Raw genomic sequence first — 56,821 nt, 5'->3', positions numbered from 1 at the left:
TGAGTGACGACGACCAGGCAGGCACCGTCGCCCGACCCCTGCTGACGCACGGTCGAGATGCTCACGTCGTGGTTGGCGAACTCAGCAGCGACGGTGGCCAGCACACCTGGGCGGTCGGCCACCTGCATGTTGACGTAGTACCTGGTGGTGATGTCGCCCATGGGAGCAATCTTCAGCTTTGCGTACTTGGATTCCAGCGGGCCACGGCCACCGTAGAACTTGTTTCGGGCAGCCATGACGAGGTCACCGAGAACGGCGGAAGCGGTCGGAGCGCCCCCGGCACCTTGTCCGTAGAACATGAGACGTCCGGCAGCCTCGGCCTCGACGACGATGGCGTTGAACGCGCCGTTCACTGTGGCCAGCGGGTGGTCCAGCGGAACCAATGCCGGATACACACGCGCCGAGATTCGGTCCTGGCCATTGGGTGTGGTGATGCGCTCGCAGAGCGCGAGCAGCTTGATGGTGCAGTCGAGCGAGCGTGCCATCTCCAGGTCGGCCGAGGTGATCTTGCTGATGCCTTCACGGTAGACGTCGCTTGCCGTCACGCGAGTGTGGAATGCGATCGACGCGAGGATGGCTGCCTTCGATGCCGCGTCGTAGCCTTCGACGTCGGCGGTGGGATCCGCCTCGGCGTAGCCCAATCGCCCTGCCTCGGCCAATGTCTCGGCGTAGTCCGCACCTGTCTCGTCCATCGCAGAAAGGATGAAGTTGGTGGTGCCGTTGACGATTCCGGCCACTTTGTTGACACGGTCGCCTGCGAGGGACTGCATGAGCGGGCGGACGACGGGAATGGCACCGGCGACCGCAGCCTCGAAGTACAGGTCGGCGCGTGACTTCTCGGCCGCGTCTGCCAACTCTCCGGTGTATTCCGCCAGCAGCGCCTTGTTTGCGGTCACCACCGACTTGCCCTTCTCCAGCGCGGCGAGGATCAGCTTGCGCGGTACCTCGATCCCACCGAGGACCTCGACCACGATGTCGACGTCGTCACGATCCACCAGCGCAGCCGGGTGATCGGTGAGCAAAGCCGGGTCGACCCCGCGATCTCCGTCGATTCGACGTACGGCGATACCCCGGATCTCCAGGGGAACACCGACTCTCGCTTCGAAATCCGACGCGTTCTCGGTCAGTATGCGTACTACCTCGCTGCCGACGTTCCCGAGTCCGAGTACCGCGATGCCTATGGTCTTCTTCGATGTCATGGTTGCACCTCCAAGCTGAGCAGATCTTGCAATGTCTCCCGGCGCAGAACGAGGCGGGACTTTCCGTCTTTCACTGCCACCACGGCAGGTCGAGTAAGCAGGTTGTAGCGGCTCGACATCGAGTAGCAGTAAGCACCCGTCGCAGCTACCGCCAGCAGATCACCCGGACCGACATCACTCGGCATCCAAGTATTCTTGATCACCACATCGCCACTCTCGCAATGCTTTCCGACGACACGCGCCAGAACCCCCTCGGCCTCACTGTCTCGCGAGACAAGCCGACAGTCGTACTCCGCCTGATACAGCGAGGTACGGATGTTGTCACTCATTCCGCCGTCGACGCTGATGTAGCGCCTGCGCAACGCGGCATCGACGGTGACGTCCTTGATGGTTCCGACCTCGTACAGAGTTACAGTGCCAGGACCTGCAATGGCGCGACCGGGTTCGACATCGACCTTCGGAACAGGCAGACCGACCCGAGCGGATTCGGTCGCGACAATCGACTTCAGCTTGGCTGCGAGCTGATCGATCGGTGGCGGATCGTCGCTCGGTATATACGAAATGCCCATGCCGCCGCCGAGGTCGATTGTCGAAATCTGGGAGGTCTTGTCCACGCCGAATTCGGAGACCACCTCCGCCAGCATGCCGATCAGCTTGTGCGCAGCCAATTCGAATCCGTCGACCTCGAAGATCTGCGACCCGATATGGCTGTGCAATCCCACGAGCCGCAGGTTGCCTGCCGCGAACACTCGACGGACTGCTTCGAGTGCAGAACCGTCGGCGAGCGAGAAGCCGAACTTCTGATCCTCGTGAGCAGTTGCAATGAATTCATGTGTATGCGCCTCGACTCCGACGGTCACGCGCACGAGGACGTCCTGTACGACGTCCATTCCACCGGCGATCGCGTCGAGCCGATCGATCTCGATCATCGAATCGAGGACCACGTGCTCGACACCGGCGGTGACGCCGGCAGTAAGTTCTGCGACGGACTTGTTGTTGCCGTGCATGGCAATTCGGTCGGCCGGGAATCCCGCGGCAAGGGCGACACTCAGCTCGCCGCCGGAACACACGTCGAGCGAGAGCCCTTCGTCGGCGACCCAGCGCGCAATTTCCCCACACAAGAACGCTTTGGACGCGTAGTGAACACGTGCGGGATCACCGAACGCAACAGCCATTTCCCGTGCACGCGAACGGAAGTCGTCTTCGTCGATGACGAACAACGGGGTTCCGTACTCGGCTGCCAACTCCGTGACCGGCACTCCGGCCAGGGAGACTACGCCGTCGTCGGCGCGTTCGGCGTTGCGCGGATAGACATGCCCGGGAAGCACTGTCATGTCCGCCGCAGTCGCCGGCTTTTCGGTCACGGTGTCCCCGATCGGGGTTGCGGCATGCTTCGGTCCGGCGGGATGTGCGCTCACATTCGCTCCGGTGCACTGACTCCGAGCAGAGCAAGGCCATTGGCCAGCACCTGCCTGGTTGCACTACCCAACGCCAAACGTGCGGTATTCACTGGGCCTGGCTCCTCGTCTCCTTGTGGAAGTACACGACATGCTCCATAGAAACGGTGGTATGCACCAGCCAATTCTTCCAGGTAGCGGGCGATGCGATGCGGTTCACGCAAGTCTGCGGCACTGGCAACGACTCTCGGGTATTCGCCGATGGTCCTGATCAACTCGCCTTCCTGCTCGTGCGTGAGCAAGCTCAGATCCGGGTTTTCAGCGGTGACTCCCAGTTCGACGGCGCCGCGAGCAAGTGATGCGAGCCGGGCGTGCGCGTACTGGACGTAATAGACCGGGTTCTCGCTGCTCTCACTGGCCCACAGTTCCAAGTCGATATCGATGCTCGAGTCGACGGAGGACCGGACCAGGGCGTACCGAGCCGCGTCGACGCCGATGGCATCGACGAGATCGTCCAACGTGATGACCGTGCCCGCACGCTTGCTCATCTTCACGGCGACACCGTCACGCACCAGGTTGACCATTTGGCCGATCAGCACCTCGACGGTGTTCGGATCGTCACCGAAGGCAGCCGCAGCGGCCTTGAGTCGACCGATGTACCCGTGGTGATCGGCGCCGAGCATGTAGATGCACAGATCGAAGCCACGGCGGCGCTTGTCCTGGAAGTACGCGATGTCGCCGGCGATGTATGCGGCGTTGCCGTCACTCTTGATGACGACGCGATCTTTGTCGTCGCCGTAGTCGGTGCTCTTGAGCCACCATGCCCCATCGGCCTCGTACAGGCTGCCGGAATTCTTCAGATACTCCACGCTTCGCTCGACGGCACCGGATTCGAAAAGCGAGTTCTCGTGGAAGTAGACGTCGAAGTCGACACCGAACTCGTGCAGGTTTTTCTTGATCTGTTCGAACATCAGCTCGACGCCGACGGACCGAAATGTCTCGGCCGCGTCTTCCGGGGACAGTTCGAGGGCTTGCGGGTTCTCGGCCAGTACCGCCGCTGCGATCTCACCGATATAGGCACCCGCGTATCCGTCTTCGGGTGCGGGTTCGCCCTTTGCCGCCGCGATGAGCGAGCGGCTGAAGCGATCGATCTGCGCGCCGTGATCGTTGAAGTAGTACTCACGCACCACTTCGGCTCCCTGTGCCGAAAGAATCCGGCCGAGAGCGTCACCGACCGCGGCCCACCTGGTACCACCGAGGTGGATCGGACCTGTCGGGTTGGCGGAGACGAATTCGAGGTTGACCTTGACGTTGTCGAGCAACGTTCCGTTGCCGAAGGATGCGCCCTCTGCCAGAGCCTGCGCAACGATCGCGCCCTGAGCATCGGCGGCAAGGCGGATATTGAGGAACCCGGGCCCGGCGACCTCGGCGCTGGCGATCGCGGGCTCGGCGGCCAGTGCTTCCGCGAGCCATCCGGCGAAGTCACGCGGATTCGCGCCCGCCTTCTTGGCGACCTGGAGAGCAACATTGGTGGCGTAATCGCCGTGCTCAGGGTTCCGCGGACGCTCGACCGTCAGCATCGGGGGCAGCACGGACACGTCGAGGCCGCGTTGGGCAAGCACCTTCGCGGCGGTCGCGCGTAGCAGTTCGGCAAGGTCGGCGGGAGTCACAGGTAACCATCTTATGGTCTGGAGCACGGCCGGTTCGCAGCCAGTACCTACACCAGACCCACTCGAGACCACCGTCACCGCTGCAGCTCCCTCGAAGGGTCCGCTCGGAACGGAGAACGTACAGTAGTGGCGCTCTGCGATAACGGTCGCCATCTTGTCGCGGAGCCTGCCAGCTTTGTGTGCTCCGGCACACGCCCCACAACGGAAAGAGCGACGACAGCGATGCCCACGGGTGAAGAGAGCGGCGGTCAGGGCAATAAGTCGGCCGCCAAAGCCAACAAGGCCATCAAAGGCGCAAAGAAGCAGAAGAACAGAGGCATACCATCCGTCAAAGGCGGATTGGCCAAGAGTGGACCGCAGGTTCCCTGGCTGACCATCGGTGCCGTGGTTGTCGTCGTCGGCCTGGTCGCAATCCTGGCCGTCAACCTCTTCCCCAAGTATCAGGACCAGGCCGAGGCGCAGAAGTTCGCGCCGAGCGAAAGCAACCAGGACCCCTCATCGTCGATCGCCGATGTAGTGAAGATGGATTACCCCGCTGCGCTGCACGTCTCTCCCGAGCAACGCGTCGCATACGACCAGCTGCCGCCGTTCGGTGGTCCGCACGATGCGGTGTGGGCCACCTGCACCGGCGTCGTCTATCCGGAAGCCATCCGCACAGAGAACGCAGTGCACGGCCTCGAGCACGGTGCCGTCTGGGTCACATACAACCCCGATGAACTCAGCGAGGACGAAATCTCCCAGCTGGCCGGCAAGGTGGACGGCGAGTCGTACATGATGATGTCGCCGTATCCAGGGATGGATACGCCGGTCTCTTTGCAGTCGTGGGGCCACCAGCTCAAGTTGGACAGTGTCGACGACGAGCGGATCGGCCAGTTCATCGCAGCGCTGCGTCTGAACCGTTACGCATACCCGGAGGTCGGCGCGAGCTGCGCGACCATTCCAGGTTCGTTCGATCCTGACAACCCACCGCCGTTCGATCCGTCGGCGCCCGGCGCTGAGGCTGTGCCGATGGATGGTGCAGGGATCACTCCGGACGCGAGTGAGATGTCGGGTGCGGGTGCAGGCACCGCCGGTCTACCGGCTGATCTGCAGCTTCCGAGCGATCTACAGCTGCCACCCGAACTGCAGCAGCAGGCTCCGACACCATGACGTCGGTGGAGGAGCGGCCCCGGGCCGTACGGAGCCAGAAGACGGCGTTGCTGATTCTCGGCATCGTCGCCGCGATTGCGGTCGGTTTCGCACTCGGCTTCCTCGCACGCACTACGTTTCTCGGCGGCGACGACTCGGTTCCTGCCGCCGACTCGGTCGATGTCGGTTTCGCGCAGGACATGTCGGTCCATCACAACCAGGCAATAGACATGTCCGCTGTCGCGTTGACCAACGCCGAGGATCAGCGCGTGAAGACTTTGGCGTTCGACATGCTGACTTCCCAGCAAAACCAGGTCGGTCAGATGCAGGGCTGGCTCGCGGTCTGGGACCGCTCCCCCGTGGGACCGGACGGCTACATGGGCTGGATGTCCGGTGACGAGCACGGCCATTCGATGGCATCGATGACGCCGGCTGAATCAGGCTCGATGGCTGCCATGCCCGGCATGGCAACCAACGAAGAGCTAGCCGCATTGCGGAAGGCAACCGGCCCGGCCGTCGACGTGATGTTCCTGCAGTTGATGCTGCGGCACCATCAGGGCGGGCTTGCGATGATGGAATACGCCGCAGATCACGCCGAAACGCCTGCGCTGGTGCGGCTCGCGCAGTCGATGATCTCGACGCAGGAAGGTGAAGCCACGCTCATGAAGCAGATGCTCGCCGAGCGTGGCTCCGAACCACTTCCTTTCAATTAGGTCGACCCTTCGGCTCGCGTCAGCGCGCGGAATACGTCCAGTCGGTCACCTCGGGCATATCCTCGAGGTGCTCGACGATGTAGCTCGCGTGCCGAACCAATTGCGCAGTGCAGAATTTCTCGAGCTCACTGCCATTTTCTGGCACTCGACGCGATCGCCGTAGCGCCTCGAGCACGAGGTGATACCGACTCATCTTGTTGAGCACCACCATGTCGAACGGCGTTGTGGTGGTGCCCTGCTCGTTGAACCCGCGGACGTGGAAGCGACCCGCGCCGGTGCGGCCGTGCAGTAGCTCGTGGACTGCACGTGGGTAGCCATGGAATGCGAATACGACATCGGTGTCTGCGGTGAACAGACCCACGAACTTGTCCTCCGGGAAGCCGTGCGGATGCGCATCCGGAGTCATCAATGCCATCAGATCGACGACGTTGACCATCCGAACACGCAGGTACGGAACCCATTCCCGCAAGATCTCCGCGGCCGCAAGTACCTCCTGCGTGGGAACGTCCCCTGCCGCGGCGAGGACGATGTCGGGCTCGTTCGGGGCGCCGTCGGAGTCGGTTTCGGTTCCCGCCCATTCCCAGATCGACGCTCCCGCCGCGCAATGTGCGTTGGCCTGCTCGAGCGTCAGATACTGAAGATGGGGCTGTTTGTCGACGACGATCAGGTTGACGTGATCACGACTGCGCAGGCAGTGATCGGAGATCGACAGCAACGTGTTGGAGTCCGGCGGCAGCCAGATTCGAACGACCGCGGGTGAGAGCGGGATGACGGCGTCGATCATTCCTGGGCCTTGGTGAGAGAACCCGTTGTGGTCATTTCGCCAGCACGTACTGGTCAACAGGACGTTCAGTGACGCGACGGGTTCACGCCAGGGCAGGTCGGCGGCATGTTGGAGCCATTTCACGTGCTGGATCATCATCGACACGCTTACCATCGCGAACGCCTCGTAGCTGGCGAAGACGCCATGCCCGCCTGCGAGAACGTATGCCTCCAACCATCCCTCGCACAGGTGCTCACTGAGCACCTCCATGACGCGGCCGTCCGCCGAAAGATGGTCGTCCCACTCCTCGGTCGGCAGCTGCCAGCATCGATCGGTCTCCTCGAACACCGCCGCCAGCCGATTGCTCGACGTCTCGTCCGGGCAGAACAGCCGGAAGTTGCCACCGCCGTCGGGGCGTTTGTTGTCGGCGTAGATGTCGCGCATGAGTTCGCCGAGGACCCGGGTCGTCTCGTGGAACCCTGCTCCGGGTGACTCGATCGCGATCTCGTACTTCTCGAGCGGCGGAATCCGAAGAGGCTGAAGGAGTCTGCCACCGTTGGCGTACGGCGTCGATCCCATTCTCTTGTCCCCCGACGGTGCCAACGCAGCGAGTTCGGGAACGAGAGCGCCGTCGGCGTCGAAGAGCGCCTCCGGCTCGTACGAGCGCATCCAGGATTCGAGCTGCGCCAGATGTGCGGGGTTGCTCCGTACTCCTGACAGCGGCACCTGGTGAGCCCGGAAGGTCCCCTCTACCAGGACCCCGTCGACGCTGTGCGGCCCTGTCCACCCCTTCGGGGTGCGCAGGATGATGGCCGGCCAGCGCACCTGGGCGGGGGCACCGCCTGACCGTGCTGCATCTTGAATGGCGCGAATTTTGCTGTGCGAGTTTCGTATTGCTTCTTCGAGGGCTGGAAAAACAAGGCGGGGATCATCACCGGAAACGACGACCGGGTCCCAGCCCTGCCCGTGCAGAAAGTCGACGATGTCCTCGTCTTTGCTGCGTCCGAATACCGTGGGCCCTGCAATTTTTGCTCCGTTGAGATTCAGAATCGGCAGCACGGCACCGTCGCGGCGCGGGTTGAGAAACGCCGGCAACTTCCACGAGCCTGCGAGAGGTCCGGTCTCGGCCTCACCGTCGCCGATCACACACGCCACCATCAGATCCGGCCGGTCGAACGCGGCACCACCGGCATGTACGAGCGCATACCCGAGCTCGCCGCCCTCGTGGATGCTGCCCGGCGTCTGCACACTCACATGACTGGGAATGCCACCGGGCGAGGAGAACTGACGACACAGACGGTGCACACCCTCGGTGTCCCGCGAGATATGCGGATAGATCTCCGAGTACGTCCCCTCGAGATAGGTCGACGCGACGAGTGCCGGCCCGCCGTGGCCGGGGCCCGTCACGTACAGCCAGTCCGCGCCGGTGTTCTTGATGTTTCGGTTGAGCAAGGTGTAAATCATCGACAGGCACGGGCTGGTCCCCCAGTGCCCCAGCAAACGCGGCTTGATGTGCGCCGCGGTGAGGGGCTCACGCAGCAACGTGTTGTCCTTCAGATAGATCTGGGCCACGGTCAGGTAGTTGGCAGCTGCCCACCACCTCAGATCGAGGTCCAGATCTTCGCTCGAATAGCCATGATCGGTCACGCGGGTCCTTTCGTCTACGTGCATGCCACAGACTGTCCTCCTTCTAGGTCAACACGAGGGTGATTTCAGGTGACGGATGGAATGCGCTAGTCTAGGACCCGCCCACAGGCACGCCGGAATTTCAGTACGCACAGTTCCGGCGCGCCCCCGTAGCTCAGGGGATAGAGCGTTCGCCTCCGGAGCGAAAGGTCGCAGGTTCGAATCCTGCCGGGGGCACACCTGCGTCACACGCTTTCGTATTGCCACCCTTGATGCCAACATGGGTCGTGGCCGATACCGAACTCGACAACACCGCATCCGAACTGTGTGCCGTCGATCCACGAGACTTCGTCACCGCGCGCACAGCCGCGGTTGCAGTGGCCAAGGAATCCGGGGACCGAAAGCTCGCAGCCTCGATAGGCAAGCTCCGTAAGCCCACGACTGTCGCATGGATGGTCAACCTCCTCGTACGCGAAGAACCCGAAAGCATTGCCGAACTGTTCGATATCGGCAACAGCCTGCGCGACGCGCAACGGAGATCATCGGCCGAAAGACTCAAGGAACTCTCCGTTGCGCGCGCACAGTCGATTCGCGCGCTGACGCGTCGGGCTGTGGAGATTGCTCGCGAACACGGCCACCCGAGCACGGAGAATGCGGCACGAGAAGTCGGACAGACACTGGGTGCCGCGCTCGCGGACCCCGAGATCGGCGCACGGGTGCAGGCAGGCCGTGTCGTGACTGCCGAGTCCTACAGCGGTTTCGGGCCCGCGGTGCTCACCTTGGCGCCCGAGCCCGAGAACACCGCCCAGGAATCATCACCGGAGAACCCGGAAGCCGAAACGCGTGACGACGCGGCCGACAAGCGACTCGAGGAAGCCCGCGGACAGCTCACCGAAGCCCACAAGGACGAAGAGTCGGCCCGCGAGGCCGTCGACTCTGCAGACTCTGCGTCCGAAGCCGCTTCCACGGACCTTTCCGAGATCAAAGAGCGAGTGGCCCGCCTACGTGCCGCACTCCACGACGCCGAGGTCGAGGAGGCGGCGGTCCGCACGACCGAGAAGTCGGCAGATCGCGAAGCACGACGCTTGCGACGAGTCCTCACCGATGCCGAGGCGAGAACTGCCGAGTTACGCAGCACGGTGGAGCGTCTCGGCGGTTAACCTACCGGTTCGATGATCGCGGTGATGGCCACGATATCGCCGGCCGGAATGTCGAAATGCTCAGTCACTGCCACCGACATACCGCCGTCGAACTCGAGCGGGAAACGTGCCACGACGCTGGTTCCCCATTCGCGGATCTCTACCTCGCCGATGCCGATGATCGGCTTGTACTGGGCGCCGTTCTCGAGTTCGTCCCTGATGAACGCTCCGGTGTCACCGGTATGCTGTCCGTTCTCCACACGGCGACACCCGTCGGCGAGACGGACCTTGGTGGCATCGTGACTGAGCAGGGCCTTGATGTATTCACGTGCCATCGCGACGCGACCGGAATCCACCTGGCGCGTGGCATAGGTGGCAATTCCAGCCAGGAGCGGTTGCGCGAGTTCCTGCCTGCAGATCAGCAAGTCCGGAAGATACGGGTGGGACTGGTTGTACCGCAACGGTGTCCCGTCGATACGGGAGCAATGCAAACCCGCTGCGAGTGCGACGCCGACGGGCGCTGCCGAGTCCCACTCCCATTGGCCACCGGAATGCACGTAGGCGTCGACCTCCCCGCGCACGACTGCCATGGCTTTGGCACCTGCCGAACCCATGGTCACGACGTCGGCATCGACCGCGCGCGCGAGATCGTCCATGTAGTAGGGCGGCCGAGAGTCACTGACCACAAGCGTGGGCCTACCGGACTGCGGCGGCGGGCCGGTGACATCGGCCGTCGAGTAGACGACGCCCAGCGCAGGCTGGGCAACTGCCGACGCTGTCATCCCCTGGTCTTTTTCCCACAGGCCCACGTGTACTGCCCAGTCGGCTCGACCCTCGATACCGTATTCGCGGGAACCGTCGAGTGGGTCGATGATCCAGACACGGGTCGCATCCAACCTGCGGAGATCATCGGCCGACTCCTCGGAAAGCACTGCATCGCCGGGGCGTTCGCCTGCCAATCGGCCAAGGATCAGCGCGTCGGCTTCGGTGTCGCCGATCCTGCCGAGTTCCCGCCCCTGGGTCGTTCGTCCTTCGCGTTCGCGAATGTCGAGCAGCAATCGGCCTGCCGACTCGGCGAGGTCGGCGGCGAATCGGGCATCGTCTTCGGCCGAGTACAGGGCGCTCACGATCCCAACAATTCCACAATCCGAGCGGCCTGTGTTGCCGGATCACCGTCAGAGGCCGCCAACACCAATTCGGGGTGCTCGGGAGCTTCGTAAGGGTCGTCTACCCCGGTGAAGCCGGTGATCTCACCAGCGATAGCTTTGGCGTACATACCTTTCGGGTCGCGCGCTGCGCAGACGTCGAACGGAGTGTCGACGAACACCTCGAAGAAGGGCAGTCCGGCCTTCTCGTGCACCTTCCGCACCTCGTCACGGTCTTCGCGGTACGGGCTGATGAGACAGGCGATCGCGACCACCCCGGCGTCGGCAATCAGTTGGGCGACAGCCCCCACCCGCCGTACGTTCTCGGTACGGTCGGCTGCATCGAACCCTAAATCGGAATTGAGCCCGTGACGCAGGTTGTCTCCATCCAACCTATACGCCGGCCGTCCCGACGCCACCAGCAAACGTTCCAGTTCCGCTGCCACCGTGGACTTTCCCGAAGCCGACAAGCCCGTCAACCAGATCGTGGCGCCGAGCGTTGCACGTTCCTCCCGGGCGACACGGGACGAATGCCAGACAACTTTCGCTGCCGACAACGTGGGGCCGGTGATCATCCCGGCGGCAACCGTGGCTCCGGACGACTCGTCGACGAGCAGGAAGCTGCCGGTGACTCGGTTACGTCGGTACGGATCGAACAGGATCGGATTGTGGGTTCGGATCTGCACTCGGCCGATGTCGTTGATACTCAACGATTGTGCAGCTTCGTCACGATGCAGAGTATTGACGTCGAGCCGGTAGTCCAGTTTTTCCACCCGCGCTGGTGTCGACGCCGTGGTGTGCATCAGCACGTACCGGTCGTCACTGCGCAACTGTGCGCCCTCTGCGAGCCAACAGACCATGGCATCGAGCTCTGTTCCGACGAGCGGACGATTGTTGGGACGGCACAACATGTCCCCGCGCCCGACGTCGACCTTGTCCTCGAGTTCGATACATACCGCCGAGGGGGCGAACCCCTCGTCGACCGGCGTTCCACCCGGTCCCCACACCGCTGCGATTCTGGTGACGAATCCGGATGGGAGCGCTACGACTTCGTCCCCGGGTTTGAACACTCCGCTGGCGACGGTGCCTGCGTACCCCCGGAAGTCGGCATGTTCACCGGAGCTGTGTTTCGGCCGAACTACATATTGGACCGGGAATCGGGCGTCGATGAGGTTACGGTCGGAGGCAACGTGGACGTCCTCGAGGTGGTGCAGAAGCGAGCTCCCCTCGTACCAGGGCATCTGCGCGGTGCGATGGACGACGTTGTCTCCGTCGATGGCCGACATCGGTACGAACGTGAGGTCGGGTACTTCGAGTTTCATCGCGAATTCGCGGAACTCCGCTTTGATCTCTTCGTACCGGGCGCACGAATAGTCGACGAGATCCATCTTGTTGATGCACAACACGAGATGTCGGATACCGAGCAACGACGAGAGAAACGCATGTCGCTTCGTCTGTTCGAGGATCCCGTGACGTGCATCGACGAGTATCAGCGCAAGATCGGCGGTTGATGCTCCGGTGACCATGTTTCTGGTGTACTGCTGGTGCCCCGGCGTATCGGCGATGATGAATTTTCTTCTCGGCGTGGAGAAGTAGCGATACGCGACGTCGATCGTGATGCCTTGTTCCCGCTCGGCGCGCAGCCCGTCGGTGAGCAGTGCGAGATCGACTGTGTCGCCGCCGCGTTCACGACTGGTCTTCTCCACGGCCTCCAACTGATCCTCGAAGATCGCCTTCGAGTCGTAGAGGAGCCGACCGATGAGTGTCGATTTGCCGTCGTCGACGCTTCCCGCCGTAGCCACTCGAAGCAGTTGCGACATCAGAAGTACCCTTCCTTCTTGCGGTCTTCCATTCCGGCCTCCGATATGCGGTCGTCGGCCCGTGTCGCGCCGCGCTCGGTCATTCTGCTGGCGGCGACTTCCAGTACCACGTCGTGCGCATCGGCGGCGGAGGACTGCACACACCCGGTGCAGGTCGCGTCGCCGACGGTACGAAACCGGACCGTCTCCTCGAAAGGTTCTTCCCCCGGCAGCACCGGTACGAATCTCGAGACTGCCAGGAGCATTCCGGCTCGTGGCACGACCGTGCGATTGTGCGCGTAGTAGATGTGTGGGAGTTCGATCTGCTCTGCCTCGATGTATTGCCAGATGTCGAGTTCGGTCCAGTTCGACAGCGGAAACACCCGGAAGTGCTCGCCTCGCCGGTGACGGCCGTTGTACAACTGCCACAGTTCCGGGCGCTGGCGACGCGGATCCCACTGGCCGTGTTCGTCGCGAAAGCTGAAGACACGCTCTTTCGCACGCGCCTTCTCCTCGTCCCGACGGGCACCACCGAACACGGCGTCGAACGAGTTCTCGGCGATCGCGCGTAGCAGTGTCGCGGTCTGGAGTCGGTTACGACTGGCCCCCGGCCCGCTCTCCTCGATCGAGCGTCCCGAGTCGATGTCGTCCTGCACGCTGGCCACGGTCAGGTTGACGCCGAAATGCTCGACCGCACGGTCGCGGAAGGACAGGACCTCGTCGAAATTGTGGCCGGTGTCGATGTGCATGACGGCGAACGGGAGTCTGGCGGGCCAGAAGGCTTTGGCTGCCACATGAAGCATCACCACCGAGTCCTTGCCGCCGGAGAACAGCAGCACCGGACGTTCGGCGGTAGCGGCGACTTCACGGAAGATATGGACGGCTTCCGCTTCGAGCGCAGCAAGGTGCGTGAGTTCGTACGAGGTCGACATCGGTGAAGCCCTCCGATCACAACGCCTCGGTCCATATTTGGACCGGTGCGGTTCAAATCCGTGATCGAAGAATAGAACGTGTTTCAGTATTGGTCAACGGGTCGGTGCAAGACCGCCTACTTCTGCCGTGATCGCACCGGCAGCCGCAGCGAGTGCTTGCCCACGCTCGGCAATGCTCTCGCCCGAGATCGACGCTCCGACATGCAGAGTCAGCACCAACGACTGATGACTCTGCGCGTCGTACGTCGGGGCCGCGATGACGCTGACCTCGTGCGTAGCGTCGGCACCAGCCTCCTCCGCGCCCAGGTACACCCGCTCACCGAGGCCGGACACCATCTCGCCGAGGAGCTCGCGGACCTCCCCCGGAAGATCGTGTGCGGCAACACCCGCCATGACGGTATGCAGCCGCTGCCCCACAGCCGTCAACGTCTCGACGAGATACCCGGTTCTGCGGCACTCGTCGACCACGCGGCGAAGATGAGCTACGTCCATCCGGACCGGCAGGGTCGGTTCACGACCCAGCCAAGAATCGAGTCGCTCGTCGGTATCCCACAGCACGTACATGAGCCCTACCGGCGGCGCGAACGGATAGACCTGCCCCACCTTCACGGCAGCCTGCCGCCCGTCGGGACAGGTCAACTCGAGGATGGTGATGCGATCGCCGACCACACCCGAAGCCGTGCACGTCGTGTCGTATCGCGCACTGAGAGCTTCGAGGTGCGTGCGCGCGAGCGGGCCGACCGCGAACCCCTGCTGCGCCGCGCGCCCGGCGGTGATCAGCGCCGGACCGAGACCGTAGGTGACCGAAACAGGGTCGCGAACCAGGTATCCAGCGCCGACCAGCGAGGTCAGGATGCCCAGACAGGTGGGCTTGCTCAGACCGAGTTCACGTGCCAGCGCCGAGAGTCCGAACCGTCGGTCACTCCTGGCAACCATGAAGTCCAGGACCGCGACGACGCGGTCGGTGGGGGGCGAGTTACGACTGGTCATTGACCCTCCCTAGAACACGTTCTATTGTCGATACGGAACCCGTTCTACCACATCGGTACAGATTTGTACCACTAGGCAGAAGGAGATGGGTGTGCTCACCGATTCACTCGCAGAAGCAATCACGGCGGCCGAGAAGATCATCGAAGACGCTCCGCACATACGAACAGAACAGGATCTACTCGAGGGATACGACTACCTCGCCGGCAGCATCCGCGCATCCATCCAGATGGCCTGGGCGTACGACAAGGACTTCCCGTACTTCGCGAGTTCGACCGGCCCATACACGAAGATGGGCCTCGACAACCCCGACACGCTCTACTTTCACGCCAACATTCGTGACGATGTGGAATACGTCGTACGTGGGAAACGTGGTACCACAACCGATCTCAGCTTCCAGATACTCAAGGGTGACTACTCCCCCGTCGATGTTCCGGACAGCCTGACCGCCTTCGACGATCGCTCGATCGACATCGACGACGACGGAACATTCGAAGTGCACTTCGGTCGTCCTTCAGACCTTCCCAACCACTTCACCATCGGCGAAGGTTCCTCGATGCTGGTCGTCCGCGAGGTCTACAACGATTGGTCCGCGGCCCGTGGCACGCTCACCATCCATCGAGCAGGCGCGTCCGGGGAATCCCCCGCGGCGCCCACGAAAGAATCTGTGGCGAAACGCTATTCCACCGCAGGCAAGATGCTCCTCGGCCGCATCCACACCTTTTTGCAGTTCCCGCAGTGGTTCTACCTCAATCTCGACGTCAACACCCTCACCGAACCGCGGCTCACGCCAGGAGGATTGAGCACCCAGTATTCTTCGGCCGGTCACTACGAACTGCGCGAGGACCAGGCCATGATCATCACGGTGCCCGTGTCCGACGCTCCGTATCAAGGGTTCCAGCTGGGCAGCATGTGGTATATCTCCCTCGACTACATCAATCACCAAACTTCGTTGACTGCAGAGCAGGCGCAGACCGATCCGGACGGCTACATCAGGCTGGTGGTCAGCGAACGAAACCCAGAGGTGACCAACTGGATCGAAACGACAGGTCATGCCCGCGGGTACGCGCAGTTTCGATGGCAACGAGTCTCCCGCGAGATGACCGCGGCGGACGGCCCTACCGTAGAAATAGTCGATTTCGACGACATTTCCTCGCATCTACCGCACTACGACGCGAACAAGATTTCACCGGCGGACTTCGCCCTGCGCATCGCAGCCCGTCGCGACGCTGTCGGACGAAGGATGCTCGGATGACGGGACAACTCGACGGCAAAGTTGTCGTCGTCTCCGGCGTCGGACCATCCCTCGGCCGGTCGATTGCACTGCGCAGCGCCGCCGCGGGTGCCGACCTGGTGCTGGCCGCACGCACCGAAAGCTACCTTCTCGAGGTCGGCAAAGAAGTTGCCGAACTCGGCCGCATGGCGATCACCGTCCCAACCGACATCACCGACGAGGCTTCTTCCCAAGCGCTGGTCACCCGTGCAGTCGAGGAGTTCGGCCACGTCGACGTACTGGTCAACAATGCGTTCGCGATCCCGTCGATGAAAGACCTCGCCCACACCGACCCTGCCGTCATCCGGCAGGGATTGGAGCTATCGGTGTTCGCGACACTGCGGCTCTCGCAATTGTTCACCCCCGCGTTGGCGGCATCGGAGGGCTCGATCGTGATGATCAACTCTGCCGTCATTCGGCACTCCCAACCCAAGTACGGCGGTTACAAAATCGCCAAAGCCGCCTTGCTTGCCATGTCGGAAACTCTCGCAACCGAACTGGGGCCACAAGGAATTCGGGTCAATACTGTTGCTCCCGGCTACATCTGGGGCGAGTCGCTCAAAGGCTACTTCGACCACATGGCGAAGAAGTACGGCATCACCAGCGAACAGATCTACGAGCAAACTGCCGCGACAATGGACCTACGACGGCTGCCCGAACCCGACGAGATCGCCGACGCCGTCGTATTCCTCGCTTCCCCGTCGGCTCGGGCGATCACCGGCCAATGCCTCGACGTCAACTGCGGCGAATACCACCACTAGGAGCGCACATGACCAGCACCGAACGCACCGACGTCGGTACCGTCGAAGATCTACACGCGTCTGCCACCAAGTTCACCGGCCTCGAAGATTTCGGTTCCGACGATTATGTCGAAGCCCTCGGTGTCCTGCTCGACTCGTACAACCGTGATGCACAACTGACCGCACTCGGATCGAAGATGAGCCGGTACTTCCTGCGCGGCGCGCTGGTCGCGCGTTCACTCAGCGAGCTCGCATGGAAGCAGAATCCGACGCACGCCGACGTCACGATCGAGCGGCCGATCTTCGTGACCGGTCTTCCTCGCACCGGCACGACTGCGCTGCATCGACTGCTCACCGCCGACCCGTCGCACCAGGGTTTGGAGATGTGGCTGACCGAGATGCCGCAACCTCGGCCGCCGCGTGAGACCTGGGAATCCAATCCGCTGTTCACGCAGATCCAAAAAGGGTTTGCACAACACCATGTCGAACACCCCGAGTTCATGGGCGTGCACTACATGTCCGCAGCCGAAGTCGAGGAATGCTGGCAGCTACTGCGGCAATCGGTCCATTCCGTAGCCTACGAATGCCTCGCGTACCTCCCGACGTATTCGACATGGCTGGCCGAACAGAGCTGGCTCTCGACCTACCAACGACACCGGAAGAATCTCCAGCTCATCGGTATGAACGACACCGATCGCCGTTGGGTTCTGAAGAATCCGAGCCACCTGTTCGCTCTCGAAGAACTGCTACAGGTCTACCCGGATGCGCTGGTGATCCAATGCCACCGTGAACCCCGCACGATCATGCCGTCGATGTGCAGCCTCGCCGAGCACGCCACCGAAGGTTGGTCGGACCTGTTCCGCGGCAACGTCATCGGGCGCACCCAGGTCGATCTGTGGGAGCGTGGACTCAACACTTTCTCCACTGCGAGATCCGGTGCGAACTCGGCGCAGTTCTACGACGTCGACTATCACGACTTCGTCGCCGACCCCCTCCGCACGGTCGAGCAGGTGTACCAGAACTTCGGACTCGATCTCACCGAGAATGCGCGCTCAGCCATGGACGCCATGCACACCGAAAGTCGAAGCGGGCAGCGGCGGCCGGCTCACAAGTACACGCTCGAGGACTTCGGCCTCGACGGCGAAGACATCGACCGCCGGTTCGGGACGAGGTAATCAGCGGTCCATCCGCAGGTCGTCGATGGCCTGTTCCGACGAACGCTAGGGTGGCGGGATGGCTCCGACACGCTGGCAGATCGACAACACCGAGGACCAGTCCAGGAAGTACATCGAACGCTTCGCGCGACTTCAAGAGCGAGGCGTCGACCTACACGGCGAGGCGCGGATGGTCGACGCACTCCTGGCTCCGGGGAGTTCGGTCCTCGACGCGGGTTGTGGCACAGCCCGTCTCGGCGCCGAACTCGCCCGGCGCGGACATCGAGTGACCGCGGTGGATCTCGATCCGGTCCTCGTCGAAGCCGCGCGAGAGCACACCGACCTGACGGTTCATCAGGCCGATCTGACCGAACTCGACCTCGGCGAGACATTCGATGCCGTCGTGGTCGCCGGCAACGTGATGGTCTTCATGACGCCGGGCACCGAACGATCGGCTCTCGAGCGGATGACGGCGCACCTGAAGCCCGGAGGAGTCTTCGTCGCCGGATTCGCCACGGACAGGGAGTACACCGTGGAGAAGTTCGACGCCGACCTGAATTCGGTCGGCTTACTCCACGAGCACCGCTTCTCGACGTGGGATCTGCGACCGTGGCACGAGAATGCGGACTGGGCTGTGACCGTAACCAGGGCTCCTGCGCTACTTGCCTGATTCGAGTTCGAGATGCATTTCGCCCCACGCGCCCAGGGACAGGTCCCCACCCGATGGGAAGAGCCGGGCATCGCCGCCGCCGCCCATGGGAGGATGGAGGAATGCCAGCGCCATCGCCACTTCCCCTCGATCCCATTGCAGAGGCCCACCGTCAGTGGACCGCACATGGATGGGGTGACGTCGCCGACGGAATGGCCGCTGTCACTTCGTTGATGCGGGCGCAGCAGATCATGCTCGCGCGAGTAGAAGAGACGCTCAAACCCACTGGTTTGACGTTCTCCCGCTACGAACTTCTCACCCTGCTGACGTTCACGAAGAACGGTGCACTGCCGATGGCGAAAGCCAGTGCGCGACTCCAGGTTCACCCCACGAGTGTCACCAACGCCGTCGACCGCCTCGAAGCGGCGGGGTACGTGCGCCGAACACCGCACCCGAGCGATCGTCGAACGACGTTGGTGGAGATCACCGAAGAGGGTCGCACTCTGGCCGTCGACGCCACCGAAAAACTCAACGAACAGGTATTCAGCAAGCCCGGTTTGTCGAAGGAACGTCTGACGTCGCTGGTACGCATTCTTGCCGAGCTGAGGCGCACAGCCGGTGACTTCGAGGACATCGGGTCGTCACCGGCCTGGTGAACGGAGCGCGCTCAGCTTCGCTGTATCCGCGCACGAAGCAGCCCTGCTGTCACTGAGGACAGCAGGGCTGAACGGATCGATCACCGATTGACGAATGTCGCCTTACGCTTGTCGATGAAGGCAGACATGCCTTCCTTCTGATCCTCGGTCGCGAAGGTCGAATGAAACAGCCGACGCTCGAACCGAACACCTTCGGCCAACGAGGATTCGAACGAACGGTTGACCGCGTCCTTGGCCATCATCGCAATCGGAAGCGACATCTCGGCGATGGTCGTCGCGGTTGCGATAGCGTCGTCGAGCAGGTCCGCGGCGGGCACGATCCGCGAGACGAGCCCCGCTCGCTCGGCCTCTTCGACCTTCATGTTTCGCCCGGTCAGGACCATCTCCATAGCCTTGGCCTTACCGACGGCACGAGTCAGGCGCTGCGACCCACCGATTCCGGGGATGACCCCCAACTTGATCTCCGGCTGACCGAATACTGCGGTGTCGGAAGCGATGAGAACATCGCACAGCATGGCCAGCTCGCAGCCTCCACCGAGGGCGTATCCCGATACGGCCGCGACGATCGGCGTGCGCGCTGCCGACAGTCGATCCCAGGCACTGAACAGGTCCTCGGCATAGACGTCCATGTACGACTTCGGCTGCATTTCCTTGATATCGGCACCCGCAGCGAAGGCTTTCTCCGAGCCGGTGATCAGGATCGCCCCGATACCGTGGTCTCCGTCGAGGTCCTCGACCGCGGACACCACCTCGTGCATCAGCTGAGAGTTCAACGCGTTGAGCGCCTTCGGCCGATCGAGCGTGATGATCCCGACGCGGCCTCGCCGCTCCAGCAGGATGGTTTCGTACTCGCTCACTTGCTCTCCTCTGTCGAACGCTGGCGAATGTCGTTGATGATGCCGGAGAAGTCCACGTCCGTTCCACCACCGGATGTTTCCTTGAACTCGGAGTAGAGCTCAGCGGCCTTGAGTCCGAGAATGCCGTGGACGCCGTTGGCGCGCAGTGCATTGGCAGCAAGACCGAGATCTTTGTCCATCAATGCTGCCGCGAACCCGGGTGTGTAGTCGTTGTTGGCCGGACTGGTCGGAACCGGTCCTGGCACAGGACAATTGGTAGTCAGCGCCCAGCACTGACCGGACGCGGTGGATGCGACGTCGAACAACGCTTGATTGCTGAGACCGAGCTTCTCACCGAGCACGAATGCCTCGCTGATCGCAATCATCGACACCCCGAGGATCATGTTGTTGCAGATCTTGGCGGCTTGGCCGTTGCCCGCGGCGCCACAGTGGACAACTTTGCGACCCATCACGTCGAGAACAGCGGCAGCCGAAGCGAAGTCCTCTTCGGACCCGCCGACCATGAACGTCAGCGTGCCCGCCGCCGCACCGCCGACACCACCAGATACCGGAGCGTCGAGACCGCGGTGGCCCGCGTCGTCGACAAGCTTGTGCGCCGCGTGCGCGTCGGCGACATCGATGGTGGAGGAATCGATGAACAAGGTTCCAGGCGCGGCAACTGGAAGTAGATCCTTGTACAGATCGAGCACGAGCTTGCCGTTGGGCAGCATCGTGATCACGACATCCGCGTTCGACACTGCAGCCACGGCAGATTCGACGACGGTCACGCCGTCCTTCGTTGCCTGCGCCAGCGCTGCAGGGACGAGATCGAAGCCCTGAACCGTGTATCCGGCTTTCACCAGGTTCGCTGCCATCGGTCCGCCCATATGGCCGAGACCGACGAAACCGATCGTGTTCTCACTCATCGCTGCCCTCCAAGTTCGTTGCTCAATCCCAGTTCGGCGGCACCCAACGGGGCGAAATAGCGATCGACGTCCTCGCTGGTGACATCGGCGAGCGTCGGCGGAGACCACTTAGGGTTTCTGTCCTTCTCCACCACCTGTGCTCGGATTCCCTCGACGAGGTCATGTGAATCCAGACTGGCCGAGGACACCCGATATTCATCGTCGAGGACTTCCTCGAGCGAGGCTGCATCAGCGGCCCGCCGCAGCGACTTCAGCGTGACCTTCAGGGCGACCGGTGACTTCGATTCGATGTCGTCGGCAGCGATGTGTGCGTCGGGTACCTCACTGCGCCGCAAGCGGTCCACGATTTCTTCGACGGTATCGGCGCTGTACGCGGCGTCGATCCAGCTGCGTGCAGCGTCGAGACTCGATGTGGGTGCCGGTTCGGTGAACGAAGCCAACGCATCGGCGAGGGTTCCGGTTTCGAGTGCAGCGTAGAAGTCCGGCAACTTGTCGGAGGGGATGTAGTGATCGGCGAACCCGGCCGCGATGGCGTCACCTGCACCCATGCGGGCGGTGGTGAGGCCGAGGTGCGTTCCCAATTCTCCCGGTGCACGGGAGAGCAGAAACGTCCCGCCGACGTCGGGGATGAAACCGATACCGACCTCGGGCATCGCGAGCTTCGAGCGGTCGGTCACGATTCGGGTGTTGGCGTGGGCGGACAGTCCGACACCGCCGCCCATCACCACTCCGTCCATGATTGCCACGTACGGCTTGGGGAATCGCGAGATAGCCGCATTGAGGATGTACTCGTCGCGCCAGAAGACCTTCGACCCGCTACCGCCCTCTTTTGCGTCGTGGTAGATCGAGACGATGTCACCACCGGCACACAAGCCACGTTCGCCTGCGCCGGTGAGGAGTACCAGTTCGACCTCATCGTCGACGGCCCACTTCTCGAGCTGCGGCGCGATGTCGAGCACCATCGCATGATTCAACGCGTTGATGGCTTTCGGACGGTTGAGCGTGATTCGGCCGACGCCACCGCGCAGGTCGAACAACACCTCGGGTTCGCTCATGCTGCTCCCACAATCGAACGAGCCACGACGACTCGCATTATCTCGTTGGTCCCTTCGAGGATCTGATGGACACGAAGGTCTCGGACGATCTTCTCCACACCGTACTCCGCGAGATAGCCGTAGCCACCGAGTAACTGCAGTGCGGCGTTGGCGACGTCGAATCCGGTGTCGGTTCCGAATCTCTTTGCCATAGCGCAGAGTTCGACCTTGTCCTCGGCCCCGGTCTGCAACGCCTCCGCAGCGCGCCACAGCAGAGTTCGGGCGGCTTCGAGCTCGGTCTTCATATCTGCCAGTCGGAACTGCAGGGCCTGCGCGTCGAGCAATCGATTGCCGAAGGCCTTGCGCTCGGCGAGGTAGGACACCGCTTTGTCGAGAGCGCTCTGTGCGCCACCGATCGAGCAGGCGGCGATGTTGAGGCGTCCGCCGTTGAGGCCGTTCATCGCGATGCGGAAACCGTCGCCCTCGTTTCCGAGCACGTTGGCGGCCGGAACACGGACATCCTCGAAGACGACCTGCCGCGTCGGCTGGGCATTCCAGCCCATCTTCTTCTCGTTCGCTCCGAACGACAGGCCTGCGGAGTCCTTCGGTACGACGATTGCCGAAATGCCCTTGGGCCCAGCTTCGCCCGTTCGCGCCATCACGACGTAGATCTCGGATACCCCGGCCCCGGAGATGAACTGCTTCACTCCGTTGAGGATGTAGTCGTCGCCGTCGCGGACAGCCTTGGTCGTCAGTGCCGCGGCATCGGATCCGGCACCTGGTTCGGTGAGGCAGTAGCTTCCGAGCTGGTCCATCGCGCACAGCCCCGGCACCCACTGACGACGTTGCTCGTCGTTGCCATAGGTGTCGATCATCCACGTCACCATGTTGTGGATGGAGATGTACGCCGCGATCGACGGATCACCGGTGGCAAGTTGCTCGAAGATGCGCACCGCATCCACGCGCGTCAGATCCGACCCGCCGACGTCCTCACCGATGTAGATTCCGCCCATACCCAGGCTGGCAGCTTTGCGCAGTACGTCGACGGGAAAGTGCTTGTTCTGATCCCATTCGACTGCCTTCGGTGCCAGGAACTCGTCGGCGAAGTCGCGTGCTGTTTCGTTGATCGCCCGTTCGTCCTCGGTCAATGTGAACATCGGCGGTCAGTCCATGTTCGGGATGACGAAGTGGTTCGCAGTTTCTTCTTTTTTGCCCGAAGGCCAACGCTGCGTGACCGTCTTGGTCTTGGTGTAGAAGCGAATCGAATCGGGTCCGTGCTGGTTCAGATCGCCGAATCCCGAACGCTTCCAACCACCGAAGGTGTGGTACGCGATCGGCACCGGAATCGGGACGTTGACGCCGACCATGCCGACCTGAACGCGTGAGCAGAAGTCACGCGCGGTGTCACCGTCGCGAGTGAAGATCGAGACACCGTTGCCGTACTCGTGTTCGGACGGCAGACGCAGTGCATCCTCGTAATCCTCGGCGCGGACGACGATCAGGACGGGACCGAAGATCTCTTCCTTGTAGATGCGCATGTCCGTCGTCACCTTGTCGAACAGTGTTGCGCCGGCGAAGAATCCGTTCTCGTGGCCCTCGAGCTCGAAGCCGCGCCCGTCGACGACGAGTTCGGCACCCTCGTCGACGCCGATCTGGGTGTAGTCGTTGACTCGCTTCAGTGCATCGCTACCGACGAGTGGACCGAAGTCCGCGTTCTCGTCGTCACTGCGGCCGATCTTCAGGTTCTTGACACGCTCGGTCAACTTGGCCACCAGTGCGTCGGCCGTCTCTTCACCGACCGGAACAGCAACCGAAATCGCCATGCAACGCTCACCCGCAGAGCCGTACGCGGCACCGAGGAGTGCGTCGGCGACCTGGTCGAGATCGGCGTCGGGCATGATCAGGGCGTGGTTCTTGGCGCCGCCGAAGCACTGCGCACGCTTGCCGTTCTTGGCGGCGGTCTCGTAGATGTACTGCGCGATCGGCGTGGAGCCGACGAAGCCGATGGCCTTGACGCGATCGTCGTTCAGTAGAACGTCGACGGCGTTCTTGCCACCGTTGACGACGTTGAAGACGCCCGGCGGCAGACCTGCTTCGAGGAACAGTTCGGCCAGCTTGAGCGGCACCGAGGGGTCACGCTCGGAAGGCTTGAGAATGAATGCGTTGCCGGTGGCGATGGCTGGGCCGGCCTTCCACAGCGGGATCATGGCGGGAAAGTTGAACGGAGTGATCCCTGCAACGACTCCGAGCGGCTGACGCATGGAGTAGACGTCGATGCCACCACCGGCACCCTCGGTGTATTCGCCCTTGAGGAGGTGCGGAACGCCGATCGCGAACTCGATGACCTCGAGACCACGCTGGACGTCACCCTTGGCGTCTGCGACGGTTTTGCCGTGCTCGCTCGAGAGCAACCTGGCCAGCTCGTCCATGTCTCGGTTGATGAGCTCGACGAACTTCATCAGGATGCGGGCACGACGCTGCGGATTCCACTTGGCCCATTCGACCTGGGCTTTCTCTGCATCCGCGATCACGGCCTCGACCTCGGCATCACTGGCCAGCGGCACGAGTGCCTGCACCTCGCCGGTGTTCGGATCGAAAACGTCACCGAAGTTGCCCGAGGTGCCGGAGACGTGCTTGCCGCCGATGAAGTGCGAGAGCTCGCGAGTCATGAGATCCGTCCTAACCGATACGAGAAGATGATGTGTTGTCATCCTATAGTCGGACATCCATGTATGTCTAGAGGTTTACTCGCCCAACCTCCGATAGAAGCCCACGAGATCGGCGACAGCGGAGCTGACCTCGAACTCCTCGTAGCCACCCGAGCGGAAGGCGCGCCGCAGGATCAGCGGGTCCAGATCCTCGATCGCCGGAGAAAACTCTGCACGCGGCAACGACGGAAACGGCATCTCGTTGCCGAACCAGTCCTCACGATCGAACTCGATCTCGCATTCCCCGACATCCTCGATCAACATTTCCAGATCGACGCCACGCAACGTCAGAATCGTCGCCGCCGAAGCGTCGATGTGCTCGGCCGCGATATACATCAGCGCAGCCGCATGCTTGCAGGGCCACCCGTCGTCCGGGCAGGTGCAATCGAAATCGAGCTGACCCTTGTCGTGCGGCAGAAGCGTCGAGGCAAGCTCCTGCGGGATCGCGTTGGACGCAAGTTCCGCGAGCATCCCCGGATTGGAGCGCACCCTGCCCACCAGAGCCGAAACCTCGCCCTGTGACAGCGGATCCACGGTCACCGACGCCGAGAACGGTTCGAGCTGACTCCCCTGAACCTCGCCGTAGATCTGACCGCGTTCGACCCCGAGCGTCAGCACCTGACCACCTCGGGCATACGTACGTCCCCGCGCAATCCGACCCGGATCTGCCAGCTCTTCCATGGCGGTGACGAAGTGGCGGCCCCACCAGGTCTGCCCGAAAGCTCCACGCTTGTTCTGTGATTCGATGCCGCCCTTGACTTTACGACGTCTACCGTACTGACCGAAGTCCGCCATCACTCTCCCACTGCATCTTCGCTGAGGCGGAACAACTCACGCAATTCGCCGGTGTCCATCTCGGTCACCCAGTTCTCACCCGTCCCGACGGCAAGGTCCGCAAGATCCTGTTTCGAACCCAGCATCCCATCGATACGTTCTTCGACGGTGCCCACGCACAACAACTTTCGCACGTGAACGTTTTTGCGTTGGCCGATGCGGAACGCACGATCGGTAGCCTGATTCTCCACCGCCGGGTTCCACCACCGATCAAGATGCACAACATGATTGGCCGCAGTCAGGTTCAAACCGGTGCCACCTGCCTTGAGAGAGAGCATCATGATCGGCGGCCCGCCGTCCTCCTGAAATTTCTCGACCATCGCATCACGGTTCGACTTGCTGACGCCACCGTGCAGGAACGGCACTTCGGTACCGAACCGCTCGGCGAAATACGGTGCGACGAGTTCCCCGAACTCGCGAAACTGCGTGAACAGCAGCACCTTTTCGTTGTCCCCGAGAACCGAATCGAGAATGTCCTCCACCAATCCGACCTTCCCGGACCGATGCTGACCGCGCTTGAGAACCGGCGAACCGTCGGACAGGAAATGCGCGGGATGATTGCACACCTGCTTCAAGCGAGTGAGGGCCGAGAGCACCGCCCCCTTGCGCTTCATGCCCTTCGCGTCGGCGATCTGAGCCATCATCTCGTCCACCACTGCCTTGTAGAGCCCCGCCTGCTCGGCCGTCAGATTCGCGCGAACCGTCATCTCGACCTTGTCCGGCAGGTCGGCAATGACCGTCGGATCGGTCTTGACGCGACGAAGAATGAACGGCGAGGTGATCGCGCGCAATCGTGTGACCGCACTCTCGTCCTGCTCACGCTCGATAGGCACCGAGAACCGCTTGCGGAAATCGGCAGGCGCACCGAGCATTCCCGGGTTCGCGAAATCGAGAATGGATCGAAGCTCGTCCAGCCTGTTCTCGACGGGCGTGCCGGTCAATGCCAATTTCAGATCGGCGGGAATCGCGCGAGCAGCCTTGGCTTGAACCGTCCCGGCGTTCTTGATGTGCTGAGCCTCATCGAGAACCACCCGGCGCCACGTCCGTGCCGCGAACTGCGCTCGATCCTTGGCCATCAGGGCGTAAGTCGTGACAATGAGGTCGTGCTCGGTGATCGCCTGCTCGAGGGCGTCGTCCCGCAACCGCGCCGGACCGTGATGAACCAGGACCCGCAAGTCAGGAGTGAACTTCGCGGCTTCACGCTGCCAGTTGCCGACGACCGACATGGGTGCGACCAACAGCGTCGGCGTCGGGCTCTTCTCGTGTGCGAGCAGAGCCAGCACCTGCAGCGTCTTCCCCAAACCCATGTCGTCAGCCAGAATTGCGCCCAACCCCAACCGAGACATGAACGCCAACCAGTCCAGACCACGTTCCTGGTAGGGCCGCAGAACAGCATTCACCCCCGCTGGCAACGGAATCCGCTCCGGGACGGCGTCGGGCTGCAGCAGCGTCTTCGCCCACCCGGTAGCGGTGATCTCCTCGACGGGTGCAGGCGGCGGCGAGGAGATCGTCATTTCGCGCATCAACTTGCCCAGTTCGGTTCCGTCGCCATGATGCTGCGCAACGTATTTGGCGGCGGCGGCGAGCTGGCTTCCGTCGGCCAGCACCCACACCCCACGAAGACGAACCAGGTCACCCTTGGACACTGCCAGCCGATTCAACTCACCCTCCGTCAGCACCATGTCGCCGAGTTGCAGTTGCCAGTCGTACGAAACCAACTCATCCATCCCGACGGCGCGGTTCTCGGCGGCCTTCGTCACGGCGGGCGAATCGACCCGCAGTCGCATCGACGGGTCCAGTCGACTCCACGCCCTGGGTAGCAGGACGGTCGTCCCCGACTCCGAAAGAGCTTTCGCGCCGTGTTCGACGAGATCGATCACAACAGAGGTGGGGAGCAGCAGATCCAGGGTGCCAGGGTGGGACGGGAGGTCACGCAACCGCGGGTACGCCGCGACCGCCTCTCCGAGCTTGCGCACAGCAGTGCTCAACAGGCTCGCGTCGACCTTTCGGCTCATGGGCACCGGAATCGGAGCTTCCCCATCGGCCCGCAGGCACACCTGAAGCTTCCACAACGCCCCTTCGCTCTCGTCTGCCTCCGCGGCCTCGTCGTCCGGCTCCAGCAGACGCAACACGAGCGCGGGTTCGTCGACGGTGAGGCTTGCCCGCCACTTGTCCATCAACGTCGCGGTCTGCGTCGTACCGTCTTCGACGGAATCGTCGCGAACGAGGGCCGCCAACAACGGATGGTCCGAATCAGGCTTTCCCAGTATCGATCTCACGATCGGATCAGTGATCTCTTCGAGGAAGTCCTCCAGCAACTTCTTCGGCCTGTTGCCGTGGCACTGAACCGAGGGCATCGTCACAGCAAGCTCACTGAGCCACGCGCGCTGCCGTTCCCCACCCACGAGACGCCACCTGGGCCACCAATGCCCGTCGATGAGGATCAGCGCAGGCACGACGCGTCCGGCCCGCACCCATCGCTCGACTCCCCGCGCAACATGCCCGAGATACCGGAGGTCCCCGGACATCGCGGCGTGCGAGTCCGGGGTGCGCAGTAGAAGCTCGGCAGCATCGACCGGCGCCAGCGCAAGGGCAGGCACTCGTACCACGCGAGGGTCGCCCGCACCTGCAGGCGGGAACGCGACATCGACCTTGTGACGGAAGGTCCGGGCCACCGCCCGGGCGTGCGTGGCCGGAAGATCCGGCTCACTGCCGGACGCCTCTTCCTGCCACAGCATCAGCCCCGAACCTGGAGACCAGAGACCATGCAGCATTGGTCCATCCAAGCAGGGAGGCATCAGCACAGTTGGGTGTGGTGTTCCAGTTGCAGCCATTTCCGACGGGATCCCGTCCGTTCCGTGCGTGATCGGAACACCATGCCCATTCGGAGACCGGTCGATCGGCGGATCGAGGCGAGTATTCGGGGCTGGCGGCGGCGTCGGATCCTCGGCGCTGAAGTTGGCTCACGCCGACGGAATCGCCGCGGTCGGAGTAGCGAGTTCGGCAGAGCGTGAGTGGGGGGAGAGTATGCGTGCGAAGTTCGTCGAGTCCGGTGATACGTTCTCCGACGAGATCCGGGTTGGGAGCAAGCAGGCACGGCGCTGGCGCTCGTAGAAGGTAGGCACGTCGGCTGATTGCACCTTTGTCGGTGCCATACGGCACACTCTCGAGAGTCAACTGTGGTTCGAGGATTGGGTGTGTGTGAAGAAGCTGCGTATCGCGCTGCTGTTGGTAGCGGTTACTTTTGCGATGGCGGCATTCGGTTCCTGCGATAGTGGGATACCCGGTTTTGCACCGCCACCTCCTGCGCCGGGTAGCCCCACGCGCGTGCAGATCGAGGAACTTCTCGCTCAGGTACCGGTCGTTGCCGCGAGGCCGGATGCCCTCGGTTACGAGCGTGGGTGTAAAAAGGGCGAAGGTTGCGTCTTCGGTCCAGCATGGACCGACGACTACGACGGCCCCGGCGGTCACGACGGTTGCGACACCCGCAACAACGTCCTCGCTCGCAGCATGAGCGCGTTGGTGTTCCGGGAAGGCACCCACAACTGCGTGGTCCTCGAAGGCTCTCTTGCCGACCCGTACTCGGGTGAGGTCGTGAAGTTCAGCAAATCGGATGCCAGCGCGGTTCAGATCGATCACGTTTATGCGTTGTCCGCAGCCTGGGACATGGGCGCCAATGGGTGGCTACCGGACAAACGAGTGCGATTCGCCAACGACCTCGATTTCAACCTTCTCGCTGTCAACGGACACGACAACCAATCCAAGAGTGACGACACACCTTCGCACTGGCTGCCCCCGAACAAGGCATATCACTGCTTCTACGCAGGGAAATATCTCTCCGTGGCGGCGCAATACGGGCTACCCATCACACAGGCGGATCAGCGCGCCCTGGCCGCGGTCGCCGAGAACTGCTGATACCGCTTCGGCCGTCCGGAATAGACTTGGGGTCATGAATCGCTCGTTGACCAAGGACACCACACTCTGCATGTCACTATCCGGGCGTCCCAGCAACATCGGCACCAGATTCCACAACTACCTCTACGACGAGTTGGATCTGGATTACCTGTACAAGGCCTTCACCACCACCGACCTGCCCGCGGCCATCGGGGGTGTCCGTGCGCTAGGTATCCGTGGTTGCGCCGTCTCGATGCCGTTCAAGGAAGCTGTCATAGAGCTGGTCGACGAGGTGCACGATTCGGCGCGCGCCATCGAGTCGGTGAACACCATCGTCAACGAAGACGGCGTCCTACACGCTTACAACACCGACTACCAGGCCGTTGCGGATCTCCTTGTTGCTTCGGGCTTTTCATCCGAGTTCACGGTCGCAGTCACCGGCAGCGGCGGGATGGCGAAAGCTGTCGTCGCGGCACTTCGCGATTCCGGTTTCACCAAGGGCACCGTAGTAGCGCGCAACTCCAAGACCGGAAATGCGCTCGCAGAGGCCTACGGTTACGACTGGGCGCCGGAGCCCGTGCCTGCAGAACTTCTGGTGAACGTCACTCCCATCGGCATGGAAAGCGGACCCGATGCCGACGCGTCACCGTTCACCGAAGCCCAAATCCATTCGGCGCAAGCAGTATTCGATGTCGTGGCGATGCCGTCGGAGACGCCGTTCATTGCCGCAGCGCGTGCCGCAGGCAAGCCGGTAGTAACGGGCGCACAGGTCATCGCACTGCAGGCGGCAGGGCAATTCTTCCTCTACACCGGTGTTCGGCCTACGAGCGATCTCATCGCCCGTGCATCCGAGTTCTCACGACGCTAGCGCGTTCTCCACCTCCGCGGCCATTGCGGCCTCTCCCGCAGCGTTGGGGTGCAGCGGTACGAACTGATCAGAGAACACGAGCGGTTCGGCCCACCTCGTTCCGACGGCCTGACAACCATCGTGCCCCTCGGACACCACGGACATATCGACGAACGTCGTGTCGGTCTCGGCGGCTGCGCTGGCGATGCTCGTGTTGAGTGTCCGCTGCAGACTGCGTAGGTAGGGGACGTCCCCGGGCGCGACCGGCATCTGCGGCGCGCACCCGATCGTGGGCGGGAGGAGCCACTGATAGCCGACGACGACCACGCGCGCCCGTGGAGCGCGTCGCTCGATGTCGCCGAGCGCCTGCCGAATGGCCGGGTAGGTCCGCGAGGTGATGGTGTCTTCGAAACGTGTCCCGTACTCATCTGCACATGGGCTGTCGGCACCCGGCGATCTCAGTGCCGCACTGACACACGAGGAGATTGCACCGGCGAATACATCACTGTCGTTCCCGCCGATCATCAGGGTGACCAGGTCGGTCGAGTCCGACAGCGCATCGAATTGAGGTGGGGTGTCGGGGTGCTGACGGCTGTAGAAGTCCTCGGTCGACGCTCCGCCGCAGCTCACGTCTTCGAGTTGATAACCGCGCTCGTCTGCGACGATCCTGGCGAAGTTTCTTTCCGATCTCAGGCACCCGAGCGGAGCGCCCGCGGCAAGTGGCAGCACACCGCTACCTGCGCTGAAGCTGTCACCGAGATTCACGTGCTCGACGATCGGATCAGCCTGGGCTGTAGGGGCACAGACCGCACCGGCCATCAGCAGAACAACCACACTTGCCAGATGTCGGACGAGCATGTGAAAAGTATGCGCCTCCGCATGCTCTCATTTCTCGAACTCGTCGATCGCGCGGCATCGCACGCCAGAGGGCATCATCTACATTTGTGCCCGATCACCCAGACATCGCTACTACGCCCGATGCGGGTCGAGTGCAGCCGATCCTCGCCGGTATCGTCGCCGCGCTCGTAGGATTCACCAGTTCGTTCGCCGTCGTCCTCACCGGACTTCGTGCCGTCGGAGCAACGCCGACCGAAGCAGCTTCAGGACTCCTCGCCATCATGATCACTCAAGGTGTCGGGATGGTGTATCTCTCGCGCCGCTACCGACAGCCCATCACGCTCGCTTGGTCGACTCCTGGAGCGGCTCTGCTGGCGGGCACCGGAACTGTCGTCGGCGGCTGGCCTGCAGCCGTAGGAGCCTTCGTGGTGGTGGGTGTCCTGATCGTCGCGACGGGGCTGTGGCCCCGACTGGGAAAGTTGATCCAAGCGATTCCGACATCACTCGCCCAGGCCATGCTCGCCGGGGTACTGCTGCCGTTGTGCCTGCAACCGGTCACAGCATTTGCTGCTTCCCCGGCGGTGATCGCTCCAGTAGTTCTGGTATGGCTGGTCCTGCAACGATTCTCCCTGCGTTGGGCGGTTCCTGCTGCGTTCGGCGCGGCTGCGATCGTCATCGCCATCGATGTGTGGAGTCAGGATCGAATTCCTCGCGCCCTCGATCTGATTCCACGAATCGATCCGACGATGCCGCACTGGACGTGGCAGGCAATCATCGGAATAGCGCTCCCTTTGTACATCGTGACCATGGCGTCGCAGAACATCCCGGGAGCGGCAGTGATGACCTCGTTCGGCTACGACGTCCCGTGGCGACCGGTCCTGAGCATCACCGGAATCGGCACCGTCCTCGGCGCCCCATTCGGCGGCCACGCGATCAACTTGGCCGCCATCAGCGCTGCGCTGGCCGCCGGTCCCAGTGCCCACCCGGACACGAAACGACGCTGGATCGCAGCCTCTTCGGCTGGGTGGTTCTACCTGTTTCTCGCACTGTGCTCGGCAGCCGTGGCTACCCTCGTCGCGATTGCTCCGCCCGGCGTCGTCGAAACGGTTGCCGGTCTTGCACTTTTCGGAACCCTCGGTGCGTCGCTCGCCGGCGCACTCAAAGCAGAGACCGGTCGTGAGGCTGCAATCCTCACCTTCCTCATTGCCGCTTCGGGCGTGGTGGTCTTCGGTATCGGATCGGCATTCTGGGCTCTGGTCGTCGGCCTGCTCCTGCGCTGGGTTCTAGCACGGAAGCCGATAGAGTAACCATGCATGACCGCTTCTGCCGATCACCGCGCCGAGCACAACCCGGCAGCCGAATACCCCGCCCTGTGGCCCGTCGGGACGCGATGGGACGACAACGACCATTATGGCCACGTCAACAATGTCACGTACTACTCGTATTTCGACACTGCGGTGAACGGGTGGCTGATGGCCACAACCGGCCTGGACATTCGGCTACTGTCTGCGATCGGCGTCGTCGCCGAAACCTCGTGCCAGTACCACCGCGAACTGTCCTTCCCAGATCGTCTCCAGGTCGGACTGTCGGTCGAAAAACTCGGAACCCGCAGCATCGTCTACAAACTCGCCCTCTTTCGTGACGCCGTAGGCGACGAGTTGCAGCTTGCTGCAACCGGCCGCTTCGTACACGTCTACGTCGACGCCCAGACCCGTCGACCTGTGCCGATTCCCACCGAAATCGAAGCAGCAGCACGCACTCTGGTCATACCGAGCTAGATACCGATAGCGTCCGCGGTCGAGACGGCCCGCCCCACGATGTCGTCGATCAACGAAGTCGTGGGCGATCCGGCGTCGGCGCGGTTACGAACATCGGCCTCGGCCCGACGCATGACCCCCTCGGCGATGATCGAAAGCTTCCACAGCGCCAGCACCTGCCAAAACCCTGCCGACGTGACATCACGGCCTGTCTTGGCCGCATATTCGGCGGTCAATTCCTCGCGCGTGGGGAATCCTGCCGCAGTGGACGCCATGAAGGGGCCCGCGACGGCGTCTCCGGCCTCGGGCCAGTAGGCCAGAAGTCCGCCGAGGTCTGCGAGAGGATCACCGAGCGTGCTGAGCTCCCAGTCGACCACGGCGAGGATCGAACCCCTGGTCGGTGAAACGATTACGTTGTTGAGATGAAAATCGCCATGTACCAGCGAAAGTTCCTGTTGCTCTGGAATATTGGCAGCCAGTCGTTCGGCGAGAGAATCGATCGCCGGCACCTCGCGAGACTTGGACTGCTCCCATTGCTTTGTCCAACGTTTCAGTTGACGGGACGCGTACGAGCTGTGGCTTGCAAGGTCGAGAAGGCCGACGCTCTCGAGATCCACACGATGAATGGCGGCCAGGGCACCCACCATGTTGAGGCCGACTGCTCTACGGACCTCCTCTGGCAACCGCTCTGCGGTATTCACCGAGTCGAGGACGACACCGTCCACGAAGCTCATCAAAACGAGAGGTACTTCCGATATCCGGGGATCATCCGACACCGCCAACATCTTGGGCACCGGAACAGGTGTGTTCTGCAACGCGGACATGATTCGATGCTCACGCACGACGTCGTGTGCCGACGCAAGCAGGTGACCGAGCGGTGGCCGACGCATGATCCACCGACTACCGCCCGCATCACCCACGGAATAGGTCAAGTTGGATTGTCCGTTGCCCACGCGCTCGAAATTCAACGGCGACACTGCACCGATGCCCAGACTTCCGATCCACCCGGCGACTGCGGGTTCGTCCACACCTGCTGTGGTCATTTGCTTCCTTCCCTCCAGCACTTACTCGGTTGGGAGGATGGTAGCCAAGACCCCGACAGCGGGGGTGGGATCAGCTGGCGCGCATCAAATCTGCATCGACATCGCTGGAGGTCACATTTTCTACCTTCGAACCCACCTCGCGGCGGGCAGCGATCTCGTCGACGTCGCCGACCAGAAGAGACACAAGCGATTCGGGCTCACGTAGCCAGGCGTCTGCCATTGTGCTCAGTTCTGCGCGAGCGAACAGCCCGCTCATCTCGAGGGCGCCGACCCACTCGGCCACAACCTCGGGAGTGGCCTCGGGCAGCGAGGTGCGATCGAGTCGAGCAACCTCGAATTCATAGCAAAAGAATGCACGCATCATGTCGAGCTGACTTCGAGAGAGGGTCTGCGCCTCACCGCTGGCAGTAGAAACAGCATCCGTATAGCGAGCGTCTGCGAGCGTCATGATTTCCCCTTCGAGCGGCTCCGCCTCGTGATGCCGATGAGACCCAAGAGACATTGACCTGGTCGAGACCGTTTCAGGATCGTTACGCTCCATCTGTAACGAATACCACTCATGGCCGATGTAAAGAAACTACGCTCTCGCCCGCTGGTGCCGCCAGGCGAAATCGAGCGTTGTGACCAGCGTCACATCAATGGCCCAATCCGCACCAGCCTCAGCAACGAATGCTTGTCCCGAACCCCTCCTGCAGTGCACCAGGGCCCGACTGAACCGACAATCGCCAGGTAACGTTGCGCTTCGTGGTCGATGTTCCCGTTGGCGTATCCATGCGCATGAAACGTGCACGCGTCGCAATTTTCACGATATTTGCCGTCAACGGCTTCCTCTTCTCCGTCTGGGTCGTGCACATTCCGATGGTCGAACGCCGCACCGACACCTCGCACGCCACGCTGGGATCGTTGCTGCTCCTTCTTGCGGTCGGCGCGATCTTCGGAATGCAGGTCTCCGGACGCCTCTCCGACCGCTTCGGCAGTAACCGACTCGTTATGCTTTCGGCTTCGATGTTGGCCGTTGCACTGATGGGGCCGGCGCTGTCGACCGGCGTCGTCACTCTCGGCGCGTCACTGTTCGTGTTCGGAATGTCCAACGGTGCTCTCGACGTGGCAATGAACGCTCAAGCAGTCGAGGTCGAGCGCAGTTATCCGAGACCGATCATGTCGGCCTTTCACGCCTTGTTCTCTGTAGGCGGTGTACTCGGATCACTGATAGGTGCTGCGACACTGGAAGCCGCACTCCCGATCGAGGTGTCGATGGGCGGCGCTGCACTACTCGGGCTGATCGCCATCGCGTCGTGCACTTCTTTACTGCTGCGCGCGACTCACACCTCGACATCACCGAATCACTCCGACGCACTCCCGCTCGGCTGGTTCTCTCCGCGAGTACTCGGCCTGGGCGCACTGGCGTTCGCGCTGTTTCTGTCCGAGGGCGTCGCAAACGACTGGAGCACGTTGCAGGTGAAGGAACATCTCGACACCTCGGAGGGGATCGCGGCGCTCGCGTTCGGGTTCTTCGCATCGGCGATGACCGTCGGCCGCTTCTGCGCCGACCGCATCAGCGCGCAATTCGGCCCGGTCGCCGTCGTTCGCTACGGCAGCCTCGTGGCCGCAGCGGGAATGCTCCTTGTACTCGTGTCCGAGTCGCTACCACTCACGTTGGCAGGCTGGGCGGCCTTCGGCCTCGGATTGTCCGGGAGTATTCCTCAGATATTCACCAGCGCAGGCAACCTCGGATCAGGCGCGCCTGCGACCAATATGTCGCGCGTCGTAGGCATGGGTTATGTGGGGTTCCTCGCCGGTCCTGCCGTCATCGGCTGGTTGTCGCACGTCGTTCCGCTCACGGCCGCGATGGCAGTGCCCTTGGCTCTTACCTTGCTGGCGGCCGCAACCGCCGGAACCGTTCGTGCGCCTCACATCGGGGTACGGAGCACCTGAACGGAGTTCACGGCCAATTCACATCGAGCGCTCAGGGTCATGATGCATTGTCGTGGCCATGAATCGTGCAGACCAAGCGGCGCTGGGCCTATGACCACGAACACCGACAGCATGGAATTTGTCGAACTGAACGAAGAGGAACTGGACGCAGTCTTCCGCCGACGTGGCACGACTGCGCGAGCAATAGCGGCCGGAGCAGCAGCTCTGATGTTGCTGACCATCCTGGTCGTATTACCGACACTCGGATTCACCTACCCGCACTCACGCGTAGTCGTGACCGAACTTGTCGGCCTGTCGGAGAAAGTGCTCCACTCCTTCGGCATCACACCCGTGCTGATTGCCGTCGCTGCGCTGACGGTCGTCGCACTTATTCGAAAACTTCACTACGGAATCGGCGCGGTGATCACTCTGACGATCGGTGCTTCGCTGACCACTGCTGCCGTTCGGACATGGGCGGCGGGCTGGGTTCCTGCCTCCGCGCTCCCCAACGGCTACGTGACAGCGTGCGCAGCGCTGATGTTCGCTGCAACCCTCGTTGCCGCCACCCGGCATCTACCGATCGTGTGGGGCCTCGGAACTGTTGCAGTGCTAGCTGTCGGCACCGCTGCAATCATCAGCGGAGCGGCGACGATCATCGGCGTCGCCACAACCCTGCTGATAGTCGCCGGATGGTGGGCTGCGGCGTCCGCCGTGATGCTCTACTCACCCGTTGCCGCAGAAAAAGAAGCACGCAACCCGCTCGACACCGCAGCCATGTCGGTACAGCGGCGGCTGCGTTGAACCGAGAAAAACGACCGAGCCTCACTTCGAGGCTCGGTCGTTTTTCGGGCTCTATCTATGTGACTGCTACAGCGCCTTGAGTTCCTCGGTCACGTCGGACACCGACTTCTTGGCGTCGCCGAAGAGCATCGAGGTGCCCTCGGCGAAGAAGAGCGGATTCTCGATTCCCGCGAATCCGGAGGACATCGAACGCTTGAGCACGATAACCGACTTGGACTGATCGACGTTCAGAATCGGCATCCCGTAGATCGGAGACGACGGGTCGTTGCGAGCAGCCGGGTTGGTGACATCGTTCGCGCCGATCACCAAGGTGACGTCGGTGCGAGAGAACTCGTCGTTGATGTCGTCCATTTCCTTCATCGCGTCGTACTCGACGTCGGCCTCGGCGAGCAACACGTTCATGTGTCCCGGCATGCGGCCGGCAACAGGGTGAATCGCGTACTTGACCTCGACACCCTTCGCTTCGAGCAACTTGGCCATGTCCTTGACGGCATGCTGTGCCTGTGCCACGGCGAGACCGTAACCGGGAACGACGATGACCTGGTTTGCGTATGCCATCTGAATAGCAGCATCGGCAGCCGACGTCGCCTTCGCGGTGCCACCAGCGGCCCCCACTGGTCCGGACGCAGCGTCGCCGCCACCGAACCCACCGGCGACGATTGCCGGAATCGACCGGTTCATGGCCTTGGCCATCAAGTTCGTCAGGATCGTGCCCGACGCGCCGACGATCATGCCCGCCACGATCATTGCCGTGTTGTTCAGCGCCAAGCCTGCGGCCGCGGCCGACAAGCCGGTCAACGCATTGAGCAGCGAGATGACCACTGGCATGTCCGCGCCGCCGATCGGCAGCACCACCGTCAGACCGAGAATGCCTGCCAGCACCAAGACTGCGACGATCCACCACTGCGAGACACCTTCGCCAGGGGCGGCGTTGATTCCGATAACTACCGCTGCGGCGACGGCGCCGATGAGCAGAAGCGCGTTCATCGGCTGCTGCAGCTTTCCGATCGTGATCGGAGAGCCCGGCAGTGTTTCCTGGAGCTTGAGGAACGCGATGAGCGAACCCCAGAACGAGATGGAACCGATGATCGCCGCGAACAGCGAACCGATGACGATGTGCACCGTCGGCGACTCGCCGTGGTTGAAGTCCGAGAACCCCGAAGTGTCGAGGAACTCTGCCCAAGCGATCAACGCGACCGTGCCGCCGCCGACACCGTTGAACAGTGCCACCAGCTGGGGCATACCGGTCATCTTCACTCGGCGTGCGGGCGGAATACCCAGAGCGACACCGACGACGAGGCCGACGATGATCAGGATCCAATTCTCGGTGTCCCGAATCGCGATCAGCGTCGCGACGACTGCGATGAACATGCCGACCGCGGCGATCTGGTTACCGCGAACAGCGGTCTTCGGACCGGTCAAACCCATCAGACCGTAGATGAACATGCCGAAGGCAACGATGTAGAGAATGTTGACGAGATTGTCCATCAGGAGTCAGCACCCTTCTCGACGGATCCAGGGGCGACTGCGACGGGCACAGGCTTGGACTTGAACATGCTGAGCATGCGATCGGTGACGACGAATCCACCGATCACGTTGACAGTTCCGAACACCAGGGCGACGAACAGGATGATCTGCAGACCGATCGAGGGATCCTCGACCTTCCCCAGCACGACCAGTGCACCGAGCACGACGATGCCGTGAATTGCGTTGGTGCCGGACATCAGCGGGGTGTGCAAGGTGTTGGGCACCTTGGAGATCACTGCGAAGCCCACGAACCCGGACAACACCAGGATCGCGATATTCGCCAGCAGTGGGGTGTACATCAGTTCTCCTTCTCACGTGTCACGCATGCACCGGCGAGGACCTCGTCCGAAAAATCGGGAGCGAGGCCGCCGTCGACGAGCATGAGTTCGAGCAACGCCGAAATGTTCTTCGAGTACAACTCGCTTGCGTGCTCGGGCATGGTGGCAGGCAGGTTCAACGGCGAGGCGATGGTGACCGCGTGCTTGACGACGGTCTGGCCGGGCTCGGTCAACTCGCAGTTTCCGCCGGTCTCACCGGCGAGGTCGACCACGACGCTGCCGGGCTTCATGCCCTCGACGGCCGCGGCCGTCACCAGACGTGGAGCCGGACGCCCGGGCACCAACGCGGTCGTGATGACGACGTCGAAACCCTTGATTGCTTCTTCCAGGGCGTCTTGTTGCTGCGTCCGCTCCTCCTCGGTGAGTTCGCGGGCGTAACCGCCTTCGCCTGCTGCGTCGATCCCGAGGTCGAGCCATTGAGCACCGACCGAGCGGACCTGATCGGCAACCTCGGGGCGCACGTCGTACCCGGTCGGACGACTGCCGAGACGTTTGGCTGTCGCCAAAGCCTGCAAGCCGGCAACACCGACGCCGAGGACCAATACTGTCGCGGGCTTGACCGTGCCCGCGGCGGTGGTGAGCATCGGAAAGAATCTTGTCGACTCGGACGCCGCTAGCAGCACCGACTTGTAGCCTGCGACATTCGCCTGTGAAGACAACGCGTCCATGACCTGCGCGCGCGAGATACGGGGAATCGCCTCGACGGCGAACGCCTGCACACCCGCTGCCTTCAGCGCGCCGATACTGTTTTCCGCGTTACGCGGCGCCAGGAATCCGATCAACGTCGAACCCGAAGACAGCTTCGCGACCTCGGCATCGGTGGGCGGTGCGACCTTGACGACGACATCGGCACCCCAAGGGTCCCCGATCGTCGCGCCGGCCGAAACGTACAGCTCGTCCGGAATCAGTGCGCCCAAGCCTGCGCCGGACTCGACGATCACCTCGACGCCTTTGCCGATCAGCGACGCCACGATCTTCGGAACCAACGCGACGCGACGCTCGCCGTCCAAGGACTCGCGAACTACGCCCACTCGCACCGGTTTACCAGTGCTCGTCCCTGCAGCGCTGGTCCCCGCTGTGCTCGGATTGTTCTCAGTGCTCTGCGATGTTTCCAAATCTCCGACTTTCGTGAGTTGATTGGCGCCTACGGTTTCGTCGAATGGCTACTTCATCCGCGCGACGAGGAGGCGAATCCATGCGACAAGGCACAAGTTTTCTGATGATAGCCAGAGTCGACAGATCTTAGGTAACCCACGCCACAGTAAGTTCCACCCGGAAGCGAGCGCGATGTAACGCGACGTGCAGGTATGCCACCCAACGTGATCGACGTCATAGGTGCCCGGCAGGTAGAGGCTCGCCTACTGTAGACCCAATGATCGAGTGCGTTTTTTGCGGCATCGTCGAAGGCGACTTACCGGCGACGATCGTGTTCGAAACAGACGACGTATTGGCGTTTCTGGATATTCGCCCTGTCGCCAGGGGCCACATCGTGGTTGTCCCGAAAGTGCACGCAGCTGATCTCGACTCGTTGGATCCAACACTCGGCGCGGCAGTATTCGCGGCCGGTCATCGACTTTCACGCGCACTTCGACGTTCGGATCTGAATACCGACGGCGCCAACCTCGTTGTCAACGACGGGCGGGCCGCTTTCCAGACCGTCTTCCACACCCATCTTCATGTCGTACCCAGGTGGACGGGTGACAAGTTGCGCTTCGCGGGAGGGTTCGTCTTTCGACGGTTACGCAAACCGGAGGAGACCGCAGACGCAATCAGGGAGGGCCTCGATCGCTTGTCCCGAGAGGGTCGACCATGAAAATGTTCTTGGCGTCGTATCGATTCGGTGATCACGTCGAGAAGTTCCTCGCGTTGACGGGAACACCGGGACGCGTTGCTGTCATCGCCTCAGCTGCCGACGGATGGCCGAGCGCCGCCCGCCAGTCGGCAGTCACCACCGAAGTACGAGATCTGCGGGAGCTCGGATTCGATCCACACGAACTCGACCTCCGTTCGTTCATCGACCGTCCTGAGCAACTGGCGAAGGAGCTCGATCGCTACGGCACAGTCTGGGTTCGTGGTGGCAACACCTTTGTTCTCCGTGCGCAATTGAGCCGCAGCGGCGCGGACTTCGCGATCGCACGTCGAGTGCGCGATGGGACCCTCACCTACGGCGGTTACAGCGCAGGCGCGTGTGTCGTGTCGACCACCTTGCGCGGAATCGAGGCGGCCGACGATCCGGAAGAGGTGTTACCGGCAACCGGCACCGAAGTTGTGTGGAACGGGCTGGGCCTGATCGATTTCGCGATAGTTCCACATTTCGGATCGATCCTCGACGACAACGGTTCCGGACCGAAGATGGTCTCGCAGTATCAGCGAGAAAACATCCCGTACCGGACTCTGACCGACGAGCAGGTCGTCGTGATCGACGGCGAACTACCTGTCCTTCTTTAACCGGACTGGGCGATGGGCGCGAGACGGTCGAGCGATGCCCATGCCATCTCGCATCTTTTGCGGGTCATCTCGTCTGCGTCGACGAGAAGAGTGTCCAGGAGTAGCCGAGGTTGTCGCTTCCACGTGATCTCCACTTGTTCTACAACCGCTCGATCGAAGAGTCCGGATAGTTCGAGCGCAACGATCCACTCGTGAATCTCGCCCCGATGGATCATCTCGATGGTGTCGTAATCGACTCCGCCGCCTTGGAATTCGTACGAGAAGATCGCGGCGATGAATGTCCAGGACTTGCTGGCGGAATCCATCATGTTTCTCACCCTCCTTGGTACCCGGCCGAGTCGCCGAGCAGATACCACTAGTGGTGGACGCTAGCCTCAACAGCCACCGGTTTTCGTGTTGTCGCTGCATCGATCAGATAACAGAGTGACTGATGTGACAGATGTGACTTCGATGGCCAGGTCCTCTCGCGTCGAATCTGCCGCCTCGGTATGGTTCTGCACGTGTGGAAGCGCGGAATCCCGTTCGGTGTCGCAGTGCTGGTCCTTGCTGCCACCGGCTGTTCCGCGGAGAACTCGGCATCCACTCTCGATTCGACCAGTTCTACGGCAGCCCCGACACCGGCCACCGGGGAACTCTTCGTCGGCGAGTGCGGTTCGATGACAGACGAGCAGTTGGGTTCGATCACCGGAGTCCCCGGCATTGCCTCCTCCTCCAAAAATGGTGTCCGATGCAGGTGGGAGGCGTCCGATTCCGGCGCGTACGCCATGTTCACGTGGTATCGAGGTAGCCCGATCGACCGCGAACGATCCGTCGCCGCACAGATCGGTCGCGAGATCGCGTACATCGACGTAGACGGACATCCCGGTTTCACTGCAAAGGGTGCCGACACTTCATGTGAAGCGGGAATCGAATCCGGTGACGGATTTCTGCATTGGTCGCTGAACTATGCCTTTGCAGTACCTCCTCGGGACAGCTGCGAGGTTGTCGAGGACCTGGGCCGCGCAACCGTAGCGAACGCGAAATAGGTGAGAGCGATGAACCGAACTCTCACGCGAGTTGCCGTGGTGGCAGCAACATTGCTACTTGCCGGCTGCAGTACCACCATCGAAGGAACCCCCACTCCTGCCGGATTGGGCGGCGATTCACAGTTCGACAAACTGCTGCAGGAATGCACGGCCGTCCCGAACGACAAGATCGCCGAATCCGTCCAAGCGGATGTCGTGGACCAGTACTTCTACGGCGCAGTATGCATGTGGACGGGCACCGGGGCCGCAGGCTTGATAGACGTCACATTCGCCTGGTTCGAGAACAATTCTCTCGGTCGTGAGCGGGTATTGGCCGAACAGCTGAACTACGCAATCGAACCCGTCACGGTTGCCGGAACGAACGCTTTTCTCTCACGTCGGCCGGGTGATCCCGCATCCTGTGGGATCACCGCCGCCTACACCGGCACCATTACCTGGTGGGTGCAGTATCGCGGCGGGGCCGTCGACCCCTGCGTAGGTGCGACGAAGCTCGCCGAACTGACGCTGCAACGCAATCAATAACGACTCACGATCCCCATCCGACCCATACCCTCGACAGCGAGAACCGAGATCGAGACGAGGATGAGCGATGAGTGCACCGATCGAACGGGATCCGCGGCTGCTCGAGTTGAAGCGGTCGTTACCCGACGGTGTGGTGCTCACCGATCCTGATCTGATGGAGGGCTACCGCCACGATTGGGCCAAGGACCCGGATGCCGGAACTCCGCTGGCGGTAGTTCGGGCCACCTGCACTCTCGATGTTCAGAACGTCATGAGATGGGCCAGCTCACATAGCATTTCGGTGGTTCCTCGCGGAGCTGGATCCGGACTGTCCGGTGGCGCGACGGCCGTCGACGGCGGGATCGTGCTCAGCACCGAACTGATGCGTGACATCACGGTAGATCCGGTCACCCGCATCGCGGTCACCCAACCCGGACTACTCAACGTCGAAGTGAAGAAGGCTGCTGCCGAACACGGCCTCTGGTACCCACCGGATCCATCATCGTTCGAGATGTGTTCGATCGGCGGGAATGCCGCTACGAACGCGGGCGGTCTGTGCTGTGTCAAATACGGAGTGACAGCCGATTATGTCCTCGGTCTCGAGGTCGTTCTCGCCGATGGCACCGCGGTACGACTCGGCGGACCGCGCCTGAAAGATGTTGCAGGCCTGTCACTGACCACACTATTCATCGGCAGCGAGGGAACGCTCGGCATCATCACCGAGATCACCGTGCGTCTCATTCCGGCCCAACCGCCTGCCAGCACCGTCGTTGCGTCGTTCTCCTCGGTTCGTGACGCGACCACAGCCATCCTCGCGATCACCCGCTCGCTACGGCCGTCGATGCTCGAGTTCATGGATCGAGCGTCGATCGGCGCAGTCGAGGACGCGATGAACATGGGCCTGGACCGCGGAGCCGCAGCGATGCTGATTGCCCGTTCGGACTCTCCCGGTGACGACCGCGCGCATGAAATCGAGATCATGGCGGCCGCGTGCACCGAGGCTGGTGCATCCGAAGTCTTCACCACCGACGATCCGGACGAGGGCGAGGCTTTCGCAGCTGCAAGGCGATTCGCGATTCCCGCTGTCGAACGTCTCGGCAGTCTGCTCCTCGAGGATGTCGGTGTTCCGCTCCCGGCGCTACCCGATCTCGTCGAGGGTATCGAACGAATCTCCGAAAAGTACGCCGTACTCGTCGCCGTTATTGCCCACGCCGGAGACGGAAACACTCACCCACTCATCGTGTTCGATCCTGCCGATGTCGATATGACACGTCGGGCCAACATCGCTTTCGGAGCGATCATGGACCTGGCACTGACCCTGGGCGGCACCATCACCGGCGAGCACGGAGTAGGCAGGCTGAAGAAAGCATGGCTACCCGACCAGGTGGGAGCGGACGTCATGGAGCTCACTCAACGGATCAAGACCGCTCTCGATCCCAGCGGCATTCTCAATCCCGGCGCGATCCTCTGACGTAGCTCGGTGAGCACTCAGGTCGACGGCAGTAGGAGCGCGCGAACGGTATCGATCGTATCGGCTTCCGCAAGTGTCTTGTCGGGCCTGTATCGGAGTACCCGGGCGAATCGCAGCGCCACTCCACCTGCGTAGCGAGTGCTCCGCTGCACGCCGTCGAGTTCGATCTCGACGACAAGGTCGGGATGTACGTACACGGTGTGCTCGTCACGGGAACTCTCGTGTTTCGGAAACTCGTCGGTCTGCCATTGCAGCAGTGCATCGGTGAGCCCCTTGAACGTCTTGCCGACCATGATGGGATCCCCACCGCTCGGATCACGCGCCCCGAGATGCAGATTGGACAGCCGGCCCGTCCGCCTGCCGTAGCCCCATTCCGCACCGAGCACGACCAGATCCAACGTGTGCTCGGGCTTGACCTTCTGCCATGCGCGGCCGCGTCGACCAGCGGCGTAAGGCGCCGACAACGACTTGACCATCACACCTTCGTGTCCGGCTGCCAACGCCTCCTCGAAGTACCCGGCAACGGCGTCGGCGTCCGGGCGCGCCAGTGATGGAATCCGGTGAGTCGGTGCAACCTGTTCCAGCGCTGCCAGCCGGCGTTCGAGCGGTTCGTCCAGCAGATCCATGCCGTCGAGATGCAGGCAGTCGAAGAAGTACGGCTGCAGAAGCAACTCGTGGGCGCTCTGGGCACCGAACCGACTCATCGTCTCCTGAAAAGGACGCGGCCTCCCGCTTTCGGTGAGTGCGAGGGTTTCCCCATCGAGTACGACGCTGGTGCACGGCAACGCCCGGATCAACTCGACGAGCTCTGGCACGCTGTCGGTGATCTCCCGCAGGGTCCTGGTGTAGATATGCACATCTTCACCCGCTCGATGGACCTGGATGCGAGCTCCGTCCAGTTTGTACTCCAGACTCACCTCGCCTGCGAACTCGATCCACGCCGCGGCCGAAGACTCCGCGGGCGAGGCCAACATCGGACGCACGGGGCGTCCCACCTCGAGTTCGAAGGCCGCCAGTGCAGCCTTGCCTCCAGCGAGCGCAGCGGACGCCGTTGCCGATAGATTCCCGGAGAGCATGAAAGCCCGTCGGACCGGGTCGATTTTCAGCCCCGCCGCTGCAGCGATTGCGTCGGTCATGACACCTTCGAGTGCACCCTGGCGCAGCTCGCCGGTCAGCAACCGAACCAGAAACACTCGCTCGTCCCTCGTCGACCGCCCAAGAAGATCTGTCAGGACCTCGCGACGCCGGGCGGTCGAACCCGGACCGGACGTCGAGGCAACCGTCGTGATCTTCGTATCGACCTCGGCGACGGTAAGTGTGCCCGCGGCGGACGGGTCACCTTCGATATCGGCCAAGGTCCGCCAGCCCACGCCGATTCGGCCCTGCGGCAATTCACCGGACAGCCACGCCACGACGGTGGCGATCTCCGATGGATCGACTTCGGTGAGCAACAGCCTCAGTGCCTCGGTCTTGGCCTTACGGGAGCGAGTGGCACCCACGGCCAACGAGGTCTCGACGATTCGGATGAACAGCACCAGAAGTAGGTATCCAGAAGTGGACCACCTCAATCCACCGACCCCGGGCATCGTCAGGTGAAACCGAGTACTTGATCTCCCCATGCCGCGCGTAGAGCGGCGTCCGGGTCTTCGACAACAGAATCCTGGGCGTCGATGACAAGTGTGGAACGGGTCGGCTCGACGTACGGCGCCCAATGCTTCGCACCGTCGAGGGTGGCTGGGACTCCGTGCTGGGCAAAGGCGACCCATCTCTTCATCACACGCAGCGATACTGCCGTCGCTGCCTTGCGGCCACCGAGCCAGAATGTCGGATCTCTGTTCAACGTTCCGAAATTGCCGAAGACATAAGGCAACTCGGTCGCGTGTCCCGCACCTATACGAGCAGCCTTCAGCATCGGTGTCGCATGATCGAATCGATACATCCAGACCGGCGCGTATCGACTGTGCGCGTCCGCGATCCACATGGTCGGCATTCGGAATCCGGCATCCCTCGACATCGCTAGTGCACCAGCCGATTTCGAACGATCCGGATAAGCCGACATGATTTCTGCGATACGGAACGCCGGCAGATCCGAGTGATCGTTCGCGATCGCACGAAACATCTCCGTGACGGTGTCCGACGTGACCGGCATCAACGGTGACTTCATCAATCGGAAGATCGATGCCTCATCGTGATTCGTTCCGATGATCAACGGGATGCGGTGCGAGTATCCCTTTTGGAACGCTGCAACGGGATACCGCGGGACGATATCTCCGTCGACCACCGGCGCGAGCCCCAATGTGCCCGGCACCCGCGTCGGGACCTCGTAACACAGGGTGTCGCCCGCCTCGACGAGACGCATGAAGTCGACGGTTTTCAACTCCCCGATTCGATCCGGAGTGATATCCACGAGTTCGAGGAATCTCGTGGCCACGGCCGCCGCGCGTTCCGGTCCGTACACCGACGTCGCGGGCGCACTTTGCACGATAGCGCGGTGAAACAGTCCCTCGGCCTTCGGCGAGGTCATCAGTGTCGTGACCGACGCGCCACCCGAGGACTCGCCGAACACGGTCACGTTCGACGGATCACCACCGAACGATTCCACGCAACGCTGCACCCATTCGAGTGCCGCGATCTGATCACGCAAGCCGAGATTCGTCTCGAAGACCGTCTCCGCTGTGGAGAACGACGACAAGTCGAGGAATCCGAAAGCACCGACGCGATAGTTGACGGTGACGAGCACCAGGTCACCGAGTTCGGCGAGCCTCCTGCCGTCGTAGACGCTCTGTGCAGAGGAACCGAGCGAGTAGGCACCGCCGTGAATCCACACCATCACCGGCCGAGGTCGACCGTCGGGCTCGGGGGCCCAGACATTCACCGACAGACAGTCCTCCGACATCGGGATCGCCGGATCGATCGGCACCGGATTATCTTTGCCTTGGGGTGCGACATCACCGAAATTTCGACAATCCCGGGCTCCTGCCCACGGTTCCACGGGCCGCGGCGACCTGAAGCGATGTTTGCCGTCGGTCGCAGCCGCGTATGGGATTCCCTTCCAGACGAAGTGTGTGCCGTCGCGGTACCCGATCACATCGCCGTCCGGAGTGTGTACCTGACATGTCCAAATGCCGGCTTGCTCGACTTCGGTCAAGGCATTCCTCCGTATCCGACGTATACCCATCCGATCCTGGTCAAGGTACCAATTCCTGAGATCGATCCGTCCGCTTTAAGCTGGCGAGATGAACCGACTACGCGCATACGGCGCAGCCGTTGCTGCCGCGTCCTTCCTGGTTCTTGCCGGATGCGGGTCCGATGTCGACGGCAGCGCGACGGCGCCGCTTGCCACGGTCGACACCGACCCACCGTCGGTGGTCCGCACGACGCCCGCTACTCCCCCGTCGCCGATGACCTCGGCTGCCCCAACCACAACCGCGTCGACGACCCCCGCCAAATCGACAACGAGCAGTCCCCCGCCGACCGCCGACCCGTCCCAGTACGAGAGCACTGCCGGGTTCTTCTACTTCACCAGCCCGAGTGGCAAGTTCGAATGCGCGATCGTCGTCACCGAGACCTCGATCGCTGGGTGTCATGGCGAGTTTCCTCGCTCGGTGCCGCGGGTGGCGGGAAGTGGTGCTCCAGAGTCCTCGGTGGCTCCCAACACCGTCGAGATCACTGCCGGATCCCCAGCCAGGTTTCTCAGCTCGGGCGATCCGCGCTTTCATCGGTTCGACGGGCCTGCGAAACAACTGCCGTACGGGCTCACCCTCGCCATACCCGGAAGTGGACGTTCCAATGGGCTCGAATGCCGAGTCGAGGAGTCGTCCGGGGTCACCTGCCTGGATCAGGTCGGCCATGGTTTCACGGTGTCGGACAAGGTATTCGAGCTGAAGTAGACGCAATTTCCAACGAGCGTTTCGCCGGCGCGCGACCTCACATCAGATACCGGGTATGAATCCTGGGTAAACGAAATGCTGCGGGCCACCACCTGGCATCGAGGATCCGGTCACGTTCGGGAAGTCGAGCTACAGAGCAACCGATTCTGCGCCACCACCTCACCGTTCGGTCGTAGTCGACACGGTTGCGCGCGGAGAGGTCTACGGCCCGCTCACACTGCGTCACCGGCCAAGGGTGCTAGGGTCGGCGATGTTCTGACACGGGGTGCGTCCGTACATGCGGATGCTGAGATCACACCCGTCGAACCTGATGCAGGTAATGCTGACGAAGGGATGTCAAGGCGATGACTGCGCCTGTAAACTCGATGGACTCTGTCCGTCACACGGATCTGATGTGGACCGCAACGACTTCGTTGCGTCACTCGATCGACCAACTCGAATTTCTGACGCTGCTGGGCGAGGGCAAGCTACCGCTCGACGCGTTCCGGACGTATCTCGAACAGGATCGGCTGTATCTGGCGGGATACGCGAAGGCGCTGGCCATTCTGGCATCGAAAGCGCCGGACACGGCGACTGCCGCCTTTTGGGCCACCTCCGCGGCGAGCGCAGTCGAGGAGGCAACGCTTCACGAGTCACTGCTCTCCGGTGACGCGCTCCCCACGGCGAACGCGCAGGCCACGCATTCACCCACCTGCCTCGGGTACGTCTCGTACTTGGTAGCAACCGCCGCCACCGAGCCTTATCCCGTTGCGGCGGCGGCGATCCTGCCATGCTTCTGGATCTATGCCGACGTGGCCGTTCGCCTTTCGACATCGGCCAAACGGGTTCTCCACCATGATCCGAATCATCCCTACGCACAATGGGTTTCGGCGTACAACTCCGATGAGTTCCGTGATGCCGTCGATTGCGCGCGCCTACTGGTGGACGACGCCGCTCGGCTCGCTACCGATGCTCAACGAAGTGCCATGATCGACTCGTTCGTCATCGCGACGCGGTACGAATCGATGTTCTGGGACAGTGCACTTCACCCGACACCGTGGCCACTTCCCTCTTCCGGGATTGCTGCGTTGGAGGTAGCACTGTGACACTCTTCCGAAGGATCGGCGCCATCGCAGTTGCCGTCGCCACCATTACTTCACTGACTTCGTGTGCACAATCCACTGACTCCGACACCATCCGCTTCGCGCTCGACTGGACGCCTAACACCAACCACACCGGGCTGTACGTTGCTATACAGGAGGGGTACTTCGCCGACGCCGGACTCGACGTCGAAATACTGCCTTACAACAGCACATCCCCGGACACGCTGGTCGACGCGGGCAACGCCGAGTTCGGCATCAGCACGCAGAGTTCGACTACATTCGCGAAAACAGCAGGAGCTCAAATCATTTCGGTACTGGCGCCGCTGCAACACTGGGCCACCGGAATCGGCGTGAAAGCCGACCGCGAAGACATACCGAGCCCGAAAGCCCTGGACGGCAAAGTCTACGCAGGCTTCGGTGATACCGGAGAGAAGGCCGGACTACGCCAAGTCATTCAAAACGACGGCGGCGCAGGTGAGTACGACACCGTCGTGCTCGGAACATCGGCCTACGAGGCCGTGTATTCGGGCACAGCGGACTTCACCGTGTCCTACCTGGCGTGGGAGGGTATCGAGGCCGAGCACAGCGGTACTCCGATGAAATACTTCGACTACACCGACTACGGCTTCCCCGACGCCTATGCCCTCACAGTCAACGGTAACGAGAACTGGCTGGCAAGCCATCCCGACGAGGCCAAGAAATTCGTCCAGGCGCTTCAACGCGGCTACCAACTCGCGGCAGACGATCCGGTCCGCGCCGCGCAGGACATCATCGATGCGAATCCAGGGGCCTTCACGGACGAGCAATTGGTCTTCGAAAGCCAGCAGATGCTCGCCGACCGCTACATGCTGGACGAGTCGGGGGCAGTCGGGCGACAGAACCTCGACAAATGGACCGAATATTCGAGATTCCTGTACGAGAACGGTGTCCTGGTCGATCAAGGCGGCACCGCCGTCGACACCGAGCCCGACTGGTCCACCTACTTCACCGATGACTTCCTCGGCGCTCAGTAGCGCGGCGTTCGGCGCTGTCGAACGGCCGGCGAAGCGTAGACCGCGAATCGGGGCTGCAATCCGTTGGGCCATGCCATCGGTCACCATCGTCGTGGTGCTCGTTATCGGATGGCAGGTCTACGTCCAGCTCAGCGGGATCCGACCACAGGTACTCCCCTCGCCGTCGAGAATCGTGGCTCAGGGTTGGGCGCAGCGCGACGCAATCGCCGAAAACGCAGCAGCAACTCTGCAGGTCACCATTCTCGGATTTGCAGTATCCCTGGTAGTTGCCTGGATACTTGCCGTCGCAGTCGACTTCTCACCATGGCTCCGACGAGCAGTGGTGCCGCTGTTCGTGATCTCACAGACGCTTCCGATCATCGCAATTGCCCCACTACTGATCATCTGGTTCGGCTTCGGACTACTTCCCAAGATTCTCGTGATCGCGCTCGCCACGTTCTTTCCCATGGCCATCGGCCTCATCGAAGGATTCGCGGCAGCCGATCGAGATGCGCGCGCACTCCTGGCGAGCATGGGCGCAACCCGCTGGCAGCAGTTTCGATATATTCGTCTGCCCTCTGCGATGCCCCGCTTCTTCACCTCGCTTCGTATCGGAATCACGTACGCCGTCGTGGGTGCCATCTTCGCCGAATACGCAGGAGCCAGCGCCGGACTCGGGATATACATGAGCCAGCAGAAGAACTCGTTCCGCACCGACCTCGTCCTGGCGGCGGTGCTCGTCACCGCCGTCATCAGTGTGACGCTCTTCCTGCTGACCTACGCCGTCGAACGCGTCGTCGCCCCATGGGCGCAGGACAGTCGGCCGCGATGACGGCCGTGCATCTGTCCGGACTCACGAAGTCCTACGGCGACCGGACAATTCTCGACGGAGTCAGCTTCGACGTCGAACCCGGAGAGTTCGTTTCCGTCATCGGTCCGAGCGGCTCGGGCAAGAGCACAGTTTTCAATATGATTGCTGGTCTCGACACCCCTGACAGCGGAATCGTCGAGGCACCCCCGTGCGCTTATATGCCACAGAAGGACCTGCTGTTTCCGTGGCGCACCGTGCTCGACAACACGACACTCGGCCTCGAGGTTCGCGGGATGAGCAAGAAGCAAGCGCGGATCCAGGCGCAGAAACTCTTTCCAGCCTTCGGACTCGAGGGATACGAAAAGGCGAGGCCTTCCGAATTATCCGGTGGCATGCGGCAGCGAGCAGCGATGCTTCGCACGGTGATTCAAGAACGCGAGGTACTACTTCTCGACGAACCGTTCGGAGCCCTCGATTCACTGACCCGCACCGGAATGCAAGCGTGGCTGCAGGACGTCTGGCTCGACTATCGATGGACCGTGCTGATGATCACCCACGACATTCGGGAAGCTGTCTATCTCTCGGATCGGGTGATCGTCCTGTCCGATAAGCCGGCACATGTCCGACGGCAAGTGACGGTATCGCTGCCGAGGCCACGAAAACTCGACGTCGTCACGACACCGCACTTCGCCGCACTGGAAGCCGAACTGATGGAGGTATTGATCGGCAGCCCCGGCCGCTGACCTCAGCCCAGCCGTGCCGCAAGATCCGCGACCGCAACCCATGCGGCGTCCAGGCTGTCTCTGGACCGAGGAACCAGGGGTGCCATCGCGGGCACACGCGTCGCCAACGTCAGATCGACGACGACAACGAACAGATCCATTCCGAGCGCGGCACCGAGAACCTGTTGTAGCAGCGGAACGGCGTGATCGGTACCGAAGCCAGACGTTCCCGCCCCGTACTCGTTGCCACGACTCGACACCACTACCACCGGCTTGCCTTCGAGCGGACGAGTTGGGCCGTCGAACGGAACGGTGATACCGGGCACGTGGACATAGTCGATCCATGCTTTCAGCGTCGACGGAACCGACCAGTTGTACATCGGAGCACCGATCACCACGACGTCAGCCGAGACCACCTCATCGATCAAAGTCTTCTGCAGTGCCGCGGCGTCGGGCCCTACAACCTCGTCCGGCGTCCGCAGATGTGGGGCCCAATGCATAGCCGACGTCGGAAGATGCGGCAACGGATCTCGGTGCAAATCGCGATGGATCACCGAGTGGTCCGGACTCTGCTCATGCCACACATCCGAAAAATGTGCCGTGACCACGCGTGAAACGGAGTTATCCAAGTCGGCGGACGAATCGAGATGCAGCAACTGCGGCATGGAGCACTCCTGGGATCGTGGGGGTACCGAACAGAATATGCCGCAGTAGGGTTCAGAGATGGACCACCGGTACATCGCAGCGGCGCTCTCGTCTCAGGACGCGCGTCGAGTCATTTCGTCGATTTCCGATGCGGACGGACGAACTCCGCACCTGGCATTGGACGGAGTCGACCTCGATATCGACGAGTCCGGTCGGCGTGCAGTGATGGAACTACTCCGTCAACTCGCGTCAGGGACCGCTGTGACGATCGGACCGGTCAGCGAGCTGCTCACCACGTCACAGGCGGCAGACCTTCTCGGAGTATCCGACACATATGTTCGCAAACTCGCAGACGCAGGGTCGCTGACCATCGAGATGCGTGGAACCCACCGACGCTTTCGCCTGGAAGACCTCATCCGGCATCGGGAGAAGTTCACACCCTAGCGGCGTGTCAGCCGGCTTGGCGTCCGAGCAGCTCCGACTGCAATGTCAAGAGGTCACGAAACGCTTCCGCCGATGCTCGCCACAGCTGGTTTGCATCGATGTAGTCGACACCGAGAAGATTGACGTCTCCGCGATATGCCCCCACGTCCACCGACAGCTTGCCCACAACGGTCGCTATATCCCGATCGAGGTGGTCGGCATCCGATCGCTCCAGGCTCCGGAATTGCGAAGAGAAGTAGTCGGCCGTGATCCGATGGTCGACGAACTGCGCTACCAGAATCACGAAACGTGATGCGTGAAGGGACGACTGCTCCACTGGACTGACCTCTCCTGCGGGTCGACAACCCGCCACTGTCGCCACAAATATTGCCGGGCCGGACCGGCGACAGTGCTGACGAAGCTCCGCCATCAGAAAGATCGCATCAGTGGGGGGGGTGTCGAGATTCGAATGCTAAAACCTGACCTGCGCCCAACGATAACGACCTAAACACGACCCGATGCCGGTTATTGAGATCGTTGTGAGCGATCACAACAACCAGACCAGCGGATTCGCGTACGTTACTGCAGAGTCCCTAGCGGAAGCCGCTCCGGAGTATCCAATTCCCAGAATTTCCAGCCATCCCTGACCTCGATATCACCGCTGATATGTGTGGCTACAGCGCTGGCAGCTTGCGTAGGGTCGTCGAACCGTCGACCCTCCATCGGTCCCTGCACGATCTCGAGACGCTTGTTCGACGGGTCGAATCGGGCGCTGAGACGGTAGCCGTCGAAATCGGCGACGACCCGGACCCGCAGGTCTGGGATCTCTTCCTCAGCCGGAACAGCTTTCTTCGACGGGCCACGACGCACGGCCGGCTTGGCCCGGTGAACGGCGGCAGCGCGCGCTTCCTCTTCGAGCTTCGGATCGGCAGCCGCATGGAGACCCAACAGCGACCACTTGTTACGTCCGTGTTGGACGCGTCCCACCGCGATAGCGTGGTGACCAGTTCGAGTGCGAAGCGGCGAATCCTGTACCCAGAGGTCCACTTCGCCGCGAATATCGGCCGCCATCTCCTCGGAAGACACCATGAAGAACGACGGCTCGGAAGCACCCAGATCGACGAACACCCAGTAAGACGATCCGGTGTCGTCACTTGCCAAAGACTCGTCCTGGCGACGAGCTTTCCAGTCGCCTACGGCCTTGGACCGCACCCGAACCACGCAGCTCGAACCGTCTACACCCCAGACCTGAACTGGGTTACGCCGCGACGTCGTCAGCCGTTCGGCCCGACCGCCGCGCAATACAACAGCGCCGATGAAGGCCCTGATTCCCTGCTCCGATACATCTTCCACCTATGCCACCTCTGGTCTGCTTACCCGTGCAGATGATGAGAAGTGCCTACGACGGGTGGCGCGCACGACTCGTATGTCCACCTCAGCCTAGTCGCCCAACCACCCCGACAGGAACCCGTGCACAATCGATCACTATGGAACACCGCATCGAACACCTACCAGAGCAGCACCGATTCGAGATTTGTCTCGACAAATCACTCGCCGGATTCTCCGACTACCTAGAGGCGGACGGAGTACGAACGTTCAACCACACCGTGACACTCCCCGAATATCGCGGTCACGGGCTCGCGGCGATATTGACAGAACATGTCCTCGAAGACAGTCGCGCAGGAGGGTTCTCCGTAATCCCGGCATGCTGGTTCGTACGGGAGTTCATCGAGTCGAGCGCAGGTCGCTACGACGATTTAGTCGGGTCATCCGCATCTCCCGGCAAGAAATAGGCCCGCTGATCGCTTGAATGGTCCACTCATACGATCAGATAGCATCAGTGCGCCATCGAAGCAGTGCCGTCACCCACACAAAAAAGACATGAAACGCAGCAAAGCCCCCAACCAACAGGTTGGGGGCTTCACTGGAAAAGGTGTTCGGCGGTGACCTACTCTCCCACACCCTGTCGAGTGCAGTACCATCGGCGCTGGAGGGCTTAGCTTCCGGGTTCGGAATGGGACCGGGCGTTTCCCCTCCGCTATGGCCGCCGTAACTCTATGAAACAGTTACACACGGAACACAACGGACTATTCACACAGTGGTGAATAGTGTTGGTTCATTCAATTTTGTAACACTGAAACGTGTGCTGTTTCAGATATTGCACAGTGGACGCGTAGCTTCTTTGTGGTAAGTCCTCGGCCTATTAGTACCAGTCACCTACATCGGTTACCCGACTTCCAGTTCTGGCCTATCAACCCGGTGGTCTGCCGGGGGCCTTACCCCCTCGAGGGGGTGAGAAACCTCATCTTGGAACAGGCTTCCCGCTTAGATGCTTTCAGCGGTTATCCCTTCCGAACGTAGCTAACCAGCGGTGCTCCTGGTGGAACAACTGGCACACCAGAGGTTCGTCCGTCCCGGTCCTCTCGTACTAGGGACAGCCTTCCTCAAGTTTCTTACGCGCGCGGCGGATAGAGACCGAACTGTCTCACGACGTTCTAAACCCAGCTCGCGTGCCGCTTTAATGGGCGAACAGCCCAACCCTTGGGACCTACTCCAGCCCCAGGATGCGACGAGCCGACATCGAGGTGCCAAACCATCCCGTCGATATGGACTCTTGGGGAAGATCAGCCTGTTATCCCCGGGGTACCTTTTATCCGTTGAGCGACACCGCTTCCACATGCCGGTGCCGGATCACTAGTCCCGACTTTCGTCCCTGCTCGACGTGTCAGTCTCACAGTCAAGCTCCCTTGTGCACTTGCACTCGACACCTGATTGCCAACCAGGCTGAGGGAACCTTTGGGCGCCTCCGTTACATTTTAGGAGGCAACCGCCCCAGTTAAACTACCCACCAGGCACTGTCCCTGAACCAGATCATGGTCCGAGGTTAAGGTATCCAATACGATCAGAGTGGTATTTCAACAACGACTCCACAGTAACTGGCGTCACCGCTTCACAGTCTCCCACCTATCCTACACAAACCGAACCGAACACCAATACCAAGCTATAGTGAAGGTCCCGGGGTCTTTTCGTCCTGCCGCGCGTAACGAGCATCTTTACTCGTAATGCAATTTCGCCGAGTCTATGGTTGAGACAGCTGAGAAGTCGTTACGCCATTCGTGCAGGTCGGAACTTACCCGACAAGGAATTTCGCTACCTTAGGATGGTTATAGTTACCACCGCCGTTTACTGGGGCTTAAATTCTCAGCTTCGCCACCGAAGTGACTAACCGGTCCTCTTAACCTTCCAGCACCGGGCAGGCGTCAGTCCGTATACATCGTCTTACGACTTCGCACGGACCTGTGTTTTTAGTAAACAGTCGCTTCTCACTGGTCTCTGCGACCCCACCCAGCTCAGAACGAAAAGTTCATCACCAGACAGGGTCCCCCTTCTCCCGAAGTTACGGGGGCATTTTGCCGAGTTCCTTAACCATAGTTATCTCGATCGCCTTAGTATTCTCTACCTGACCACCTGTGTCGGTTTGGGGTACGGGCCGTGTGAAAGCTCGCTAGAGGCTTTTCTCGGCAGCATAGGATCACTGAATTCGCCTCAATCGGCTACGCATCACCTCTCAGGCATCATGAACGGCGGATTTGCCTACCGTTCGCCCTACAGGCTTACACCAGTATTACCACTGACTGGCCCAGCTACCTTCCTGCGTCACCCCATCGCTTGGCTACTACCAGATCAGGTCCTGCGCATCCACCACACCCCTCACTCTCGAAAGAGATCAGTAACGTGGATTCAGGGCAGTTAGTATCACTGATTCACCATGGGCGCGTTCACACGGGTACGGGAATATCAACCCGTTGTCCATCGGCTACGCCTGTCGGCCTCGTCTTAGGTCCCGACTCACCCTGGGCGGATTAACCTGGCCCAGGAACCCTTGGTCATTCGGCGGACGAGTTTCTCACTCGTCTTTCGCTACTCATGCCTGCATTCTCACTCGCACAGCCTCCACACCTGGATCACTCCGATGCTTCCATGGCTGCACGACGCTCCCCTACCCACCCACACACCTGGCACACTCCTCGTAAGGAACATGCGGGCTATTGTATGAGTGCCGCAGCTTCGGTGGTGTACTTGAGCCCCGCTACATTGTCGGCGCAGGATCACTTGACCAGTGAGCTATTACGCACTCTTTCAAGGGTGGCTGCTTCTAAGCCAACCTCCTGGTTGTCTTCGCGACCCCACATCCTTTTCCACTTAGTACACGCTTAGGGACCTTAGCTGGCGATCTGGGCTGTTTCCCTCTCGACTACGAACCTTATCGCCCGCAGTCTCACTGCCACGCTCTCACTCATCGGCATTCGGAGTTTGGCTGATTTCGGTAAGCCGGTAAGCCCCCTAGACCATCCAGTAGCTCTACCTCCGATGAGAAACACGTGACGCTGCACCTAAATGCATTTCGGGGAGAACCAGCTATCACGGAGTTTGATTGGCCTTTCACCCCTACCCACAACTCATCCCCTCAGTTTTCAACCTAAGTGGGTTCGGTCCTCCACGACGTCTTACCGTCGCTTCAACCTGGCCATGGGTAGATCACTC

At 61.9% G+C, this 56,821-nt stretch carries 55 protein-coding genes, 1 tRNA gene, 2 rRNA genes and 1 riboswitch (2 of these 59 cut by a window edge); of the genes, 28 read left to right on the top strand and 30 right to left on the bottom strand.

The features are described from left to right. The 3 genes in view from E5720_RS15680 to argS are tightly spaced (each overlapping or abutting the next) and all read right to left on the bottom strand, a layout consistent with a single transcriptional unit that may run on beyond the window. Positions 1-1,199, bottom strand: the 5' portion of a protein-coding gene (locus E5720_RS15680; protein WP_136171414.1) for a homoserine dehydrogenase. 106 nt of this gene lie to the left of the window's left edge; only the first 1,199 of its 1,305 coding nucleotides appear in the window; it begins with the start codon at positions 1,197-1,199; its stop codon lies off the left edge, out of view. Next, positions 1,196-2,617: a diaminopimelate decarboxylase gene (gene lysA, locus E5720_RS15675; RefSeq protein ID WP_136171413.1), complete on the bottom strand. Its 1,422-nt coding sequence runs from the start codon at positions 2,615-2,617 to the stop codon at positions 1,196-1,198. Before lysA ends, E5720_RS15680 begins: the two co-directional genes overlap by 4 nt. Further along, positions 2,614-4,266 (bottom strand): arginine--tRNA ligase, encoded by a 1,653-nt coding sequence (argS, locus tag E5720_RS15670; protein WP_136171412.1) that lies wholly within the window; start codon positions 4,264-4,266, stop codon positions 2,614-2,616. Before argS ends, lysA begins: the two co-directional genes overlap by 4 nt. Positions 4,267-4,488: 222 nt before the next feature. Between argS and E5720_RS15665 the strand changes: the two genes are divergently transcribed. Continuing rightward, positions 4,489-5,415: a DUF3105 domain-containing protein gene (locus E5720_RS15665; RefSeq protein ID WP_136171411.1), complete on the top strand. Its 927-nt coding sequence runs from the start codon at positions 4,489-4,491 to the stop codon at positions 5,413-5,415. Continuing rightward, positions 5,412-6,107 (top strand): DUF305 domain-containing protein, encoded by a 696-nt coding sequence (locus E5720_RS15660; protein ID WP_136171410.1) that lies wholly within the window; start codon positions 5,412-5,414, stop codon positions 6,105-6,107. Before E5720_RS15665 ends, E5720_RS15660 begins: the two co-directional genes overlap by 4 nt. A 19-nt stretch (positions 6,108-6,126) precedes the next feature. On the opposite strand, the gene E5720_RS15655 is transcribed toward E5720_RS15660, so the two are convergent. Further along, complete coding sequence (locus tag E5720_RS15655; RefSeq protein ID WP_168708360.1) at positions 6,127-8,541, bottom strand: phosphoketolase family protein; 2,415 nt, start codon at positions 8,539-8,541, stop codon at positions 6,127-6,129. Positions 8,542-8,660: 119 nt separating this feature from the next. Here E5720_RS15655 and E5720_RS15650 point away from each other — a divergent pair. Beyond that, positions 8,661-8,733, top strand: a tRNA-Arg gene (locus E5720_RS15650). 35 nt (positions 8,734-8,768) lie between these two features. Further along, positions 8,769-9,656: a hypothetical protein gene (locus E5720_RS15645; protein ID WP_136171409.1), complete on the top strand. Its 888-nt coding sequence runs from the start codon at positions 8,769-8,771 to the stop codon at positions 9,654-9,656. Here E5720_RS15645 and E5720_RS15640 read toward each other — a convergent pair. From E5720_RS15640 to E5720_RS15625, 4 genes are all read right to left on the bottom strand, one after another. Beyond that, on the bottom strand, positions 9,653-10,762 hold the full coding sequence (locus E5720_RS15640) for a 3'(2'),5'-bisphosphate nucleotidase CysQ (RefSeq protein ID WP_136171408.1): 1,110 nt from the start codon (positions 10,760-10,762) through the stop codon (positions 9,653-9,655). The two genes, E5720_RS15645 and E5720_RS15640, sit on opposite strands and share 4 nt — an antisense overlap. After that, the gene (cysC, locus tag E5720_RS15635; protein WP_084346448.1) at positions 10,759-12,600 is read right to left on the bottom strand and encodes an adenylyl-sulfate kinase; all 1,842 of its coding nucleotides are present in this window, start codon (positions 12,598-12,600) and stop codon (positions 10,759-10,761) included. Before cysC ends, E5720_RS15640 begins: the two co-directional genes overlap by 4 nt. Beyond that, entirely contained in the window at positions 12,600-13,511 is a 912-nt protein-coding gene (gene cysD, locus E5720_RS15630; RefSeq protein WP_136171407.1) for a sulfate adenylyltransferase subunit CysD, read from the bottom strand. Before cysD ends, cysC begins: the two co-directional genes overlap by 1 nt. A 93-nt stretch (positions 13,512-13,604) precedes the next feature. Then, positions 13,605-14,501 carry a helix-turn-helix domain-containing protein gene (locus tag E5720_RS15625; RefSeq protein WP_136171406.1) on the bottom strand — a complete coding sequence of 299 codons (897 nt, stop codon included), beginning with the start codon at positions 14,499-14,501 and terminating at the stop codon, positions 13,605-13,607. A gap of 91 nt (positions 14,502-14,592) precedes the next feature. On the opposite strand from E5720_RS15625, the gene E5720_RS15620 reads away from it, so the two are divergent. From E5720_RS15620 to E5720_RS15605, 4 genes are read left to right on the top strand one after another with little or no spacing between them, the layout of a single operon-like run. Then, positions 14,593-15,753 carry a hypothetical protein gene (locus tag E5720_RS15620; RefSeq protein WP_136171405.1) on the top strand — a complete coding sequence of 387 codons (1,161 nt, stop codon included), beginning with the start codon at positions 14,593-14,595 and terminating at the stop codon, positions 15,751-15,753. Beyond that, entirely contained in the window at positions 15,750-16,532 is a 783-nt protein-coding gene (locus E5720_RS15615; protein WP_136171404.1) for an SDR family oxidoreductase, read from the top strand. The genes E5720_RS15620 and E5720_RS15615 overlap by 4 nt, the downstream gene beginning before the upstream one ends. Positions 16,533-16,540: 8 nt before the next feature. Further along, the gene (locus E5720_RS15610; protein ID WP_136171403.1) at positions 16,541-17,686 is read left to right on the top strand and encodes a sulfotransferase; all 1,146 of its coding nucleotides are present in this window, start codon (positions 16,541-16,543) and stop codon (positions 17,684-17,686) included. A gap of 58 nt (positions 17,687-17,744) precedes the next feature. Beyond that, on the top strand, positions 17,745-18,335 hold the full coding sequence (locus E5720_RS15605) for a class I SAM-dependent methyltransferase (protein ID WP_136171402.1): 591 nt from the start codon (positions 17,745-17,747) through the stop codon (positions 18,333-18,335). Here the strand turns inward: E5720_RS15605 and E5720_RS22300 are convergent. After that, positions 18,324-18,449, bottom strand: coding sequence for a hypothetical protein (locus E5720_RS22300; protein WP_281727908.1), 126 nt, complete (start codon positions 18,447-18,449; stop codon positions 18,324-18,326). The two genes, E5720_RS15605 and E5720_RS22300, sit on opposite strands and share 12 nt — an antisense overlap. On the opposite strand from E5720_RS22300, the gene E5720_RS15600 reads away from it, so the two are divergent. Further along, positions 18,437-18,970 (top strand): MarR family transcriptional regulator, encoded by a 534-nt coding sequence (locus E5720_RS15600; protein WP_136171401.1) that lies wholly within the window; start codon positions 18,437-18,439, stop codon positions 18,968-18,970. The genes E5720_RS22300 and E5720_RS15600 overlap by 13 nt on opposite strands. An 80-nt stretch (positions 18,971-19,050) precedes the next feature. Here the strand turns inward: E5720_RS15600 and E5720_RS15595 are convergent, their stop codons facing one another. From E5720_RS15595 to E5720_RS15565, 7 genes are all read right to left on the bottom strand, one after another. Next, positions 19,051-19,827, bottom strand: coding sequence for an enoyl-CoA hydratase (locus E5720_RS15595; protein WP_136171400.1), 777 nt, complete (start codon positions 19,825-19,827; stop codon positions 19,051-19,053). After that, positions 19,824-20,732 carry a 3-hydroxyisobutyrate dehydrogenase gene (gene mmsB, locus E5720_RS15590; protein ID WP_136171399.1) on the bottom strand — a complete coding sequence of 303 codons (909 nt, stop codon included), beginning with the start codon at positions 20,730-20,732 and terminating at the stop codon, positions 19,824-19,826. Before mmsB ends, E5720_RS15595 begins: the two co-directional genes overlap by 4 nt. After that, a complete protein-coding gene (locus E5720_RS15585; protein ID WP_136171398.1) occupies positions 20,729-21,787 on the bottom strand; it encodes an enoyl-CoA hydratase/isomerase family protein in 1,059 nt (352 codons plus the stop codon). Before E5720_RS15585 ends, mmsB begins: the two co-directional genes overlap by 4 nt. Beyond that, a complete protein-coding gene (locus E5720_RS15580; RefSeq protein ID WP_136171397.1) occupies positions 21,784-22,923 on the bottom strand; it encodes an isobutyryl-CoA dehydrogenase in 1,140 nt (379 codons plus the stop codon). The genes E5720_RS15585 and E5720_RS15580 overlap by 4 nt, the downstream gene beginning before the upstream one ends. 6 nt (positions 22,924-22,929) lie before the next feature. Beyond that, complete coding sequence (locus E5720_RS15575) at positions 22,930-24,435, bottom strand: CoA-acylating methylmalonate-semialdehyde dehydrogenase (RefSeq protein ID WP_084346459.1); 1,506 nt, start codon at positions 24,433-24,435, stop codon at positions 22,930-22,932. 75 nt (positions 24,436-24,510) lie between these two features. Continuing rightward, a complete protein-coding gene (locus tag E5720_RS15570) occupies positions 24,511-25,269 on the bottom strand; it encodes an SWIM zinc finger family protein (RefSeq protein ID WP_136171396.1) in 759 nt (252 codons plus the stop codon). Continuing rightward, the gene (locus E5720_RS15565; RefSeq protein WP_136171395.1) at positions 25,269-28,082 is read right to left on the bottom strand and encodes a DEAD/DEAH box helicase; all 2,814 of its coding nucleotides are present in this window, start codon (positions 28,080-28,082) and stop codon (positions 25,269-25,271) included. Before E5720_RS15565 ends, E5720_RS15570 begins: the two co-directional genes overlap by 1 nt. Before the next feature lie 88 nt (positions 28,083-28,170). Here E5720_RS15565 and E5720_RS15560 point away from each other — a divergent pair, with 88 nt between their 5' ends. The 3 genes from E5720_RS15560 to E5720_RS15550 all read left to right on the top strand — a co-directional run bounded on the left by E5720_RS15560 (position 28,171) and on the right by E5720_RS15550 (position 30,070). Then, positions 28,171-28,422, top strand: a complete 252-nt coding sequence (locus E5720_RS15560; RefSeq protein WP_136171394.1) for a hypothetical protein — start codon at positions 28,171-28,173, stop codon at positions 28,420-28,422. A 135-nt stretch (positions 28,423-28,557) separates the two neighbouring features. After that, the gene (locus tag E5720_RS15555) at positions 28,558-29,223 is read left to right on the top strand and encodes an HNH endonuclease family protein (RefSeq protein ID WP_136172738.1); all 666 of its coding nucleotides are present in this window, start codon (positions 28,558-28,560) and stop codon (positions 29,221-29,223) included. 34 nt (positions 29,224-29,257) lie between these two features. Continuing rightward, the gene (locus E5720_RS15550; RefSeq protein WP_136171393.1) at positions 29,258-30,070 is read left to right on the top strand and encodes a shikimate 5-dehydrogenase; all 813 of its coding nucleotides are present in this window, start codon (positions 29,258-29,260) and stop codon (positions 30,068-30,070) included. On the opposite strand, the gene E5720_RS15545 is transcribed toward E5720_RS15550, so the two are convergent. Beyond that, positions 30,059-30,907: an SGNH/GDSL hydrolase family protein gene (locus E5720_RS15545; RefSeq protein ID WP_136171392.1), complete on the bottom strand. Its 849-nt coding sequence runs from the start codon at positions 30,905-30,907 to the stop codon at positions 30,059-30,061. The two genes, E5720_RS15550 and E5720_RS15545, sit on opposite strands and share 12 nt — an antisense overlap. Positions 30,908-30,993: 86 nt before the next feature. On the opposite strand from E5720_RS15545, the gene E5720_RS15540 reads away from it, so the two are divergent. After that, positions 30,994-32,193 carry a benzoate/H(+) symporter BenE family transporter gene (locus tag E5720_RS15540; RefSeq protein WP_136171391.1) on the top strand — a complete coding sequence of 400 codons (1,200 nt, stop codon included), beginning with the start codon at positions 30,994-30,996 and terminating at the stop codon, positions 32,191-32,193. 6 nt (positions 32,194-32,199) lie between these two features. After that, positions 32,200-32,664: a thioesterase family protein gene (locus E5720_RS15535; protein WP_136171390.1), complete on the top strand. Its 465-nt coding sequence runs from the start codon at positions 32,200-32,202 to the stop codon at positions 32,662-32,664. Here the strand turns inward: E5720_RS15535 and E5720_RS15530 are convergent. Together E5720_RS15530 and E5720_RS15525 are read right to left on the bottom strand one after the other, a co-directional pair. Then, positions 32,661-33,686 (bottom strand): phosphotransferase family protein, encoded by a 1,026-nt coding sequence (locus E5720_RS15530; protein WP_136171389.1) that lies wholly within the window; start codon positions 33,684-33,686, stop codon positions 32,661-32,663. The genes E5720_RS15535 and E5720_RS15530 overlap by 4 nt on opposite strands. Before the next feature lie 70 nt (positions 33,687-33,756). Continuing rightward, positions 33,757-34,134: a hypothetical protein gene (locus E5720_RS15525; RefSeq protein ID WP_136171388.1), complete on the bottom strand. Its 378-nt coding sequence runs from the start codon at positions 34,132-34,134 to the stop codon at positions 33,757-33,759. Between the two features lie 329 nt (positions 34,135-34,463). Between E5720_RS15525 and E5720_RS15520 the strand changes: the two genes are divergently transcribed. Beyond that, complete coding sequence (locus E5720_RS15520) at positions 34,464-35,621, top strand: MFS transporter (protein ID WP_247595987.1); 1,158 nt, start codon at positions 34,464-34,466, stop codon at positions 35,619-35,621. 90 nt (positions 35,622-35,711) lie between these two features. Further along, positions 35,712-36,401 (top strand): hypothetical protein, encoded by a 690-nt coding sequence (locus tag E5720_RS15515; RefSeq protein WP_136171387.1) that lies wholly within the window; start codon positions 35,712-35,714, stop codon positions 36,399-36,401. Positions 36,402-36,467: 66 nt separating this feature from the next. On the opposite strand, the gene E5720_RS15510 is transcribed toward E5720_RS15515, so the two are convergent. Genes E5720_RS15510 through E5720_RS15500 form a run of 3 tightly spaced genes read right to left on the bottom strand, consistent with a single transcriptional unit; the run spans position 36,468 to position 39,303 of the window. Next, positions 36,468-37,889 (bottom strand): NAD(P)(+) transhydrogenase (Re/Si-specific) subunit beta, encoded by a 1,422-nt coding sequence (locus E5720_RS15510; RefSeq protein WP_136171386.1) that lies wholly within the window; start codon positions 37,887-37,889, stop codon positions 36,468-36,470. Next, positions 37,889-38,227, bottom strand: coding sequence for an NAD(P) transhydrogenase subunit alpha (locus tag E5720_RS15505; RefSeq protein ID WP_136171385.1), 339 nt, complete (start codon positions 38,225-38,227; stop codon positions 37,889-37,891). The genes E5720_RS15510 and E5720_RS15505 overlap by 1 nt, the downstream gene beginning before the upstream one ends. Next, positions 38,227-39,303 (bottom strand): Re/Si-specific NAD(P)(+) transhydrogenase subunit alpha, encoded by a 1,077-nt coding sequence (locus E5720_RS15500; RefSeq protein WP_136172736.1) that lies wholly within the window; start codon positions 39,301-39,303, stop codon positions 38,227-38,229. The genes E5720_RS15505 and E5720_RS15500 overlap by 1 nt, the downstream gene beginning before the upstream one ends. A 335-nt stretch (positions 39,304-39,638) precedes the next feature. Between E5720_RS15500 and E5720_RS15495 the strand changes: the two genes are divergently transcribed. After that, a complete protein-coding gene (locus E5720_RS15495) occupies positions 39,639-40,079 on the top strand; it encodes an HIT family protein (protein ID WP_136171384.1) in 441 nt (146 codons plus the stop codon). Further along, positions 40,076-40,714 carry a Type 1 glutamine amidotransferase-like domain-containing protein gene (locus tag E5720_RS15490; protein ID WP_136171383.1) on the top strand — a complete coding sequence of 213 codons (639 nt, stop codon included), beginning with the start codon at positions 40,076-40,078 and terminating at the stop codon, positions 40,712-40,714. The genes E5720_RS15495 and E5720_RS15490 overlap by 4 nt, the downstream gene beginning before the upstream one ends. Here the strand turns inward: E5720_RS15490 and E5720_RS15485 are convergent. Next, positions 40,711-41,022: a hypothetical protein gene (locus tag E5720_RS15485; RefSeq protein WP_136171382.1), complete on the bottom strand. Its 312-nt coding sequence runs from the start codon at positions 41,020-41,022 to the stop codon at positions 40,711-40,713. The two genes, E5720_RS15490 and E5720_RS15485, sit on opposite strands and share 4 nt — an antisense overlap. 192 nt (positions 41,023-41,214) lie before the next feature. Here E5720_RS15485 and E5720_RS15480 point away from each other — a divergent pair, with 192 nt between their 5' ends. The 3 genes from E5720_RS15480 (at position 41,215) to E5720_RS15470 (ending at position 43,711) form a co-directional block, all read left to right on the top strand. Next, a complete protein-coding gene (locus tag E5720_RS15480; protein ID WP_247595986.1) occupies positions 41,215-41,739 on the top strand; it encodes a DUF3558 domain-containing protein in 525 nt (174 codons plus the stop codon). A gap of 9 nt (positions 41,740-41,748) precedes the next feature. Then, complete coding sequence (locus tag E5720_RS15475; protein WP_136171381.1) at positions 41,749-42,261, top strand: DUF3558 domain-containing protein; 513 nt, start codon at positions 41,749-41,751, stop codon at positions 42,259-42,261. 67 nt (positions 42,262-42,328) lie between these two features. Then, positions 42,329-43,711: an FAD-linked oxidase C-terminal domain-containing protein gene (locus tag E5720_RS15470; RefSeq protein ID WP_136171380.1), complete on the top strand. Its 1,383-nt coding sequence runs from the start codon at positions 42,329-42,331 to the stop codon at positions 43,709-43,711. 17 nt (positions 43,712-43,728) lie between these two features. On the opposite strand, the gene E5720_RS15465 is transcribed toward E5720_RS15470, so the two are convergent. Together E5720_RS15465 and E5720_RS15460 are read right to left on the bottom strand one after the other, a co-directional pair. Beyond that, complete coding sequence (locus tag E5720_RS15465; RefSeq protein ID WP_136171379.1) at positions 43,729-45,246, bottom strand: ATP-dependent DNA ligase; 1,518 nt, start codon at positions 45,244-45,246, stop codon at positions 43,729-43,731. A gap of 53 nt (positions 45,247-45,299) precedes the next feature. Beyond that, complete coding sequence (locus tag E5720_RS15460; RefSeq protein WP_247595985.1) at positions 45,300-46,859, bottom strand: carboxylesterase/lipase family protein; 1,560 nt, start codon at positions 46,857-46,859, stop codon at positions 45,300-45,302. A gap of 88 nt (positions 46,860-46,947) precedes the next feature. On the opposite strand from E5720_RS15460, the gene E5720_RS21820 reads away from it, so the two are divergent. From E5720_RS21820 to E5720_RS15435, 5 genes are all read left to right on the top strand, one after another. After that, positions 46,948-47,601, top strand: a complete 654-nt coding sequence (locus E5720_RS21820) for a hypothetical protein (RefSeq protein ID WP_136171377.1) — start codon at positions 46,948-46,950, stop codon at positions 47,599-47,601. 251 nt (positions 47,602-47,852) lie between these two features. Next, a riboswitch (TPP riboswitch) is annotated at positions 47,853-47,952 on the top strand. After that, entirely contained in the window at positions 47,946-48,686 is a 741-nt protein-coding gene (locus E5720_RS15450) for a TenA family protein (RefSeq protein WP_136171376.1), read from the top strand. It overlaps the preceding riboswitch by 7 nt. Positions 48,687-48,730: 44 nt before the next feature. Beyond that, positions 48,731-49,696 (top strand): ABC transporter substrate-binding protein, encoded by a 966-nt coding sequence (locus E5720_RS15445; protein WP_247596339.1) that lies wholly within the window; start codon positions 48,731-48,733, stop codon positions 49,694-49,696. Next, complete coding sequence (locus E5720_RS15440; protein ID WP_136171374.1) at positions 49,674-50,507, top strand: ABC transporter permease; 834 nt, start codon at positions 49,674-49,676, stop codon at positions 50,505-50,507. Before E5720_RS15445 ends, E5720_RS15440 begins: the two co-directional genes overlap by 23 nt. Beyond that, positions 50,504-51,229: an ABC transporter ATP-binding protein gene (locus E5720_RS15435; RefSeq protein ID WP_136171373.1), complete on the top strand. Its 726-nt coding sequence runs from the start codon at positions 50,504-50,506 to the stop codon at positions 51,227-51,229. The genes E5720_RS15440 and E5720_RS15435 overlap by 4 nt, the downstream gene beginning before the upstream one ends. A gap of 2 nt (positions 51,230-51,231) precedes the next feature. On the opposite strand, the gene E5720_RS15430 is transcribed toward E5720_RS15435, so the two are convergent. Next, positions 51,232-51,873 (bottom strand): NAD(P)H-dependent oxidoreductase, encoded by a 642-nt coding sequence (locus E5720_RS15430; protein ID WP_136171372.1) that lies wholly within the window; start codon positions 51,871-51,873, stop codon positions 51,232-51,234. Positions 51,874-51,931: 58 nt separating this feature from the next. Between E5720_RS15430 and E5720_RS15425 the strand changes: the two genes are divergently transcribed. After that, complete coding sequence (locus E5720_RS15425) at positions 51,932-52,297, top strand: helix-turn-helix domain-containing protein (RefSeq protein ID WP_210729883.1); 366 nt, start codon at positions 51,932-51,934, stop codon at positions 52,295-52,297. Between the two features lie 7 nt (positions 52,298-52,304). Here the strand turns inward: E5720_RS15425 and E5720_RS15420 are convergent, their stop codons facing one another. Continuing rightward, positions 52,305-52,613 (bottom strand): homoserine dehydrogenase, encoded by a 309-nt coding sequence (locus E5720_RS15420; RefSeq protein ID WP_136171371.1) that lies wholly within the window; start codon positions 52,611-52,613, stop codon positions 52,305-52,307. A 242-nt stretch (positions 52,614-52,855) separates the two neighbouring features. Beyond that, positions 52,856-53,629 (bottom strand): hypothetical protein, encoded by a 774-nt coding sequence (locus tag E5720_RS15415; protein ID WP_136171370.1) that lies wholly within the window; start codon positions 53,627-53,629, stop codon positions 52,856-52,858. A gap of 134 nt (positions 53,630-53,763) precedes the next feature. Here E5720_RS15415 and E5720_RS15410 point away from each other — a divergent pair, with 134 nt between their 5' ends. After that, entirely contained in the window at positions 53,764-54,069 is a 306-nt protein-coding gene (locus E5720_RS15410) for a GNAT family N-acetyltransferase (protein WP_136171369.1), read from the top strand. 142 nt (positions 54,070-54,211) lie between these two features. Here E5720_RS15410 and rrf read toward each other — a convergent pair. Next, positions 54,212-54,328: ribosomal RNA gene (gene rrf, locus E5720_RS15405) — 5S ribosomal RNA — on the bottom strand. Positions 54,329-54,459: 131 nt separating this feature from the next. Beyond that, a 23S ribosomal RNA gene (locus tag E5720_RS15400) occupies positions 54,460-56,821 on the bottom strand (it continues 797 nt past the right edge of the window).

Origin of the sequence: Rhodococcus sp. PAMC28707, from assembly GCF_004795915.1 — a bacterium.
GTDB lineage: Bacteria > Actinomycetota > Actinomycetes > Mycobacteriales > Mycobacteriaceae > Rhodococcoides.
This window is presented reverse-complemented; position numbering and strand designations above follow the sequence as displayed.

Bases quoted from the DNA above. Each gene is read 5' to 3' on its own strand.
- E5720_RS15665 (WP_136171411.1), top strand. From the start codon at position 4,489: ATGCCCACGGGTGAAGAGAGCGGCGGTCAGGGCAATAAGTCGGCCGCC.
- E5720_RS15660 (WP_136171410.1), top strand. From the start codon at position 5,412: ATGACGTCGGTGGAGGAGCGGCCCCGGGCCGTACGGAGCCAGAAGACG.
- E5720_RS15655 (WP_168708360.1), bottom strand. From the start codon at position 8,541: ATGCACGTAGACGAAAGGACCCGCGTGACCGATCATGGCTATTCGAGC.
- E5720_RS15645 (WP_136171409.1), top strand. From the start codon at position 8,769: ATGCCAACATGGGTCGTGGCCGATACCGAACTCGACAACACCGCATCC.
- cysC (WP_084346448.1), bottom strand. From the start codon at position 12,600: ATGTCGCAACTGCTTCGAGTGGCTACGGCGGGAAGCGTCGACGACGGC.
- cysD (WP_136171407.1), bottom strand. From the start codon at position 13,511: ATGTCGACCTCGTACGAACTCACGCACCTTGCTGCGCTCGAAGCGGAA.
- E5720_RS15625 (WP_136171406.1), bottom strand. From the start codon at position 14,501: ATGACCAGTCGTAACTCGCCCCCCACCGACCGCGTCGTCGCGGTCCTG.
- E5720_RS15615 (WP_136171404.1), top strand. From the start codon at position 15,750: ATGACGGGACAACTCGACGGCAAAGTTGTCGTCGTCTCCGGCGTCGGA.
- E5720_RS15610 (WP_136171403.1), top strand. From the start codon at position 16,541: ATGACCAGCACCGAACGCACCGACGTCGGTACCGTCGAAGATCTACAC.
- E5720_RS15605 (WP_136171402.1), top strand. From the start codon at position 17,745: ATGGCTCCGACACGCTGGCAGATCGACAACACCGAGGACCAGTCCAGG.
- E5720_RS15600 (WP_136171401.1), top strand. From the start codon at position 18,437: ATGCCAGCGCCATCGCCACTTCCCCTCGATCCCATTGCAGAGGCCCAC.
- E5720_RS22300 (WP_281727908.1), bottom strand. From the start codon at position 18,449: ATGGCGCTGGCATTCCTCCATCCTCCCATGGGCGGCGGCGGCGATGCC.
- mmsB (WP_136171399.1), bottom strand. From the start codon at position 20,732: ATGAGTGAGAACACGATCGGTTTCGTCGGTCTCGGCCATATGGGCGGA.
- E5720_RS15585 (WP_136171398.1), bottom strand. From the start codon at position 21,787: ATGAGCGAACCCGAGGTGTTGTTCGACCTGCGCGGTGGCGTCGGCCGA.
- E5720_RS15580 (WP_136171397.1), bottom strand. From the start codon at position 22,923: ATGTTCACATTGACCGAGGACGAACGGGCGATCAACGAAACAGCACGC.
- E5720_RS15575 (WP_084346459.1), bottom strand. From the start codon at position 24,435: ATGACTCGCGAGCTCTCGCACTTCATCGGCGGCAAGCACGTCTCCGGC.
- E5720_RS15570 (WP_136171396.1), bottom strand. From the start codon at position 25,269: ATGGCGGACTTCGGTCAGTACGGTAGACGTCGTAAAGTCAAGGGCGGC.
- E5720_RS15565 (WP_136171395.1), bottom strand. From the start codon at position 28,082: ATGCTGCATGGTCTCTGGTCTCCAGGTTCGGGGCTGATGCTGTGGCAG.
- E5720_RS15555 (WP_136172738.1), top strand. From the start codon at position 28,558: ATGGCGGCATTCGGTTCCTGCGATAGTGGGATACCCGGTTTTGCACCG.
- E5720_RS15550 (WP_136171393.1), top strand. From the start codon at position 29,258: ATGAATCGCTCGTTGACCAAGGACACCACACTCTGCATGTCACTATCC.
- E5720_RS15545 (WP_136171392.1), bottom strand. From the start codon at position 30,907: ATGCTCGTCCGACATCTGGCAAGTGTGGTTGTTCTGCTGATGGCCGGT.
- E5720_RS15535 (WP_136171390.1), top strand. From the start codon at position 32,200: ATGACCGCTTCTGCCGATCACCGCGCCGAGCACAACCCGGCAGCCGAA.
- E5720_RS15530 (WP_136171389.1), bottom strand. From the start codon at position 33,686: ATGACCACAGCAGGTGTGGACGAACCCGCAGTCGCCGGGTGGATCGGA.
- E5720_RS15525 (WP_136171388.1), bottom strand. From the start codon at position 34,134: ATGACGCTCGCAGACGCTCGCTATACGGATGCTGTTTCTACTGCCAGC.
- E5720_RS15520 (WP_247595987.1), top strand. From the start codon at position 34,464: ATGAAACGTGCACGCGTCGCAATTTTCACGATATTTGCCGTCAACGGC.
- E5720_RS15515 (WP_136171387.1), top strand. From the start codon at position 35,712: ATGACCACGAACACCGACAGCATGGAATTTGTCGAACTGAACGAAGAG.
- E5720_RS15510 (WP_136171386.1), bottom strand. From the start codon at position 37,889: ATGGACAATCTCGTCAACATTCTCTACATCGTTGCCTTCGGCATGTTC.
- E5720_RS15505 (WP_136171385.1), bottom strand. From the start codon at position 38,227: ATGTACACCCCACTGCTGGCGAATATCGCGATCCTGGTGTTGTCCGGG.
- E5720_RS15495 (WP_136171384.1), top strand. From the start codon at position 39,639: ATGATCGAGTGCGTTTTTTGCGGCATCGTCGAAGGCGACTTACCGGCG.
- E5720_RS15490 (WP_136171383.1), top strand. From the start codon at position 40,076: ATGAAAATGTTCTTGGCGTCGTATCGATTCGGTGATCACGTCGAGAAG.
- E5720_RS15485 (WP_136171382.1), bottom strand. From the start codon at position 41,022: ATGATGGATTCCGCCAGCAAGTCCTGGACATTCATCGCCGCGATCTTC.
- E5720_RS15475 (WP_136171381.1), top strand. From the start codon at position 41,749: ATGAACCGAACTCTCACGCGAGTTGCCGTGGTGGCAGCAACATTGCTA.
- E5720_RS15470 (WP_136171380.1), top strand. From the start codon at position 42,329: ATGAGTGCACCGATCGAACGGGATCCGCGGCTGCTCGAGTTGAAGCGG.
- E5720_RS21820 (WP_136171377.1), top strand. From the start codon at position 46,948: ATGAACCGACTACGCGCATACGGCGCAGCCGTTGCTGCCGCGTCCTTC.
- E5720_RS15450 (WP_136171376.1), top strand. From the start codon at position 47,946: ATGACTGCGCCTGTAAACTCGATGGACTCTGTCCGTCACACGGATCTG.
- E5720_RS15440 (WP_136171374.1), top strand. From the start codon at position 49,674: ATGACTTCCTCGGCGCTCAGTAGCGCGGCGTTCGGCGCTGTCGAACGG.
- E5720_RS15435 (WP_136171373.1), top strand. From the start codon at position 50,504: ATGACGGCCGTGCATCTGTCCGGACTCACGAAGTCCTACGGCGACCGG.
- E5720_RS15430 (WP_136171372.1), bottom strand. From the start codon at position 51,873: ATGCCGCAGTTGCTGCATCTCGATTCGTCCGCCGACTTGGATAACTCC.
- E5720_RS15425 (WP_210729883.1), top strand. From the start codon at position 51,932: ATGGACCACCGGTACATCGCAGCGGCGCTCTCGTCTCAGGACGCGCGT.
- E5720_RS15410 (WP_136171369.1), top strand. From the start codon at position 53,764: ATGGAACACCGCATCGAACACCTACCAGAGCAGCACCGATTCGAGATT.